The sequence below is a fragment of the Aliagarivorans taiwanensis DSM 22990 genome (assembly GCF_000429505.1).
Classification (GTDB): Bacteria; Pseudomonadota; Gammaproteobacteria; order Enterobacterales; family Celerinatantimonadaceae; genus Aliagarivorans; species Aliagarivorans taiwanensis.
The window spans coordinates 57672-115342 of record NZ_AUBZ01000005.1; the positions used below are offsets into that span (position 1 = coordinate 57672).

General features: G+C 52.3%; 59 protein-coding genes and 1 riboswitch (2 of these 60 cut by a window edge). Of the genes, 10 read left to right on the top strand and 49 right to left on the bottom strand.

Features of this window, described 5'->3' with window-relative positions; genetic code table 11:
* The 12 genes from flgK to G462_RS0105090 form a co-directional block, all read right to left on the bottom strand.
* A protein-coding gene (gene flgK / locus G462_RS0105035) for a flagellar hook-associated protein FlgK (RefSeq protein WP_084404937.1) crosses the window boundary here: on the bottom strand, positions 1-926 show its start. Its footprint begins 1048 nt before the window's first position; the window shows 926 of its 1974 coding nt (coding positions 1-926); it begins with the start codon at positions 924-926; the stop codon falls past the left edge of the window.
* Between the two features lie 8 nt (positions 927-934).
* Positions 935-1969 carry a flagellar assembly peptidoglycan hydrolase FlgJ gene (gene flgJ / locus G462_RS0105040; protein ID WP_051326540.1) on the bottom strand — a complete coding sequence of 345 codons (1035 nt, stop codon included), beginning with the start codon at positions 1967-1969 and terminating at the stop codon, positions 935-937.
* Positions 1970-3073 carry a flagellar basal body P-ring protein FlgI gene (locus G462_RS0105045; RefSeq protein WP_051326541.1) on the bottom strand — a complete coding sequence of 368 codons (1104 nt, stop codon included), beginning with the start codon at positions 3071-3073 and terminating at the stop codon, positions 1970-1972.
* 27 nt (positions 3074-3100) lie between these two features.
* Positions 3101-3775, bottom strand: coding sequence for a flagellar basal body L-ring protein FlgH (locus G462_RS0105050; RefSeq protein ID WP_026958026.1), 675 nt, complete (start codon positions 3773-3775; stop codon positions 3101-3103).
* Positions 3776-3790: 15 nt separating this feature from the next.
* A complete protein-coding gene (flgG, locus tag G462_RS0105055) occupies positions 3791-4579 on the bottom strand; it encodes a flagellar basal-body rod protein FlgG (protein ID WP_026958027.1) in 789 nt (262 codons plus the stop codon).
* 16 nt (positions 4580-4595) lie between these two features.
* Positions 4596-5342: a flagellar basal-body rod protein FlgF gene (flgF, locus tag G462_RS0105060; protein ID WP_026958028.1), complete on the bottom strand. Its 747-nt coding sequence runs from the start codon at positions 5340-5342 to the stop codon at positions 4596-4598.
* A 169-nt stretch (positions 5343-5511) separates the two neighbouring features.
* Positions 5512-6837 carry a flagellar hook protein FlgE gene (gene flgE, locus G462_RS0105065; RefSeq protein ID WP_026958029.1) on the bottom strand — a complete coding sequence of 442 codons (1326 nt, stop codon included), beginning with the start codon at positions 6835-6837 and terminating at the stop codon, positions 5512-5514.
* A gap of 31 nt (positions 6838-6868) precedes the next feature.
* A complete protein-coding gene (locus tag G462_RS0105070) occupies positions 6869-7543 on the bottom strand; it encodes a flagellar hook assembly protein FlgD (protein ID WP_026958030.1) in 675 nt (224 codons plus the stop codon).
* A 10-nt stretch (positions 7544-7553) separates the two neighbouring features.
* Positions 7554-7976: a flagellar basal body rod protein FlgC gene (flgC, locus tag G462_RS0105075; protein WP_026958031.1), complete on the bottom strand. Its 423-nt coding sequence runs from the start codon at positions 7974-7976 to the stop codon at positions 7554-7556.
* Between the two features lie 2 nt (positions 7977-7978).
* Positions 7979-8377 (bottom strand): flagellar basal body rod protein FlgB, encoded by a 399-nt coding sequence (flgB, locus tag G462_RS0105080; protein ID WP_026958032.1) that lies wholly within the window; start codon positions 8375-8377, stop codon positions 7979-7981.
* 163 nt (positions 8378-8540) lie between these two features.
* Positions 8541-9362, bottom strand: a complete 822-nt coding sequence (locus G462_RS0105085) for a CheR family methyltransferase (RefSeq protein ID WP_026958033.1) — start codon at positions 9360-9362, stop codon at positions 8541-8543.
* A 32-nt stretch (positions 9363-9394) separates the two neighbouring features.
* Positions 9395-10306: a chemotaxis protein CheV gene (locus tag G462_RS0105090; RefSeq protein WP_026958034.1), complete on the bottom strand. Its 912-nt coding sequence runs from the start codon at positions 10304-10306 to the stop codon at positions 9395-9397.
* A 177-nt stretch (positions 10307-10483) separates the two neighbouring features.
* Here G462_RS0105090 and flgA point away from each other — a divergent pair, with 177 nt between their 5' ends.
* From flgA to G462_RS0105105, 3 genes are all read left to right on the top strand, one after another.
* On the top strand, positions 10484-11161 hold the full coding sequence (gene flgA, locus G462_RS0105095; RefSeq protein ID WP_026958035.1) for a flagellar basal body P-ring formation chaperone FlgA: 678 nt from the start codon (positions 10484-10486) through the stop codon (positions 11159-11161).
* A gap of 88 nt (positions 11162-11249) precedes the next feature.
* Positions 11250-11567, top strand: coding sequence for a flagellar biosynthesis anti-sigma factor FlgM (gene flgM / locus G462_RS0105100; RefSeq protein ID WP_026958036.1), 318 nt, complete (start codon positions 11250-11252; stop codon positions 11565-11567).
* Positions 11568-11579: 12 nt separating this feature from the next.
* On the top strand, positions 11580-11993 hold the full coding sequence (locus tag G462_RS0105105; RefSeq protein WP_026958037.1) for a flagella synthesis protein FlgN: 414 nt from the start codon (positions 11580-11582) through the stop codon (positions 11991-11993).
* A 63-nt stretch (positions 11994-12056) separates the two neighbouring features.
* On the opposite strand, the gene rluF is transcribed toward G462_RS0105105, so the two are convergent.
* The 9 genes from rluF to G462_RS0105145 form a co-directional block, all read right to left on the bottom strand.
* A complete protein-coding gene (gene rluF / locus G462_RS21785) occupies positions 12057-13202 on the bottom strand; it encodes a 23S rRNA pseudouridine(2604) synthase RluF (protein WP_084404938.1) in 1146 nt (381 codons plus the stop codon).
* Positions 13203-13355: 153 nt separating this feature from the next.
* Entirely contained in the window at positions 13356-13562 is a 207-nt protein-coding gene (locus tag G462_RS25100) for a DUF2845 domain-containing protein (RefSeq protein ID WP_425393725.1), read from the bottom strand.
* 154 nt (positions 13563-13716) lie between these two features.
* Positions 13717-15465 (bottom strand): allophanate hydrolase, encoded by a 1749-nt coding sequence (gene atzF / locus G462_RS0105115; RefSeq protein WP_026958038.1) that lies wholly within the window; start codon positions 15463-15465, stop codon positions 13717-13719.
* On the bottom strand, positions 15465-19133 hold the full coding sequence (gene uca / locus G462_RS21790) for an urea carboxylase (protein WP_084404940.1): 3669 nt from the start codon (positions 19131-19133) through the stop codon (positions 15465-15467). The genes atzF and uca overlap by 1 nt, the downstream gene beginning before the upstream one ends.
* Positions 19134-19244: 111 nt before the next feature.
* Positions 19245-19889 (bottom strand): urea amidolyase associated protein UAAP2, encoded by a 645-nt coding sequence (locus tag G462_RS0105125; protein ID WP_026958039.1) that lies wholly within the window; start codon positions 19887-19889, stop codon positions 19245-19247.
* 21 nt (positions 19890-19910) lie between these two features.
* Positions 19911-20663, bottom strand: coding sequence for an urea amidolyase associated protein UAAP1 (locus G462_RS0105130; RefSeq protein WP_026958040.1), 753 nt, complete (start codon positions 20661-20663; stop codon positions 19911-19913).
* The gene (locus G462_RS0105135) at positions 20641-21477 is read right to left on the bottom strand and encodes an ABC transporter ATP-binding protein (RefSeq protein ID WP_026958041.1); all 837 of its coding nucleotides are present in this window, start codon (positions 21475-21477) and stop codon (positions 20641-20643) included. The genes G462_RS0105130 and G462_RS0105135 overlap by 23 nt, the downstream gene beginning before the upstream one ends.
* A complete protein-coding gene (locus tag G462_RS0105140) occupies positions 21477-22301 on the bottom strand; it encodes an ABC transporter permease (RefSeq protein ID WP_026958042.1) in 825 nt (274 codons plus the stop codon). The genes G462_RS0105135 and G462_RS0105140 overlap by 1 nt, the downstream gene beginning before the upstream one ends.
* Positions 22302-22309: 8 nt before the next feature.
* Positions 22310-23386: a putative urea ABC transporter substrate-binding protein gene (locus G462_RS0105145; protein ID WP_026958043.1), complete on the bottom strand. Its 1077-nt coding sequence runs from the start codon at positions 23384-23386 to the stop codon at positions 22310-22312.
* A gap of 57 nt (positions 23387-23443) precedes the next feature.
* Positions 23444-23537: riboswitch (guanidine-I (ykkC/yxkD leader) on the bottom strand.
* Between the two features lie 685 nt (positions 23538-24222).
* On the opposite strand from G462_RS0105145, the gene G462_RS0105150 reads away from it, so the two are divergent.
* Together G462_RS0105150 and G462_RS0105155 are read left to right on the top strand one after the other, a co-directional pair.
* Entirely contained in the window at positions 24223-24447 is a 225-nt protein-coding gene (locus tag G462_RS0105150) for a hypothetical protein (RefSeq protein ID WP_026958044.1), read from the top strand.
* A 7-nt stretch (positions 24448-24454) separates the two neighbouring features.
* Complete coding sequence (locus G462_RS0105155; protein WP_157378559.1) at positions 24455-25078, top strand: DUF2959 family protein; 624 nt, start codon at positions 24455-24457, stop codon at positions 25076-25078.
* Between the two features lie 92 nt (positions 25079-25170).
* Here the strand turns inward: G462_RS0105155 and pntB are convergent, their stop codons facing one another.
* Together pntB and G462_RS0105165 are read right to left on the bottom strand one after the other, a co-directional pair.
* Complete coding sequence (pntB, locus tag G462_RS0105160) at positions 25171-26667, bottom strand: Re/Si-specific NAD(P)(+) transhydrogenase subunit beta (protein ID WP_035476809.1); 1497 nt, start codon at positions 26665-26667, stop codon at positions 25171-25173.
* Positions 26668-26678: 11 nt separating this feature from the next.
* Positions 26679-28217 carry a Re/Si-specific NAD(P)(+) transhydrogenase subunit alpha gene (locus G462_RS0105165; RefSeq protein WP_026958047.1) on the bottom strand — a complete coding sequence of 513 codons (1539 nt, stop codon included), beginning with the start codon at positions 28215-28217 and terminating at the stop codon, positions 26679-26681.
* A gap of 700 nt (positions 28218-28917) precedes the next feature.
* Between G462_RS0105165 and G462_RS24160 the strand changes: the two genes are divergently transcribed.
* Genes G462_RS24160 through torD form a run of 4 tightly spaced genes read left to right on the top strand, consistent with a single transcriptional unit; the run spans position 28918 to position 33449 of the window.
* Positions 28918-29085, top strand: a complete 168-nt coding sequence (locus tag G462_RS24160; RefSeq protein WP_084404941.1) for a periplasmic nitrate reductase, NapE protein — start codon at positions 28918-28920, stop codon at positions 29083-29085.
* A gap of 29 nt (positions 29086-29114) precedes the next feature.
* A complete protein-coding gene (torC, locus tag G462_RS0105170; protein WP_026958048.1) occupies positions 29115-30296 on the top strand; it encodes a pentaheme c-type cytochrome TorC in 1182 nt (393 codons plus the stop codon).
* Positions 30297-30306: 10 nt separating this feature from the next.
* Positions 30307-32772, top strand: coding sequence for a trimethylamine-N-oxide reductase TorA (gene torA / locus G462_RS0105175; RefSeq protein WP_026958049.1), 2466 nt, complete (start codon positions 30307-30309; stop codon positions 32770-32772).
* A 35-nt stretch (positions 32773-32807) separates the two neighbouring features.
* Positions 32808-33449: a molecular chaperone TorD gene (gene torD, locus G462_RS0105180; protein ID WP_051326543.1), complete on the top strand. Its 642-nt coding sequence runs from the start codon at positions 32808-32810 to the stop codon at positions 33447-33449.
* Positions 33450-33502: 53 nt separating this feature from the next.
* On the opposite strand, the gene G462_RS0105185 is transcribed toward torD, so the two are convergent.
* On the bottom strand, positions 33503-33682 hold the full coding sequence (locus G462_RS0105185) for a hypothetical protein (RefSeq protein ID WP_035476812.1): 180 nt from the start codon (positions 33680-33682) through the stop codon (positions 33503-33505).
* A gap of 229 nt (positions 33683-33911) precedes the next feature.
* Here G462_RS0105185 and G462_RS0105190 point away from each other — a divergent pair, with 229 nt between their 5' ends.
* Positions 33912-34166 carry a hypothetical protein gene (locus G462_RS0105190; protein ID WP_157378560.1) on the top strand — a complete coding sequence of 85 codons (255 nt, stop codon included), beginning with the start codon at positions 33912-33914 and terminating at the stop codon, positions 34164-34166.
* Here the strand turns inward: G462_RS0105190 and ppiC are convergent.
* The 25 genes from ppiC to G462_RS0105315 all read right to left on the bottom strand — a co-directional run.
* Positions 34163-34444, bottom strand: a complete 282-nt coding sequence (gene ppiC / locus G462_RS0105195; RefSeq protein WP_026958053.1) for a peptidylprolyl isomerase PpiC — start codon at positions 34442-34444, stop codon at positions 34163-34165. The genes G462_RS0105190 and ppiC overlap by 4 nt on opposite strands.
* Before the next feature lie 95 nt (positions 34445-34539).
* Positions 34540-35610 carry a dTDP-glucose 4,6-dehydratase gene (gene rfbB, locus G462_RS0105200; RefSeq protein ID WP_026958054.1) on the bottom strand — a complete coding sequence of 357 codons (1071 nt, stop codon included), beginning with the start codon at positions 35608-35610 and terminating at the stop codon, positions 34540-34542.
* A 185-nt stretch (positions 35611-35795) separates the two neighbouring features.
* The gene (locus G462_RS0105205) at positions 35796-36962 is read right to left on the bottom strand and encodes a nucleotide sugar dehydrogenase (RefSeq protein WP_026958055.1); all 1167 of its coding nucleotides are present in this window, start codon (positions 36960-36962) and stop codon (positions 35796-35798) included.
* A gap of 61 nt (positions 36963-37023) precedes the next feature.
* A complete protein-coding gene (locus tag G462_RS0105210; RefSeq protein ID WP_026958056.1) occupies positions 37024-37983 on the bottom strand; it encodes a DHHA1 domain-containing protein in 960 nt (319 codons plus the stop codon).
* 9 nt (positions 37984-37992) lie between these two features.
* Positions 37993-38601: an adenylyl-sulfate kinase gene (gene cysC / locus G462_RS0105215; protein ID WP_051326544.1), complete on the bottom strand. Its 609-nt coding sequence runs from the start codon at positions 38599-38601 to the stop codon at positions 37993-37995.
* 32 nt (positions 38602-38633) lie between these two features.
* Positions 38634-40361, bottom strand: a complete 1728-nt coding sequence (locus G462_RS0105220) for an SLC13 family permease (RefSeq protein ID WP_026958058.1) — start codon at positions 40359-40361, stop codon at positions 38634-38636.
* The gene (gene cysN / locus G462_RS0105225; RefSeq protein WP_026958059.1) at positions 40361-41782 is read right to left on the bottom strand and encodes a sulfate adenylyltransferase subunit CysN; all 1422 of its coding nucleotides are present in this window, start codon (positions 41780-41782) and stop codon (positions 40361-40363) included. Before cysN ends, G462_RS0105220 begins: the two co-directional genes overlap by 1 nt.
* 84 nt (positions 41783-41866) lie before the next feature.
* A complete protein-coding gene (cysD, locus tag G462_RS0105230) occupies positions 41867-42772 on the bottom strand; it encodes a sulfate adenylyltransferase subunit CysD (protein ID WP_026958060.1) in 906 nt (301 codons plus the stop codon).
* 266 nt (positions 42773-43038) lie between these two features.
* Entirely contained in the window at positions 43039-44139 is a 1101-nt protein-coding gene (gene wecA, locus G462_RS0105235) for a UDP-N-acetylglucosamine--undecaprenyl-phosphate N-acetylglucosaminephosphotransferase (protein ID WP_026958061.1), read from the bottom strand.
* Positions 44140-44474: 335 nt separating this feature from the next.
* On the bottom strand, positions 44475-45476 hold the full coding sequence (locus G462_RS0105240) for a response regulator (protein ID WP_026958062.1): 1002 nt from the start codon (positions 45474-45476) through the stop codon (positions 44475-44477).
* A 260-nt stretch (positions 45477-45736) separates the two neighbouring features.
* Complete coding sequence (locus G462_RS0105245) at positions 45737-46489, bottom strand: MlaA family lipoprotein (protein WP_051326545.1); 753 nt, start codon at positions 46487-46489, stop codon at positions 45737-45739.
* 52 nt (positions 46490-46541) lie between these two features.
* The gene (gene ccmI / locus G462_RS0105250; RefSeq protein ID WP_026958064.1) at positions 46542-47798 is read right to left on the bottom strand and encodes a c-type cytochrome biogenesis protein CcmI; all 1257 of its coding nucleotides are present in this window, start codon (positions 47796-47798) and stop codon (positions 46542-46544) included.
* Entirely contained in the window at positions 47795-48253 is a 459-nt protein-coding gene (locus G462_RS0105255) for a cytochrome c-type biogenesis protein (RefSeq protein ID WP_026958065.1), read from the bottom strand. Before G462_RS0105255 ends, ccmI begins: the two co-directional genes overlap by 4 nt.
* Positions 48254-48255: 2 nt before the next feature.
* Positions 48256-48786 carry a DsbE family thiol:disulfide interchange protein gene (locus G462_RS0105260; protein WP_026958066.1) on the bottom strand — a complete coding sequence of 177 codons (531 nt, stop codon included), beginning with the start codon at positions 48784-48786 and terminating at the stop codon, positions 48256-48258.
* Positions 48783-50792, bottom strand: coding sequence for a heme lyase CcmF/NrfE family subunit (locus tag G462_RS21795; protein WP_051326546.1), 2010 nt, complete (start codon positions 50790-50792; stop codon positions 48783-48785). The genes G462_RS0105260 and G462_RS21795 overlap by 4 nt, the downstream gene beginning before the upstream one ends.
* Positions 50793-50801: 9 nt before the next feature.
* Positions 50802-51296 carry a cytochrome c maturation protein CcmE gene (gene ccmE / locus G462_RS0105270; protein WP_026958067.1) on the bottom strand — a complete coding sequence of 165 codons (495 nt, stop codon included), beginning with the start codon at positions 51294-51296 and terminating at the stop codon, positions 50802-50804.
* Complete coding sequence (gene ccmD / locus G462_RS0105275) at positions 51293-51499, bottom strand: heme exporter protein CcmD (protein ID WP_026958068.1); 207 nt, start codon at positions 51497-51499, stop codon at positions 51293-51295. The genes ccmE and ccmD overlap by 4 nt, the downstream gene beginning before the upstream one ends.
* A gap of 1 nt (position 51500) precedes the next feature.
* Entirely contained in the window at positions 51501-52247 is a 747-nt protein-coding gene (locus G462_RS0105280; protein WP_026958069.1) for a heme ABC transporter permease, read from the bottom strand.
* A gap of 43 nt (positions 52248-52290) precedes the next feature.
* Entirely contained in the window at positions 52291-52956 is a 666-nt protein-coding gene (ccmB, locus tag G462_RS0105285) for a heme exporter protein CcmB (RefSeq protein ID WP_026958070.1), read from the bottom strand.
* Positions 52953-53585, bottom strand: a complete 633-nt coding sequence (ccmA, locus tag G462_RS0105290; RefSeq protein ID WP_026958071.1) for a cytochrome c biogenesis heme-transporting ATPase CcmA — start codon at positions 53583-53585, stop codon at positions 52953-52955. Before ccmA ends, ccmB begins: the two co-directional genes overlap by 4 nt.
* Before the next feature lie 188 nt (positions 53586-53773).
* Complete coding sequence (locus G462_RS0105295; protein WP_051326547.1) at positions 53774-54202, bottom strand: DUF2802 domain-containing protein; 429 nt, start codon at positions 54200-54202, stop codon at positions 53774-53776.
* 2 nt (positions 54203-54204) lie between these two features.
* Positions 54205-54693: a chemotaxis protein CheW gene (locus G462_RS0105300; protein WP_026958073.1), complete on the bottom strand. Its 489-nt coding sequence runs from the start codon at positions 54691-54693 to the stop codon at positions 54205-54207.
* Positions 54694-54806: 113 nt separating this feature from the next.
* The gene (locus tag G462_RS0105305) at positions 54807-55733 is read right to left on the bottom strand and encodes a chemotaxis protein CheW (protein ID WP_026958074.1); all 927 of its coding nucleotides are present in this window, start codon (positions 55731-55733) and stop codon (positions 54807-54809) included.
* Positions 55730-56515, bottom strand: a complete 786-nt coding sequence (locus tag G462_RS0105310) for a ParA family protein (RefSeq protein ID WP_026958075.1) — start codon at positions 56513-56515, stop codon at positions 55730-55732. Before G462_RS0105310 ends, G462_RS0105305 begins: the two co-directional genes overlap by 4 nt.
* Positions 56516-56687: 172 nt before the next feature.
* Positions 56688-57671, bottom strand: partial view of a protein-glutamate methylesterase/protein-glutamine glutaminase gene (locus tag G462_RS0105315; RefSeq protein ID WP_026958076.1) — the 3' portion only. The gene runs 147 nt beyond the window's last position; the window shows 984 of its 1131 coding nt (coding positions 148-1131); the start codon falls outside the window, past its right edge; it ends in the stop codon at positions 56688-56690.

A 57671-nucleotide genomic window follows, 5' to 3' on the forward strand; every position in this document is an offset into this window, starting at 1 on the left:
TCCATACCCAAGCGGTTTTGCTGATTAAATGCGTCCATTAAGGCGATCGACATTTGCCCTAGCTGATTTCGGCTGACGTCCATGGCGCTTTTACGATACTCCAAAAGCCCACCAATTTTCCCGCCAATATCATCATAACCGATCACTCGAGGTACCCCAGCAAGGCTAAGGGTCATATCACGTTGAGTGTTGTCCGGGTCCCCAAGAACCATATTGATTTGAGCTACATCACCAGCCAACACCAGAGCCTGACCTGACTGTAGAAACACCAAACGTGTACCATTAGGCTCGTCAACGGTGTTAATCGACATCAACTCAGAGAGTTCCCGAATGGCTTGATCCCGTTGGTCCGCCAAGGTCGCTTTGTCCCCATCCAGCGGACTACCACCCAAGGCTTGGATTTCTTGATTTATCTCGTGAATGTTGCGCAGCAACACATTCACCTCGTCAGCTTTAACTTCAAGATCCTCATTGATTGCGTTCTCTTGAATGGTGTACTGCTCAGACAAGGCTCTGAATCGATCGGATAGCGCGCCAAACTGAGATAGGGCCAACTCACGCGTTGACAGGGCAGTGGGATTATCCGTTACCGCATGTAACTGGGTAAACAGGTCGTCGATTTTTGGGCTAATGTTCAGCGCATCGTCACTCAAAATAGTGTCGATGTTACTCGCTTCCTGCAAGTACGCTTCACGGTTGCGGTAAGTGGAAAGGTCGCGGAACATTTGTGCCTGAGCAAAGTTATTAATTACCCGCTCTGTGTAGCCGTCACGCACCCCGCCCAATACATCGGCGCTGTAAAACGTCCGCTGCAGTGTATAGCCTGGTGTATTGACGTTAGTAATGTTGTTACTGGTAGTAGTTAGCAAACGCTGACTACTGACAACCCCGGATGTACCTATCGTTAGTAAGTCGTTCATCGCCATAGTGATCGTTACTCCACATTGTCACTGGCCGAGCCGAAGCTCTGGAAATACCGTCCATTCATAATGCTTATTATCTTGTTCGCGTACTGAGGGTCGGTGGCATAACCTGCCGCCTGTAGTTCCTCGGCGTAACGCTCGCCATCGCCAGCATTGGCTAAGGCTTGTTGATAACGCGGCGACTGAACAAACTTAAGGTAATCCCGAACACTTTCTTCGAACGAGCCATAGGCGCGGAAAGAGGCGGTTTCACGTCGAGCTTCACCACCGCGGTACTCCAGAGTACTGACAATCGCTTTGTCGCCATCCCAGCGACGATCCGCTTTGATGCCGAACAGGTTGAAGCTACTGCTCCCGTCACCCTTTGCCATAACCCGTTGCCCCCAACCCGATTCCAGTGCGGCTTGTGCGACCACCACAGCAGGATCGAGTCCATGCCTGGGTGCCCATTTCTCCACTAACGGCATCATCTTGCTGATAAACTCTTCAGGAGAGGCAAATTGTTGCCCTTCTGCTTTGCCTACCTCAGCCGGGTTGCCGTCCGCACTGGCAATATTCGTAGTTTTAGTTTGATTTTCAGCTGCTTGCGTAGCCAACACCGTAGAATATTCAGTATTCGTGCCAACAATTTCAGTTGCGGGGACAAACTGTTTTTCAGCACGTGCTCGTTGGGTCAGATAGTGGAGTTCATCGCCACGAACGTAGGCCGCTGGCTTAATATCGGAAGAATCAGGGTCGAGCTGTGCAACAATCAAATCAGCCAGGCCGAGCGCGCCGGAAGACGACAGCTCGGTGGCCAACTGGTTATCGTACATATCCCGATAGGTTTGAGTATGTCGGTTGTTCAGCGGCGAGTCGGTTTCAAACATCGCGTTCGCTTGGCGCATCTGCTTTAGCAGCATCTGCATGAACATACCTTCGAACTTGCCAGCAACCTGTTGCAGCGCTTTCTTTTCATCTTTTTGCGCAGCGCTACGCAGCTCATCAAGACTTGCGATGTCGTGGTAGTTACTGCCAGCCGTATTTTCTAGGGGACGCATTACCATTTAGATCACCATCAACTCGCCTTGGATGGCACCCGCTTGCTTAAGCGCTTCGAGAATAGATACCAAATCGCCCGGTGCAACCCCTACCCGATTCACCGCGCGCACTAAGTCGTCGAGCGACGCGCCTGGGTCGAAGTGGAACATACGTGAATCCGCTTGCTCGGTTTGAATATCGGTGACGGTACCTTCCACCGTTTGGCCATTACCCAAGGCATTGGGCTGGGAGACAAACGGTGTTTCAGAAACACGAATAGTTAAGCCGCCGTGAGTAATCGCCGCGGGCAACAAGCGCACATCTTTGCCGATCACAATCGTGCCGGTACGCGAGTTAACAATAATCCTAGCCGACTCCGAGGCAGGCTCAAAGGTCAGGTTTTCCAGCGTAGACAGATAGGCGACCCGCTGACCTGGGTCACGCGGTGCATACACCCGTACTGAAGCAGCATCCAACGGCATCGCCGTATTGGGGCCAACTAGGGCGTTAATCGTGTCAGCCATGCGCTTCGCGGTGGTGAAGTCAGAACGCTTCAAGTTAAAAGTAATAGTATCGCCCTGCATAAAAGGCGATGGGACTTCGCGCTCTACAATCGCGCCGTTAGGAATACGGCCAACCGTTGGCGTGTTAGAGATCACCTTCGAGCCATCAGCCCCCTCGGCGCCAAAACCACCAACAATTAAGTTACCCTGCGCCAAGGCGTACACCTCACCATCGGCACCTTTCAAAAAGGTCTGCAACAAACTTCCGCCGCGTAAGCTTTTTGCTTCGCCCACTGCCGATACCGTGATATCGATAGTCTGGCCGGGCTTTACAAATGGCGGCAGCTCCGCATGTACCGCCACCGGCGCTACATTACGGATCCGCAAGTTGCTGCCCTCTGGCATGCTAATGCCGAAGTTACGCAGCATGGTGGCAAAGCTTTGCTCAGCGAACTCACTGTTACGCTCACCGGTGCCGGGTAAACCCACCACCAAGCCATAGCCAATCAGTTGGTTCGAGCGAACCCCTTGCACGTTGGCCACATCTTTGATCCGAGCGGCCTGCGCCAGGTTAATTTGGCTTAGCGTCAGTGCCAGTACCAATGCGGTTAGAAGTTTGTTCAACATAGTGTTACTCCCCTTGCGGGCCTCTGTTTACAGCGGCCACAGCGGGCTGTTAAAGAATTTCGTTAGCCATCCCTTCTGGGTGGTATTGGCAAAATCGCCGGTACCGCCGTACTGGATGCGGGCATTTGCCACACGCAGTGAAGGGATGGTGTTATCAGGACCCACGTCTTCCGGGCGAACAATACCGGTTAGACGAATGTATTCGTTACCGTTATTCAACATCAGCCACTTCTCGCCGCTGATAACCAGGTTGCCGTTATTCAGCACTTTCACCACGTTCACCGCGATGGAGCCGCTTAGGCTGTTACTTTGGGCAGCATCAGCTTCGCCGGCAAAATCGTTATTGCCGGAGTAACCAAATTCAATCGGCGCGCCATTAATAGTGGCAGGCCCCCACGGTGTGGTGACTTGGCCGACGTTGATATTGTTCGATTTACTGGATTCGTTGGTCGCTGATTTGCTGGCCTGGGTACGCTCTTGCAGGTTTACCACAAGGGTGTCACCCAGGTAGATACCAGTGCGATCAGCATACAAGTCGTTGGCGTAGTTTTCCGTAAATAACGACCCTGTGACCTGCGCATCCATGGCGGGCTCCTCTGGATAAACTGGGGCAAACGCAGGATCGTCAGGCACAATCGCGTTGTTGACACTGGCACAACCGGCTAGACCCAGGCACAACAGAGAAAAGGTTAACTTGTACATACAACACCTCAATGCTTATAGCTGTTGAGTTGCAAAGTTCAGCATCTGATCCACGGTAGAGATAACTTTCGAGTTCATCTCATAGACCCGCTGAGCTTCAATAAGATTGACCAGCTCTTCGGTGACATTCACGTTCGAGGTCTCTAAGGCCCCTTGGTGAATACCACCCAGTCCGTTTTCGGCAGCAATACCCTGTTGAGGGGCACCACTCGAGCCGGTCTCCAAATAAAGGTTTTGTCCCACTGGCTCAAGACCCGCAGGGTTTACAAAATCGGTAATAGTAATCTGGCCAATCACCTGGCTTGCTGCCTGACCGGCCACCTGCACACTCACCTCACCGTCTTCACCCACGGTAAAGCTTTGCGCATCTTCTGGTACCTGAATCTCAGGCTGCAGCGGATAGCCAAAGCCCGGAGTCACGATGGTGCCATCTTCGTTAAGCGAGAACTGACCATTGCGGGTGTAGGCAATGTTGCCATCAGGCATCAAAATCTCGAAAAAGCCACGGCCGTTGATCATTAAATCAAAGGCGTTATCGGTGGTTTGCACGTTACCTTGTTGGTGGTCTTTTTGGGTGGCCACAACTTTGGCACCCACACCAATCATCAGGCCCGAAGGCATGGTGGTGTTTTGCGAAGAACGACCGCCCGGTTGGTTGATGGTTTGGTACAGCAAGTCTTCAAACACGGCGCGGGATTTTTTGTAACCCACGGTGCTGGCATTCGCCAGGTTGTTCGAAATTACCGAAACGTTGGTTTGCTGGGCATCTAACCCTGTTTTACTAATCCAAAGTGCAGGATGCATAATTTACTCCTTGATCCTAGGTTAGACGCAGCAGGCTGCTTGCTGCTCGGTCATTCTCATCGGCGGTTTTCATCATTTTTACTTGCATCTCAAACTGCCGCTGTAAACTAATCATGTGGGTCATTTCCTGAACGGGATTGACGTTACTTGCTTCTAACGCGCCTTTAATCACCCCCACGGTGGCATCGGGTACAATGCCTTGGCCATCGGTACGACGGAACAAGCCATCTTCCCCTTTGGTCAACGCCGCATAGTCTGGGCGGCTAAGCTTGATGCGGTTGATCTCTTCCAGCGCATCAGGCAGTGCGCCTTCAGGGCGGATCTCAACCGTACCGTCTTCGTGGATCTGCAGTTTCTCAACCGGCAGAGGAATGATAATTGGCGCGTCTTGGTTACCCAGTACCGGCTGCCCTGAGCTGGTCTGCAATACCCCGGCTGGCGAGATAGTAAAGTTACCGTTGCGGGTTAACGCTTCCTGACCATCTTTATCCTGAATCGAAATCCAACCATCGCCCTTAATAGCAACGTCAAGATCTCGACCAGTGGTTCGGATCCCTCCCCCTTCAAAGTTCTGGGTGGGACGCTCGGTCATAGCAAATACCCGAGAAGGCATGCCCGGCCCAAAGGCCTGCATGGTTCTGGCGTTTTCCAAGTCCGCTTTGAAACCGGTGGTATTCGCATTGGCAAGGTTGTTACCCCTTACCGAAAGCGAATGCATGTTCTGCTTTGCCCCGGTCATCGCGATATACAGCAAGTTGTCCATTTTTTTTCCTTCGTCAAATGACTGACTTTTTTATGGAAAATGCAAGCTTGATGCCAAGGAGAGAAAGGAATAGTAATTACTGGAATTATTTAGGGTTTTTAATAACTTACGGCGCCAGAAAAAACAAACGGGAGGCCGAGGCCTCCCGCTATTCGTCGCTACAGTCAGATTAACGGATCTGGATGATGGTTTGTTGCAAGGTGGAGTTCACTTCCAGCGCTCGCGAGTTCGCCTGGAAGTTACGCTGGGCGCTAATCAGGTTTACCAGCTGCTCGGTCAGATTAACGTTGGCCTGCTCTAGCGAGGCCGAGTTGATCTTACCAAAGGTACCGGTATTCGCTTCACCAGCAATCGCCTCACCACTTCGCTGAGTTTGCTGCCATGCGGTGTCGCCAATCTGGCCCAGACCTTGGTTGTTGTTAAACTGAGCCACCGCCACTTTGGCGATATTGGTCGTGGTACCATTTGAGTAAGAAGCTACCACCAGACCCTCTGGGCTAATATCGATACCGGTCAGTTTACCTACGGTAGAACCATTTTGAGATAGGTCGCTAACCTCAAAGGCGGAGTTGAACTGGGTTACGTTGCCGTAGTTAAACAGGAGCTGTTGGGTAGATTCAACAGAACCAGTCACCGGGTCCCAAACACCACCAATATTACCTAACTCCTCAGTCTCGATAACCGCTGGATCTTGGTTTGCTAACTGACCAGAGCTATCAAACGTCAACACAGCTGCATCAGGAATAGTTGTATTAGGGTTGCCAGGGTCAGGGGTAATATTGTTAGTACTGTTATCGATGTTTACGGGCTCCCCATCAACATAGACAAACTTGTACCAAGTATTTGCAGTAGTCTGGTCTTTCACAAAGTACGTTTCTGCAACGTGGGCCCCACCTTGACTGTCATACACTGTGACCGAAGTTGCAGATGTATAAGTATCACTATCAGCAGGGTTAAAAAATGTAACATCATGACTGGTTCCATTGGATGGCAGGTTAAAGCTCATACCAATGTCTGTGGTCATAGTGGGCGTTCCCACTTCAGCGCTAATCTGAATGGGGCGTGTTGCCGCCATACTTACCGCAGATGGCGTTCCACTAGAGTTTACAGTGTACCCCTGTAAGAAATCACCCTGCGAGTTAACAATAAAGTTCTCCGAGTTCAGCTTAAAGGCACCAGCGCGGGTAAACTCGCGAGTCTGAGTGGTTAGGTCAGACGCGGTAACAAAGAAGCCTTCGCCGCTAATCGCCAAATCCAGCGAGTTCTGGGTGAACTGCAAGCTACCTTGTTGGAACTGCTGGGCCACATCGATGGTTTTTACACCGTTACCTACCGCGGTTTGGGCGTTGGTAAAAATCGAGGTGGCGTACACATCGGCAAACTCAGCACGCGACTCCTTAAAGCCCACAGTGTTAACGTTCGCGATGTTGTTCGCGGTAACGTCCAGATCTTTTTGCGAGGCGTTTACCCCACTTAGAGCGATATTAAATGACATCTCTCAATCTCCTATCTTTCTTTTATTGGGGTTATCCCTTCGCGACTTCCAGCACATCATTCATAGAGATGCCGCCCAAGCCATTTAGATTCACTACTACACCCGAGGTCGAACTACCCAGGCTCACGCTACCCACATCTGCATAGGTAGCCGTTGGCAAAGTGGTTTGCTTGCCACCTTGGGTTGCCGATACCGTTACGTTGTAAATACCTGCAGGAGCGACGCTGCCATCGGCCAGTGTGCCGTCCCACTCAAATTTAAGGTTGCCGGCGCCGCCTTCCATCGGAATGGTCGCCACCGTTTCACCCACGCTGTTCTCGACGGTCACGCTCACATTACTGACATCTGAGCTGGCCACCGCCACACCCGAGAAGCCTGTGCCATCGCTATAGCCGTAATCCAGAGGTACCAGTACTTGTTGGCCTACCAAGGTGGATGCTTGCAACGCGGCTTGAGAGTTCATAATGGAGTTCAAGTCATCCATTTTCTTGCCAAGCTCAACGATCCCTTCCGAGGTTTGGAAAGACGACATCTGGGCAATCATCTCGGCGTTGTCCACCGGTTTACTCGGATCTTGGTATTGCAACTGGGTGGTCAGCAGCGAGAAGAAGTCTTCTTGGTCAAGCTGCTGGCTCTGTTGCTCCGGAACAATTGATTCCGGCTCCCAATACAATCCACTATTTTGAAGAGGTGATACTGTTGACACGCCCTACTCCTTAACTGTTACCGCGACCAAGGGTCAAGGTGCTGTTTAGCATCTGCTTGGCTGCTTCGGTGACCTGAACATTTGCCTGATAGTTGCGCGACGCACTCATCATGTCGGCCATCTCTTCAATCACATTCACATTCGGTTTGAAGATGTAGCCTTCTTCATTGGCCAGCGGGTGCTCGGGGTAGTACTCCATACGCAGCGGCGCATCGCTCTCAACGATACCGGCCACTTGTACACCCACAGAGTCAGCGCTGTGCTGGGCATTTTGCAGCTCAGCGGCAAACACTGGCTTGCGCGCACGATAGGTGCCCTCGGTGCTGTTGCTGATCGAGTCGGCGTTTGCCAAGTTACTGGCGGTGGTATTCAATCGAACAGATTGCGCCTTCATCGCTGAAGCACTTACATCAAATACTCTGAAAAAACTCATGATTACTGTCCTTTAATTGACTTTTGCAAACCACTGAACTTGGAATTCAGGAAGGTAATACCCGCTTGGTACTCCAAACCGTTCTGCATGAACATGGCCTTTTCCTGCTGCATATCGACAGTGTTGCCATCACCGGTGTCTGGCTGATCGGGAACCCGATAGCCTTGATCCAGAGGACGCATCTTGCCAGCAGTCAGGTGGCCTTCATGGGTAGTCGCTAACCGAAAGGCTTGCTGCCCACTCTTCGCCTGTGCCATCGCTTTTTTGAAGTCAATGTCTTGCGCTTTGTAATGTGGGGTATCGGCGTTGGCGATGTTACTCGCTAGCACTTCTGAGCGGCGGGCTCGCACGCCAATTGTGTGTTGATGTACGCCAAGTGCTTTATCAAATGAAATTGCCATAGTTACCTCACATTGTGTCTCGAGGTATATCTAGCAACCGTTATGCCAAGTTTTATTGACGCTGTATTTCTGGGGGTTTAGCAGGATGTGCCGCCCACCCTAGTCTGATGAAGGAGGGGGAAGCGGCAAGGGGCGGCAAACATTGCCCCTGATAGGTAATCGCTTATTTTAGCTTGTAAACTATGCCTGGGTGGCAACGGATCATCTCAAAGGCATCAGTCAGGCCGGTAATCGACTCCGACGCCCCAAGCATCAAGTAACCGCCGGGGTTTAAGGCCTTAGCGAACTGATTAAGGATCTTCGATTTCACTTCGGCGTTAAAGTAGATCAGTACATTGCGGCAAAAGATAATGTCGAACTTGCCCATTAGCGCATAGCTATCCAGCAAATTTAAGGCTCGAAAGTTTACGTGCTGTTTAACTTTCGCATTCACCTGATAACGACCATTATCGGCAGGTTCAAAAAACTGACGCTTGCGCTCCGGCGACAAACCACGGTTAAGCGCCAAAGAATCGTAGATACCCTGTTTACAGTGATCGAGCATCGACGGAGAGATGTCGGTTCCCACCACCTGCACGCCCTTAATCATACCTGGCCGCTTGCTTTGGAACTCCATCGAAGACATCACGATAGAATATGGTTCCTGCCCCGACGAACACGCCGCAGACCAGATCTTCACCGGCCGCGCCAAGCCTTTAAACTCAGGCAGTAGCTTTTCGCCTAGCAATTGGAAGGGATATGTATCACGAAACCACAGCGTTTCGTTGGTGGTCATCGCATCGACTACAGCGGCGCGCAGATCGCGCTCACGCAGACTCATCGAGCGCTGAACCAGCTCATTCAAGCTGGCAATGTCAAACTTAGCCATCAAAGGCGAAAGACGGCTTTTTACCAAGTACTGCTTATTTGCCCCCAAAACAATTCCGCACTGCTGTTCCAGGAATGCGCAGAACTGTTTGTAGACATCTTCGGTTAAATTTCTCAAGATGCGGAATTCCGAAACTTAGGCATTAACATCTATATAGACTTGCGCACGGCAGCGGCAAGTTCATCTGGGTTAAACTTCGCGATAAAGTCGTTGGCCCCTACTTTTGTCACCATCGCCTGGTTGAACACACCACTAAGTGAAGTGTGCAAAATAATGTGCAGATCTTTTAGGTCAGGGTTGGCGCGTACCTCAGCGGTAAGGGTGTAACCATCCATCTCCGGCATCTCGATATCCGATATCACCAAGGCAATCTGATCTGTAATCGGCGCGTCTTGCGCCATCTTTAGCAACATATCGAGCGCATCTCGCCCATCTTTGCAAAGAATCACATCGACACCGAGTGACACCACCGCCTTTTTAACCTGATTCCGCGCCACCGATGAGTCATCAACCACCAAGATTTTCTTGTCCAGCTGAACGTTCTCAGCGGCCTCTTTGACGATCTCTTCGCTTACCGTGGTATCAACCGGCGAGATCTCATCAAGGATTTTTTCTACATCTAAGATAGAAACAAGCTCGTTGTCGACCTCGGTAACAGCCGTTAGGTAGTTGAACTTACCCGCGCCTTGTGGCGGTGGCAGAATATCTTCCCAGTTCATATTTACGATGCGCTCAACCGAATCGACCAAGAAGCCTTGTACGCTGCGGTTGTACTCAGAGATAACAATGAAGCACTTGCTCAAGTCTTTGATGGCTGGGCCGCCGGTTGCAAGGCTGAGATCGATAACCGAGATGGTTTGCCCACGAATATGCGCAACCCCACGAATAACTGAATTCAACTTAGGTAAGGCTGTTAAAGGGGGGCATTGCAGCACCTCTTTTACTTTGAACACGTTAATACCATAACGCTGACGCCCAACCAATTTAAACAGCAACAGCTCTAAGCGGTTTTGCCCCACGAGTTGCGTACGCTGATTAACTGAATCCAGAATCCCGGCCATATTAAAGGTCTCTCCTGACTAAACAAGGCACTATATTTGCAAGCCCCTTGTTGATTTCATCGTCCATGCTCAGAACGTCGAGTCTTTGACGAAGATGTTCGTTCAATGTGTTGCAGACTACCTAAGCATAGACAAAAACCAAAGGGCTTTTAGTGATTTATCGGAATCAGTGCGGATATGATTAATTTTTTAGTGGTTGTCGCTGGTCTTTTAACCAGTTTCGTTAGTATCGCCTCTGACAAGCATGTAGAGCTGCAATCTCGTGCCGAAGCCTTTGTGGCGGAGTTCGTCGAGCAAGACCCAGCCACAAAAACCGAGCTCACCGCCAACACCCTCGACCCGCGCACCCAAATCATTGACTGCCCTTCAGATTTTCAATTTGAGCTGGCCAGCGGCGAAGTGCGCCGTAACACCAGTGTGCTAGTTACCTGTGCTGAAGACATTAATTGGCGACTCTATATTCCGGTGCGTATCACTCAGTTGGTTGCGGCGGTCACGGTGGTCAAGAATCTCGATCCCGGCACGACCCTCGACGCATCAACAGTTGAACTCAACTACGTGCCAAGTAACCTGGCCCGTGGCAACTACTATATAGACCCATCCGATCTGTTCGGCGCCAAGGTGAAGCGACAGCTGCGTAAAGACCGCGTAATTACCGGCCGCGACATCTGCATTGTTTGCAAAGACGACATCGTCAACATCTCTGCAGGCGTTGGCGGACTCAGCGTTTCGACCGAAGGGACAGCTTTGTCTGACGGCAGCTTGGGTGATAACATACGCATCAGAAACAACCAGTCACAGCGCATCGTTACAGGGCGTGTTGTCGGGTTGGGCCGGGTCAGCGTTAATTTTTAGGTTTTTCTCAAAAAAGTAGTAAAGTTAATTGAGGCAAGGCCGATAGCTTTACTGAATACGAAGTACATATAAACTGTGGGGCGCCATAATGGCTATCAATATTAACAACTTAAGCGGAAACCGCCCAAACCAGCTCGATACCAATCGAAGCGCTGAAAAAGGACAGCCTGGCCTAGATAAAGCCGAGGCAAAAGGGTCTACCGCCGCCCAGGATTCAGTAATGCTGACCGATGAAGCTCAACAACTGACTCGTATTCAGCAGAATCTACTTAGCGACCCAGCTAACCGTAGTGAGAAGGTTGAAGCGCTCAAGCAAGCCGTTGCTGACGGCAGCTACAAAGTCGATGCCGACCAAGTAGCCAAGAAAATGGGCGCTTTCGAAGGCGAACTCAATAAAGTTTTCTAATCGGCCTTGGTGATGTTAAGTAAGCTACTGGATACTCAAGAGCAGCAACTCACGTTGCTGCTTTCCTTGTTGGAAAAAGAAAATCAATCACTGGTTCAAGACGACATGAGCCAACTACAAGCCGTCACCAAGCAAAAACACGAACTGCTTGACGCCATCCAACAAACCGATCAAGCCCTCGCCCAACACGCCGAACAGCTAAAAACCGACAGCGACCTCGCCAAGCGTGTTGAAGTGCTCCAGTCCCTGCTGAGCGAATGCCAACAGCATAACGAAGTCAATGGCGCACTAGTTAACGAAAGCCAAGAAAATGTAGAGCAACTTCGCCGCGTTGTAGACCAACTGCGTTTCGAAGACACATCTACCTATGACAAAGATGGTAAGAAGCATTCCAGTCAGCGCTCGGGGCGTGGGTTTAAGGCTTAGCCATTTAACCATTTTCGATCTAAGAAGGGATGGCAATGCCATCCCTTTTGTTATTCCAAGCCACTAATTTGGTTTTCTTTTGAGACTCAGCGTATTGTCGCCACTCTTCTTCGGTTTAACCTTTGGAACTGCGCTTTTTGCATTGGGGTTTACATACACCTTTTTACTTGGCTTGTTGCCACCTTTGTTAGTGGATGCCCCACCCGCTTTACCCTCTGAGTGTTTGCGTTCAGGGCGCTCCGACTCCTTGTTCCAGCTCTTGGTTTTGCTGTCATCGTTGCGGCTAAATGACTTGCCTCGGTTGTCACTTTTACCGCTGCGGCGTTTGTCTGCATCCGAGCGGCTGTTATCGTTATGAGAACGGTTGCCCTTTTGAGCTAGCGCGCCACGTCCCTCACCCTGACCACTTGGACGGCGTGGGTTACCACTGCGCTCGCCTTGCTTAGGCTTGTTGCGCTTCACTTCGCGCAATTTAGCAGGATCAGCAGTACCGGTTGAGTGGGCAACGGCTGCGTTTAGCTCTGCCATCTCTTGCTCGGTGAGGTCACGCCACTGACCAGACTTCAAGCCTTTGAGGTCGATATGCATAATGCGCGAACGTTTAAGCTGTGTGACTTCGTAGCCCAGATGCTCACACATCCGGCGGATCTGACGGTTAAGGCCCTGGGTAAGAACGATTTTGAACTGGAACTTACCCGCCGGGGTCACCACACAGGGTTTGGTGATAGTTCCAAGAATCGGCACGCCACGGCTCATCCGTTCGACAAAACGCTCTGAGATCGGTTTGTCTACGGTGACCAGATACTCTTTGTCGTGGGCGTTCTCGGCGCGCAGGATCTTGTTGACGATATCACCATCGGAGGTCAGTAGAATGAGGCCCTCAGACGGCTTATCCAAACGTCCAATCGGGAAGATCCGCTGTTTGTGGCCAATCGCATCAATGATATTGCCGCGTACATCGCGCTCGGTGGTACAGGTGATCCCAACCGGTTTGTTGTACGCGATGTAAACGCGGTCACGCTTATCGGCAGCAGTCGCTTTAATCGGCTTGCCATCGACCTCAACACTATCGCCAGGCTGAACCTTAGTACCCAGCTCCGGGCGCTGACCATTAATGGTGACACGGCTTTGCTCAATCAGCTTGTCGGCTTCTCGGCGTGAACAGTAACCGGACTCACTGATAAATTTGTTGAGGCGTTTTTCTGACATGGTAATCGGCTGTAGCTACTTAGTTGGTGCGGGAGTGTAGAGTATATAAGGTGGGAAAGAAACTGGTTTGATATAGATAGCCGGTTAACGCTTATTGAAAGGAAAAAGGGCGTAAAAACACCCTACTCTTTTGCTGGATAGCCAATGAAAGAATCAGCGCCGACTGAGTTCAATCTTTGAAACCGAGCCAGCTCTGACGGTTATATAAGTCTTCTTATTTGCCAGTTTGTAGAACAGCGTCTCGACTTTTATCTCTGCGCCACCGCCTGTTAGCTCTTCGCGGGCTAGAGGTGTACCACAGCTATCAAGCACATCAAACAAGCTACTGCCTTGCCTTATCCACGTTCCACCGCAGTTCACATTGGATACTTCGTGGCGCTGAGTAGCGTAAGCATTGAGCCCCAGAATGAGGCCACTGACCAAAAGCAAAGCCCGCCCTGTCGTAGCTGATAGCCTTAATTACTGATAGTTGTGCACCCACTATAGCCTAGCTGCAACCAATGGAGGCTTTCTTTTAGTTAAGCGAGTCGAGATACGCGCGCCAACCACCAAACTCACTAATATCAGTAGCGCCAGCAACCCCAATCGCCTCACAGATAAAACCGGTGACCCAGCGGCCGTCGGCCAACTCTACCTTGCCGAGCCCCAGTGGCGCAGGAATGCCCTCAAGGAAATCGCCGACTCGCGCTTGGGGCAGCTGCCATAGCTCCATGGCAATCGACTGGCCGCCCTCTTCTACCCGTACCATGCCAGGCCGAGCCGGGCCATCACCGGCAAGTGCATAGAACTTGTAGGCAGCGGCGCTTTGGCACTTCTCCAGCAAACTGGCGCCGCGTTCCAATAGCTGATGATTAAGCGCCAGGCCTTCTAAGTGGGCGCCACAGACCGCTACGGTCATCATGCCTTGCTCTTCAGTAGATAGCGGCTGCTGACTCTCAAAACAACGGGCGATTTGCAGTAGCTTGTCGTCGCTGCCCGCCGCCGCAAACAGGGTAATACCGAAAGGCATACCGCCATCGCTTGATGCATCGGGGATCGCCACTGCCGCATAGTCCAGCAGGTTCATAAAGTTGGTGTAGTAACCGAGGTTGCTATTTAGCTCGATGGGATTAGCCTCAAGCTCTGCAATGGTGTAGATGTTCCCGGCAGTTGGGGTGAGCATCAAGTCCAGCTCACTCAGTTGCTTGTCGCAGCGTTTTTTAAACGCCTGCAACTGGTAGCTAGCTTTAAAGGCATCCACGGCAGAGTGTTCGGTCGCGCCCCCGACAATGGTTTGGATGACTGGCAGACAGCGACTGGCGTCAGCTTCGAAGAACTCTTGAATGGCGGCGTAACGCTCAGCCACCCATGGGCCTTGATAAAGTAGCGTTGCAGCGTCGAGGAAGTCTTGGAAGTCCACCTCGACCAGCTCGGCGCCTAGTGCGGAGAAGTCTTGCTTGGCCTTTTCAAAACGCTCGGCGAAGACATGGTTGCCAAAAAAAGCCAGTTGGGCTTTCTTTGGCACGCCGATACGCAGCTTGCCGCTGCCACCAGCTGCATTTATTGGTGCCGGCAGCTTCTCACGGGCATAACTGTCAGCCTCATCGTACTGCCCGGCAATCGGCAGCAGGGTTTGAATATCTTCAACGCTGTGGGCGAATAAGGTCACGCAATCGAGGCTGCGACATGCGGGAACCACGCCGGAGCAGCTCAGCAGGCCCTTGGAGGCCTTCATGCCCACCAAGCGGTTGAAGGCGGCGGGCACCCGGCCGGAACCTGCGGTGTCTGTGCCCAGTGAGAACAACACCTGTTTTAACGCCACCGATACCGCTGAACCCGAACTGGAACCGCCTGACACATAATTTGGGTCGATGCTGTTTTTGCAGGCGCCATAGGGGCTGCGCACGCCCACCAAGCCAGTGGCAAACTGGTCGAGGTTGGTTTTCCCCAGCGGCACCGCACCGGCTTCAATTAGTTTGGCGACGACAAAGGCCGAGTCGCTTGGCTCATAGGCATAGTCCGGGCAACCCGCGGTGGTTGGCAGGCCGGCTAGATCGATATTGTCTTTAATGGCAAAGGGCACGCCATAGAGTGGTTTGTCGGCCGGGCTGTAATGGCTGAGGTCGAAGATAAAGGCCTCTAAGCGCGACTCGCCAATCAGGCTGATCCAACAGTTGTTTTGATCGTTATGGGCGGCACGCCATTGCTGACGCAAGTAATCAGCCACCGTTAGCTCACCACTTTGATAGGCCGCCAACAGGGCTTTGATTGAAGCAAATTCCATTAAATGCATTCCTTTTGTATGGCGTTTTTAGTCGTAGAACCAGCAACTGCTGAGCCCGCCCCTGTTACAGATTGATCCATTACAAACAGGCGCTGCCCGGCCTTGATCTGCGCCCCACTCGCTCGCTCTATGCTCACTACAGTGCCAGCGTGGGGCGCCAGCACCTCGATTTCCATTTTCATCGCCTCTAAGATCATCAGCGGCTGTCCGGCTTCGACCTGCTCGCCGCTTTCTACCAGCACCTTCCACACGTTACCGGCGAGCTGGCTGTCTACCGCAAACTGGTCATCGCTCAACAGAACTTGCTCGTCCTCTAGCGCTTGGGTGTCTTGCTCGACTACGAAGTTGGCTTGGCCGGTTTCCTCCCAGCGTTGCCGCTCCGCTTCAAAGGCCTGCTGCTGCTTGGCCTTAAAGTCGCTAATGCTTTGTTGCTCGGCGTCAAGCAGCGCTTGATACTCGCTTAAACCAAAGCTGGTTTGCTCAACCTTGAGGGCGAAATCGCCGCGGGGGAAGTCGCGGCGGATCTGCTTGAGCTCATCGCCAGATACCGGATAAAAACGGATCTGATCGAAAAAGCGCAGCAGCCAAGGCTTACTAAAGGCCGCACCGCGTTGATACTTGTTCCACATTTGCAGGGTGCGCCCAACAAACTGGTAGCCGCCGGGGCCTTCCATGCCATACACACACAGATAGGCGCCGCCAATACCCACCGCATTCTCAGGCGTCCAGGTACGCGCCGGGTTGTACTTGGTGGTCACCAAGCGATGGCGCGGGTCGATAGGCGTAGCGACCGGCGCACCGAGGTACACATCCCCCAGCCCCATCACCAGGTAGCTGGCATCAAACACAATCTGTTTGACCTGCTCCATGCTCTCCAGGCCATTGATCCGGCGGATAAACTCGATGTTGTCCGGGCACCAAGGCGCATCTTTTCGCACCACTTCATCGTATTTTTGGATGGCCAAGCGGGTCGCCTCGTCATCCCAAGAAAGCGGCAAATGCACGATGCGCGAGGGTAGCTGCAAGGATGACACATCACCTAGCTCCGCTTCCGCCTTCTCGAGCGTGTCGAGCAGTTGGCTACGCGGCAAACTTAGGTTGTCATAGTGGATCTGCAATGAGCGAATACCTGGGGTTAGCTCCTGCACGCCCGGTAGTGCCCACTCCTGCAGTTTCAACATCAGGGCGTGGGCGCGGAAGCGCAGCTTGATATCAAGGATCTGCTCGCCGTGCTCCACCAGCAGATAGTCTTCGCCGCTTGGGCGGTAGACCACCTTCTCGCCATATTGGGCCTTATCCAAGGATTTGATGATCGGGGAGCCTAACTCGCTGGCAGGTAAAGCCAACTCGTCACCACTTAGCTGTGCCAGCTGTTTAAGCTGGGCACGTTCAGCACGCTCGGCATCACTCAAGCTGACCGGGCTAAAGCGCACCTTATCACCCGCTTTAAGCTGACCCATCTTCCAAAGATCCGCCTTGATAATGGTGGCTGGGCAGACAAAGCCGCCCAAGCTGGGGCCGTCGGGGCCCAAGATTACCGGCATATCGCCGGTAAAATCGATGGTGCCGACCGCATAGGCATTGTCATGGATGTTAGACGGATGCAAGCCCGCCTCGCCGCCATCGCTACGCGCCCACTCGGGCTTAGGGCCAATCAGGCGAACGCCGGTGCGCGAGGAGTTAAAATGCACCTCCCACTCGGCCGCAAAGAACTCGCTGATATCCTGCTCGGTGAAAAAGTCCGGCGCGCCATGGGGGCCATAGATCACCCGAATATCCCACTCGCGCTCAATCACTGGTGCGCTAATAGCTTGCCCGCAATCCGGCTCTGCCTCATAGGCATTTAGGTGCACTACATCACCGGCTAGCAAAGCGCGGCCAGCATGCCCACCAAACTGCCCCAAGGTGAAGGTAGAGCGACTGCCCAGATACTCGGGGCAATCGATGCCGCCAGCAAACAGTAGATAGCTACGCGCGCCCTGCTCGCCTACTTGGCCAAGGCTTAAGGTTTGTCCGGCTTTTACCTGAACCACTTGCCACATGGCCTGCGCTTCGCCGTCTAATTTAGCACTGATCGGCGCGCCGCTAACCACGATATGGCAATCGCTGTTAAAACGCAGGGTTGGGCCGCTCACCGCAATCTCCAGACCGGCGCTAGACTCGGTGTTGCCTAATAGTTGATTGCCGAGGCGGAAACTTAGATTGTCCATCGGGCCGCTTGGTGGTACGCCCACGTCCCAGTAACCAACGCGACCGGGCACATCTTGGATGGTGGTTTGGGTACCGCCGCTTAACACATCCACGCTTAGCGGCTGGTAGTGAAAATGGTTCAGGCTGCTGGTGAGTACCTCGCCTTTCGAAACCGCTGGCTCGTTTAATAGCTGGCGCAGGTAGCGCAGGTTGTGCTCCAAGCCATATAGTTCGCTGTTCTCAAGCAGTTCGCTCAAGCCGCTTAGGGCTTTGGCGCGCGAGTCGCTGTGTATCATCAGCTTGGCTAGCATGGGGTCGAACAGTGGACTGACTTCCAGCCCGGGCTCAATCCAGCTGTCGATACGCAGGTGACCATCGGCCACTGATTCGGGCCAGCTTAGGTGGCTTATCAGCCCCGCGCAGGGCTGGAACTGCTTGTTGGGATCTTCGGCATATAAGCGTAGCTGGATGGCATGACCGCAAGCTTTGGCCTGCTCGGCCTGCTGCCAACTGCTCTGATGCTCTTCGCAGCCCAGCTCCAACATCAAACGCACAATATCGACGCCGAACACCAGCTCGGTCACGCCATGCTCCACCTGTAGGCGGGTATTCATCTCAAGAAAGTAAAACTGCTGGGCGTCTTGGTCGAATACAAACTCCACCGTACCGGCGCTGCGATAGTTCACCAGTTTAGCCAAGCGCACCGCAGTGCTATGCAGCTCGCTGCGCAGGGCATCGCTTAGGTTGGGCGCGGGCGTCTCTTCAATCACTTTCTGGTTACGCCGCTGGGCTGAGCAATCGCGCTCGCCCAAGGCCAATACGCCGCCTTGCCCATCGCCGACGATCTGCACCTCAATGTGGCGGGCCGCCACAATAAATTTCTCTAAGAACACGCCGCCGTGGCTGAAGTTGTTCTCACTTAAGCGCACCACCGAGTCATAGGCCTGACTCAAGGTTTGCGCATCGTCGCAGCGCTGCATACCAATGCCGCCGCCACCGGCGGTGCTTTTTAGCATCACCGGATAGCCGATGCGCTCGGCCTCTTGCAGCGCGTCTTGTAAGTTGTCCAGCAATGGCGTGCCAGGCACCAAGGGCACCTTGGCTTGCTCTGCCAATGCTCGGGCCTGGTGTTTCAGGCCAAAGCTGCGCATCTGCTCGCCGGTTGGGCCTAAAAATACGATGGAGGCGGCCTCACAGGCTTCGACGAATTCAGGGTTTTCACTTAAAAAGCCATAGCCGGGATGGATCGCCTCAGCGCCGGTGTCTTTGGCAATCTGGATAATTCGCTGTTGATTGAGGTAGGTGTCAGCCACCGCGCCCTCGCCCAAACAGACGGCTTCACTGGCTTGGCGCACATGCAGGCTATCGGCATCGGCTTGGTGATAAATGGCCACACTGGCAATGCCTAAGCTTTCCAGGGTGCGGATGATTCGGCAGGCAATCGCGCCGCGATTGGCAATCAGAACTTTTTTAAACATGAGAGTTGGCTCATTAGCCGGGTCGTCCCGGCGGAAACCTTGGCCTTGCTAGGGTCGTCCCTGGCCTTTTGCTTTTATTGAGTACCGTTAGTCTGTTTACAGTCGGCCAGACTAGGCCGCATCCCACACCAGCACCTCAATGGGCGTTGGGTTGTAGGCATTACACGGATTGTTCAATTGTGGGCAGTTGGAGATCAGCACGATGACGTCCATCTTAGCTTCCATCTCCACGTACTTGCCCGGTGCGCTGATGCCATCTTCAAAGGTCAGGCCGCCCTCTTCGGTGATTGGCACATTCATAAAGAAGTTCACGTTATGGGTCAGGTCGCGTTTGCTCAGGCCATACTCGGGGTTTTCGGTCACCGCCAGCAGCCACGAGTCGCGGCATGCATGCATACAGCGTTTCTCCAGTGCATAGCGCACGGTGTTACTCTCGGTGGAACAGGCGCCACCCAAGGTATCGTGACGACCACAGGTGTCGGCGACGATCTCCAGCAGTGGATTGCCTAGGTTAGTGAGCAGCATCGAGCCGGTGCTGAGGTAGGCTTGGCCCTGCTCGCGCAGAGTGTCCATGGCACTGTAACGCTCTGCGGTATCATCGGCGGAGTAGAACAAGCAGTCGGCGGCTTGGTTGCCCTCTAAATCGAGAATGCGAAAACGCTGGCCTTTTTTCACCACCTTAAAGTAGTAATCGCCGGCATCGACCACATCGCGAACCACTGCATCGACCGGTCTTAGTGTGCTTTCCTTAATCATGATTGGCTCCTTGTTAGGTGGCTACAGCGCTTGGCCGCTGAGGTTTGGCTGGTATTGAAGGGTGTTTTCGAAGCCGCGGCGGTTCTCGTCGCAGTGGTTAAGGCAGGCATCGTCTTCCGCCACCGGGGCCGATTTAACCATCTCGACCAATACCGCATTACGTGGATAGTCTTCGCTGCTGTCCATGGGATGGGCACAGGTTGAGAAGGCCACCACGGTGCCCATCTCAAAGCGCAGCTCAATCACTGAGCCTGCTTTGCTGTGCTCGGGCGTAAACACCAATTGGCCAGTGCTTTCACATACCACTTTCGAGAACAGATTGAGCGAGCCGGCCAGATCGCGCAGGCCCAAGCCAAACTTAGCCAACTCGGTCAGCAGGCTATCCTGACCGTTCTGGCGCCAGGCATTGCGGTGGTTTTGATAGTCGCGCTTACCCCAGCGCTTTTCCACCAGTGCCTTGTTACTAAAGCCACCCACGCTGTCAATCCAGCCGGTGTCATCGGCCACGATGGAGCAGAAGATCCGCCCCATATCGCTATATACACAGTTACCGGTGGTCATCTTAAAGGTGTGCTGGCACTTTAAGGTATCAGGCAGGTTAATCCGCTCCAGCAGATTACGTGGGTTGTACATCAGCAGGCTGCAGTTGGCGCCGCCAGTCACATCGGTAAAGCGCAGGCTGTAACCTGCCGGGACTTCCAGCGAACCGTGTTGGCCGCCTTGGTATTCATGTTTGAATAAAGCGTCTTTTTTAAACAGCGTTGCTAAGGTCATGCTGTTGCTCCTTAGAAATAGTCGTAGGATTACTCACCTGCTGCAGCTGCTCAGCGGCGGCTTGCTTGGCGCCTTCAGAGGCCAAGGGCAGATCGAAGGTGACCTGAGCACCAAAGCGTTCCGGCTGCTGCGGATCGTGACGCACCTTGTCGAACACCCATAAACGAGAGCCAAGCTTGAAGCCCTCTTGCAGGTCGTGAGTAATCATAAAAATAGTCAGTTGCTGCTCTTGCCAGAGCTGCTGAATCAGGCCGTGCATGTCTTTGCGGATGCCTGGATCGAGCGCGCCAAAGGGCTCATCGAGCAGTAAGATCCGCGGCTGTTTCATCAGCGCCTGTGCAATCGCCAAACGCTGCTGCATACCACCACTTAGCTCACTGGGGTAGCGCGAAGCGGCATGGCCCAAGCCGACCCGCTCCAGCATTGCCATGGCTTTCTTGCCAAGGGCCTTGCGGGCACTGCCCCACACCCGGCCGAACAACGCAGATTGAGCAAACTCATCGGCCAACATGACGTTCTCCAGCGCGGTCATATGTGGGAACACCGAGTATTTTTGGAACACGATACCGCGCTCAGGGCTGGGCTCGGGGTCAAGGGCTTGGCCGTCGAGCAGCAGCTCACCGCGGGTAGCTTGTTGGGTGCCGAGCAGCAGGTTTAAAAAGGTGGTTTTACCACAGCCAGAGGCGCCAACGATGCTGACAAATTCCCCTGGCATTACCTTCAGATTGATACGCTCCAGCACCACCTGTTCGCCATACTCCTTCCACAACTGGCGAGCCTCGATTATCGGTTGGATGGATGGGATCTCGCTCATTACTTCTCTCCCAGTTGGGCGTGGTACCACGGGTAGGCTTTTTTCGACAGTAGCTGCAGCAGGTAGTCGGTGATAAAGGCCAGCAGGGTAATCCACAGTACGTATGGCAGAATCACATCCATCGACAGATAGCGGCGAACCAGGAAGATGCGATAACCCAGCCCCTCGGTAGAGGCAATCGCTTCAGCGGCAATCAAGAATAGCCAAGCGCTGCCCAAGGTCAGACGCACCGCTTCAATCAGCCGAGGCAATAGCTGCGGCAATACCACCCGCAAGATGAGCTGCCAAGAGTTCGCCCCCAAGGTTTGCGCTTTGATTAGCTGCTCTTCAGGCAGCGCATCGGTGCGTAGCTGCAGGTCACGGATCATAATCGGGGTAATCCCGATGATAATCAGCATCACCTTGGAGAGCTCACCCAAGCCGAACACGATAAACAGGATCGGCAGGATCGCCATCGGCGGCACCAAGGAGAGCGCCCTCACCAGCGGCGACAATGGCGCACGGGCATAGGGGATCATCCCATTCGCCACACCAATCAACAGCGCAATCGCGGCACTGATGCCCACACCGGTAAACAGGCGCTTAATACTGGCCCAGGTGTCGACCCACAGCAGATATTCGCCGGTGCGGCGGCTTGGCTCGAAGGCCATGCGATTGATGGCTTCGACAAAGCTTTGCATCGATGGCAGTAGCTTGTCGCTGGGGTTTTCAGCCAGCCGCGCATCCGATGCCAGCAGATAAACCAGTGCTAGCAGGATAAACGGCAATGTGGCCAGTACCAGCCGCCCCAAGGGGGCGGGTTGGCGGTTGATTATCCGCGTCATAGCAGTCCTTACAGCTCGCCTTTAGCGGCCATATCCATGTAGCTAGGGTTAAAGCGAAGTTTGACGTTGGCGCTGTCGCCATAGACACCGGCTGGGGTTTCGATGCCGATAAAGCCCGCATCTGGCGCGCCCTCACCCAACAGGCCGTGGTAGAAGGAGAACTCCGCGACTTTGGCCATGGTTTGCATCAGCTCGCTGCTGTTGGTGAAGCCCACCGCGTCATCGGCTTGGTAGAACATCTTGGTTGAGGCTAGCTGGGCATCGTAACCGGCCAGATCGGTGCCAGAGGCTTCGGCCATAAAGCTACGCGCTTCCACGCCCTTGTCATCGTCGGCCGACATGGTGGCCATGATTTCGTACCACGCGCCAGTGAGCGCTTTACCCAGTTTCGGGTCGGCGGCTAAGGTGTCGGTGTTGACCACCAGCAGGTCGATGATCTCGCCGGGGATCTGGGAGGAGTTAAACACTAGGTTCGCATCTGGCATTTCGGTGATTTCGCTTAGCAGCGGGTTCCAAGTAGTTACCGCTGTCACATCGCTGGTTGCGTAGGCCGCTACCAAGTCAGCATCGGAGGTGTTCACCACGGTCAGGTCGCGCTCGCTCAGGCCAACGCTTTCCAAGCCGCGCGCCAGCAGATAGTGGGAAACGCTTAGCTCAACTAGGTTCACGCGCTGGCCTTTAATGTCTTCCAGTGAGTCAGTGCCTTTTAGTACCACGCCGTCATTACCGTTAGAGAAGTCGCCAACGATCAGTGCGGTGGAATCCACGCCACTGGCCGCTGGAATAGTCAGCGCATCCATATTGGTCATTACCGTGGCGTCGAATGCGCCGGCGGTGAACTGGTTAATCGACTCGATGTAGTCGTTGACCTGCACCACTTCGATATCGATGCCGTATTTATCGGCCCATTTATCAACGATGCCGCTGGCCGCGCCATAGTCCCAAGGCATCCAGCCCACGTAGATGGTCCAAGCAAGTTTGTAGGAGGGTTTGTCGGCGGAGACAGCCGGGGTGCTCAGGGTGGTAGCCAGGCCAACGGTTAGGGCCAGGCTAAAAGAGCGAGCAAAACGAGCAAATGATTTCATGTATCACCTCAATGTTTGGTTATCCAGAGCAACAAGCCAAGAGATGCAATCAGTATCATCTCCCGGGCTTTTGTCCCTCCGTGTGACCTCCATCGAGGTTGACAACTCTCGGACCAGGCGCCTTTCGGCCGGAACCCTAGATGTCTATTGGTATATTGCGCTCGGCGGTGCTGATTAAAGACTCCGACGCAAATTGTGTGTCCGCCCAACGAATACTGCTTACAGGCAGAGCAAATCTTGGCTTGTAGCAATTAAGCGATAGCAGTTGACGTGCCAATACTCGCCAAGCCTGTTGCGACCTGCGCTCAGCCGGAATTGATGTGATTAGCAGCAAATGTCATTGCACCAATTTGAACCAGAAGATAAAGCCGCAACGCCTTGCTTTGGTGCAGCCAAATTGCTCGGATATTCGACAGTCGCGCTGGAAGTGCTGCAGAACCATCGACTTAGCTGAAGCTTTGGGCGATCATGCCGATACTGAATATAGCGTTGATGCCTGCGCGATATCTGTGTGAGATGTACGATATACCCGAACAACCTCAATATGCAGGATTCAGAGGCGCTCAATGTCCATTGGGCGAGGCGAAAATACGAAGGAATGATGATTCATTTCGAGTGTTTTCAACGAAGACCAAAGGATATTGAGCGCCTCCCGAAGGGCGAGTTTACCAGTCCCTCATACTGCGTTACTGCTCCTTGATTTAGATTACTAGATCGGCGGAGCAGTGCCTTGCCTGAGGGACTGGTAAATCTCGCTGAACATGCATCTTGGGGTTGATCGGGTATAAGACCTATTTTCAGTTCACTTTCATCGGAATACATAATCGAGGTTTTCTATGTCTGGACAAGGATCCGCAGGAAACGTTATCGCTGCCCTATGCAGCTTGTTTATCCCTGGCTTAGGCCAACTGGTACAGGCCAGGATATTGGCGGCTATCGGCTTTTTTCTCATCACTGCAGTTGGCTACGCACTTTGGTGGCTGATTATCCCCGCGATTATTGCGGCGATAGCGCATTTATGGGCAATCATCGACGCCGCTAAATATAAATCAGGAGAATAATAAAATAATGCGGTATCTAGGCTTAGTCTTCTCTCTATTGCTGACGGGTTGCCAAAGCAACACCACAGCCGAGGTAACTCCCCGACAATCTTTGATGGCCGAAGTGGCCAGCTTCCAGCAAGAGCTTCAGGATGTGCGCCAGCACTACCTGCAACTTCTCGATAGCAAGAAACAGCTGGTCGCGCACGGACAGTGGGAGCCTCAACATCTTCATCTGCACATCCAGCAGCAACGGACCTATCTGGAACAAACGATTCAGCGCTATCAGGTAAGCCTGAGTAAGCTCGAGCACCGTGGTCCAGAGCTGTTTGACAACTGGCGCACCCAACTCCCCGATGCGCTAAGCAGCAACACCCAAGGCATCGACCCGAACCTGGCGTATATTCACTCGCACGCCCGCTTCGACAGCACTGTAAGCTCGGCCCACTATGCCGATGCAACCTTGCAAGAGTTGCTAAGTCGTCTTAAAAACAGCGAGCAGTATCTGGAGCGTAACCCGAATCCTCGCGCCGCCAGCGAAGTGGTCAAGCAAACTGAGCGGCTGGAGCGCGCAACCTATCGCGCCGTGACCGCCCTTGAGCAGGTTGAAAAGGCGACCCAAGCGTATTTGGAGCTTGAGCAAGCCTCTTAACGATTCGCAAGCCACTCCCCTAAACAGGCATAAAATGTAAGCATAAAAAAACCGGTCGATTGACCGGTTTTTTGTTTTGCCGATTGTTCTATTTACGCAGCAATCGCCTTAGCTATCGCACTCACACTCTCTTTGGCATCGCCAAACAGCATTTGCGTATTCTCTTTGAAGAACAGCGGGTTTTGCACCCCGGCATAGCCGGTAGCCATAGAGCGCTTGAACACCACTACGTTGTCGGCGTTCCACACCTCTAGCACTGGCATGCCAGCGATCGGAGAGCCCGGCTCGGTGGCGGCTGGGTTAACGGTGTCGTTGGCACCAATTACCAGTACGGTACAGGTATCATTGAAATCTTCGTTGATCTCGTCCATTTCCAGTACGATGTCGTACGGTACTTTGGCTTCCGCCAGCAGTACGTTCATGTGGCCCGGCAGACGACCGGCAACCGGGTGAATACCAAAGCGCACGTTGACGCCCAGCTTACGCAGCTGATCGGTAATCTCTTGCACGGGGTACTGAGCTTGCGCTACCGCCATGCCGTATCCCGGGGTGATGATCACGTTCTTCGAGTTCTTCAGCATCTCGGCCACGGCTTCTGCGTCGACCTCGCGATGCTCGCCTTCAACCGCTTCCGCGCTTACGCTGCCTTCGTCGCTACCAAAGCCACCCGCAATCACTGAGATGAACGAGCGGTTCATCGCCTTACACATTACGTAGCTCAAGATAGCGCCCGATGAGCCCACCAGCGCACCGATAACGATCAGCAGGTCGTTGCCCAGCAGCAGACCGGTCGCCGCCCCGGCCCAACCCGAGTAGGAGTTCAGCATTGACACGACCACTGGCATATCTGCGCCACCGATAGACATCACCAGATGCACACCAAAGGCAATCGCGATAGCCGACATAAATAGCAGCGGCCAGATAGACGCGCTGTTACCGGCAGCCACAAAGTTCACCAGCAATACGATAGTGGCAACCAGTGCAACCAGATTTAGCTTGTGACGGTGCGGCAGCATCAGTGCTGAGGATTTGACCTTGCCATTGAGTTTTGCCCAGGCCACCAGCGATCCCACGAAGGTTACCAAGCCGATGAATACACCGAGGAACACCAAGGTGTTGTTGATGCCCAGCAAGATGGGGTCGTAGATGCTGTGCTCGATAAAGCTGTTGTAGCCAATGAACACTGCGGCCAAGCCACCAAAGCTGTTCAGGATCGCCACCATCTCTGGCATAGCGGTCATCTCAACCTTGTTAGCCCAACGCACACCGAGCAGACCACCGGCCAGCATGGCCGCCAGAATGTAGCCAAGGTTGGCCACATCGCCCAGTAAGGTCGCGCTCAGCGCCACCAACATACCAGCAATACCGGCATAGATGCCCTGTTGTGCAGTTTCCTGCTTAGACAGCCCCGCCAGGCTCAAGATAAACAATACCGCCGCAACGATATAACTCGACTCAACCCACGCGCTGGCAGCTTCGACTGCGCCGCCTTGGATTGCCAGATTTGCAGCAGCCACCTCGGCGGCGTCTGCAGCTTGTTTAATTTGCTCTACCGCTTGTTGGACGGCATTGATTGATTGTTCAGACATTTGCTCGCCTCCTACTTACGGAACATCTTCAGCATGCGCTGGGTTACTGCAAAACCACCGGCAATATTGATGGTGGCAACGAAGGTGGCCAGGAAGGCCAAGATCACCACTATCACGCTCGGTGAGCCCATCTGCAGAAGCGCACCCAGGATTACAATGCCCGAGATCGCGTTAGTCACCGACATCAGCGGGGTATGCAGCGATGCCGTCACATCCCAAATCAGGTAGTAACCAATCACGCAGGCCAGTGCCAGAACCATCAAGTGACTCATAAAGCTGGCTGGCAGGATGTTGGTCATCGCGGCATAGGCCGCCACGCCGCCTAGGGCTACGGCCGCTTTGCGCCATGGCGAGGCTTTCTTCGGCTCTTCTGCTACCGGCTCTGGCTTGGCTTCAATCTTCGGTTGTGGCGCTGCAGCTACCTGAATCGGTGGCGCAGGCCAGGTGATCTCACCTTCTTTCACCACGGTCACGCCGCGCTGAACCACATCTTCGAAGTCGATGGTGATCTCGCCATCTTTGGCTGGGCAAAGTAGCTTAAGCAGGTTAACCAGGTTGGTACCGTAGAGCTGGGAAGATTGCGCCGCCAAGCGGCCGGCCAAGTCGGTGTAACCGATAATCTTCACGTCGTTGTCGGTGGTCACCAGCTGATCGGCTTCGGTCAGCTCACAGTTACCGCCAGTGGCTGCCGCTAAATCGACAACCACACTACCCGGCTTCATCGACTCAACCATCTCTTTGGTGATCAGACGCGGCGCTGGTTTGCCGGGGATCAACGCGGTGGTAATGATGATATCCACGTCTTTCGCTTGCTCGGCAAACAGCTTCATTTCCGCTTCGATGAAGGCTTTGCTCATCACTTTGGCGTAGCCATCACCGCTGCCGCTGTCTTCTTCTTCGAAATCCAACTCGAGGAACTCAGCGCCCATGGAGTTGATCTGCTCTTTCACCTCAGGGCGAGTATCGAAGGCGCGAACAACCGCACCGAGGCTGCCCGCTGCGCCAATGGCTGCCAAACCAGCCACACCAGCACCAATCACCAGCACCTTGGCAGGTGGCACCTTACCGGCAGCGGTGATCTGACCGGTAAAGAAACGGCCGAACACATTGGCCGCTTCCACAACCGCACGATAGCCGGCAATATTGGCCATCGAGCTCAGCGCGTCCAGCGATTGCGCACGCGAGATACGCGGCACAGAATCCATCGCCAAGGCATTCACCTTGCGTTCAGCCAGCTTGTTGAGGAGTTCTTCATTCTGGGCAGGCCAGATAAATGAAATCAGGGTAGACCCTGCTTTGAGTAACGCGATCTCGTCGTCGTTTGGCGCGTTCACGCGCATCACCACGTCGCTGCCCCACACCGCGGCGCTGTCTGCCGAGATACTGGCACCGGCGTTTTCATAAGCACGGTCGTCGAAACTGGCTTTACTGCCAGCGCTGGCCTCAATGAGAACATCAAAGCCCAGTTTGATTAGCTGCTGAACACTGGCTGGCGTTGCCGCCACCCGCGTCTCACCGCTCACACTCTCCCTAGGGATACCAATCTGCATTGCGTTTTCCAATATTGTTTTTTGTTGAACCGTTCTGTGGTCAACCGGGGCCGTCTCTTTCCCCAGTACCCTGACCTATTGCCTGACATACAGCGTCCTTTGCGACTCTCTTCAAAGGAGTCGTTGATTATTAAGCGCTGAATGACTGCGAGTTGTTACGAATTTGAGCGAGGAATGTTCTAATCATGTAGAAGCATGCCCTACCGCATTGAACATTTATCGTACAATCAAAAATGTTTAATAGGCATTGCCAGATAATGTGCTGAATTTGCGGCTGGATGTACATAGCCATTTAGCTATTTTCTATAACAAAAAGTATTGAAAGGTTACTGGTCCAATCAGGTTTTGCCGCAAATTTAACCACTTCGCCAAGATAGTAAAAGTAATTGCTCATTAATCTGTCGTATCGGAGGCCAACCGCTGTGCCTGCCACCGAATTTACAAGGCGGGCCCTTAACATCGCGTTTACAGTCATCGTGAATACAGCCACCGTGATAAAAGTGCCGCGCTGACTTCTCGCTGGGAATAGGCTATCTCCTTAGCAAGCAGTCCGCGAGCGACAATCGCCACAAAGTCTTGCCGAAAACACCCTGTTGAAGCCTAAGTTTCCAGCTCCCAAAGAGTCGATTTTCCTTGCTGAGCGGCAAAATCGATGATGCCTGCTAGGCTTTTCTAAGGCCTTACCTCCTTAGGGTGAAACATGGAAAGCACTAATCCTCAAGAACAGTCAAAACGCTCGGAATGGTTATCGTTTTTAATCATCTGTGTGTTTTTGTTCCCGATTCTCAGCGTCGTTTTTGTCGGCGGCTATGGCTTTATCGTATGGATGCTACAGCTGATATACGGTCCCCCCGGCCATAGCATCTAGCCAGCCAAGCCATATCAAGGAGAGTCTCTATGCTCAGCAAACTGAAAGCGCTGTGGCGCACCATGACGCGTCCGGCCAAACACATTAGCTTGGGGGTGCTGACCTTAGGCGGGTTCCTCGCTGGGGTCATCTTCTGGGGCGGCTTTAACACCGCCTTGGAAGCAAGCAATACCGAAGAGTTCTGCATCGGCTGCCATGAAATGCGTGATAACGTCTACGTGGAGCTTCAGCAAACGGTTCACTGGTCAAATCACTCAGGGGTACGCGCAACCTGCCCCGATTGCCATGTGCCGCATAATTGGACCGACAAAATCGCCCGTAAGATGCAAGCCAGCAAAGAGCTATGGGGCACCATCTTCGGCACCATCGATACCCGCGAGAAGTTCTTGGCCAAACGCCTAGAGCTCGCCACCCATGAGTGGGATCGGCTGTCGGCCAACGGCTCGCTTGAGTGTAAGAACTGCCATGAGTACGCCAGTATGGACTGGGATGCCATGTCGGAAGTGGCCCGTACTCAGATGGAGCAAGCCGCCGAGCGCGACCAAAGCTGTATCGACTGTCACAAAGGCATCGCCCATGAGTTACCGGAGAATATGGCAGCCGCATCTGGCGCATTGGCGGGGCTGCAGCGCCAGGCGACCAGCCGCTTTAACCCCGGACAACAATACTTCAGTATCCGCCAGCTGCCACTGTTCACCGACAGCGCGCTCAGCCAAGAGGCGGGCATCCTTAACTCGGGCAGTGTCATTACTGTAGTGGCCCAACAAGGCGATGCACTACAGGTCGAAATCGACGGCTGGCGCAAAACCAAAGGCTTCGGCCGGGTGATCAACGAAGAGTTTGGTCAGAATATTCGCGAGGTCACCTTGGAGAAAGAGATTGCCACCGACGACAGCATGATCCAAGGCTTCGAGGTGCAAGAAGATCCACTAACCGGTCTGCCATGGCAACGGGTCAGCTTCCAGCTGTGGATGGGTAAAGAAGACTTGGTCGATGACCGTGAAATCCTCTGGCAAGAAGCCAGCGAGCTGTATGTGAAAAACTGCAGCACCTGTCATTCGCAACCAGAAGAAGCCCACTTCGACACCAACACCTGGCCGGGTATGTGGGCGGGTATGTTGTCGTTCGTCAATCTCGATGGCGATACCCAAGAGCTGGTACTCAAGTACCTGCAAAAACACTCTTCCGATTACTCAGACGGTCACCACTAGGGAGCACACTATGGCACTTTCACGACGTAGTTTTCTCAAAGGGATTCTGGGTAGCGGCGGGGCCGCCATGGTGGGCCCCAGCCTGTTAGCACCACTTAGCGCCAAAGCGGCTGAAGAGACCTGGAAGATTAGCGGCTCGCATTGGGGCGCCTTTCGCGCACGCATCGCTGGCGGCACAGTGGTAGAGATTAAGCCCTTGGAGTTTGACCAGAACCCCACCGAGATGATCGAAGGCATCAAGGGGATTATCTACAGCTCATCGCGGATCCGCTATCCCATGGTGCGCTATGAATGGTACAAGAACCGCGGCAAAGCCAAGCCGAGCACTCGTGGCGACAACCGCTTTATTCGGGTCACTTGGGACCAAGCATTGGATCTGTTCTACCAAGAGCTAGAGCGCATACAAACCACTTACGGCCCCTGGGCCCTGCACGCCGGCCAAACCGGCTGGCGGCAGACCGGACAAATGCACAGCTGCAATAACCATATGCAGCGCGCGGTGGGCATGCACGGCAACTACATCCGCAAGGTGGGCGATTATTCCACCGGAGCCGGGCAGACCATTATGCCCTACGTAACCGGTTCTACGGAGGTCTATGCCCAAGGCACCTCGTGGCCACTCATTCTGGAAAACAGCAAAGTCATCGTCCTGTGGGCCACCGATCTTGCGAAAAACCTGCAAGTAGGCTGGAACTGCGAGACCCACGAAAGCTTCGATTACCTCAAGCAGCTGCAGGCCAAAGTGGCCGACGGCAGCATCCGGGTTATCTCCATCGATCCGGTAAAGTCCAAGACCCAGCACCTACTTAACTGCGAGCAGCAATACGTTCATCCACAGACCGATGTGGCCATGATGCTGGCGATGGCGCATACCCTCTACAGCGAAGAGCTGCACGATAAAGACTTCCTCGACACCTACACCCTCGGTTTTGAGGATTTCATCCCCTATGTGATGGGCGAAGGAGAAGATAAGATCGCCAAAACCCCCGAATGGGCGGCCCAGATCTGTGGGGTTGATGCAGAGCGCATCAAAGAGCTGGCGCGACTAATGGCAGCAGAGCGCACCCAGTTGATTTTTGGTTGGGGGCTACAACGCCAGCAACACGGCGAACAGCCCTACTGGATGGGAGCAATCCTTGCTGCGATGCTCGGTCAGATTGGACTGCCCGGTGGCGGGGTAAGCTACGCCCACCACTACAGCTCAATTGGCGTGCCATATTCCGGCGCCAGTGCACCGGGGGCGTTTCCGCTTAATCCCGATCGGCCCGAAGACCGAGTCCATCAAAACAGCGATTACCAGGGCTACAGCTCGACCATTCCGGTCGCCCGCTGGGTGGATGCTATCCTCGAGCCGGGTAAAAAGATTCAATACAACGGCACAACCTCTACCCTACCCGATATCAAGATGATGGTGTTCTCAGGGAATAACCCCTGGCACCACCATCAGGACCGCAACCGTATGAAGCGAGCGTTCGAGAAGCTCGAAACGGTGGTTGCCATCGACTTTGCGTGGACCGCCACCTGCCGCCATGCTGATATCGTGCTACCTGCATGCACGCAATTCGAGCGTAACGATATCGATGTGTACGGTTCATACTCCGTGCGCGGCGTCATAGCCATGCACAAGCTGGTTGATCCGCTTTATCAAAGCCGCACCGACTTCGAGATAATGACCGAGCTATGTCGCCGCTTTGACAAACACAAGCAGTACACCCGGGGCATGGATGAGATGGAATGGGTGGAGTCACTCTACCAAGAGTGCAGGGAAGCCAACAAAGACCGCTATGTGATGCCGGAGTTCAAGCAGTTCTGGCAAGATGGCATCGTGCTGTTCGATGGTATGAACAACTACGTACACCATGCCGCATTTCGCGAAGACCCAGAGATTAATCCGCTCGGTACCCCGTCCGGTTTTATCGAGATCTTCAGCCGCAAGATCGCCAGCTTCGGCTACGACGACTGCAAAGGTCATCCCACCTGGATGGAGAAAGCCGAACGCTCCCACGGCGGCCCAGGCTCAGACAAGCACCCACTGTGGCTGCAGTCCTGCCACCCCGACTACCGCCTCCACTCACAGATGTGCGAATCCAAGCCGATGCGCGAACGCTATGCCGTACAAGGGCGCGAGCCAGTCTATATGAGTCCACAAGATGCCAAGCAATACGGCATCAGTGATGGCGACTTGGTGCGGGTGTTCAATGACCGGGGACAACTAGTTGCCGGGGCAGTGGTTAGCGACAACTACCCTCAAGGCGTCGTGCGCATCCATGAAGGGGCTTGGTATGGGCCTGAGGATGAGAAAATGGGCGCACTAGACACCTATGGCGATCCCAATACCGTGACGCTCGACCTTGGTAGCTCCAAGCTGGCGCAGGCAACCTCGGCCAACACCTGTTTGGTCAGCATTGAGAAGTTCCAAGGTACTGCGCCCGCTGTGACCGCCTTCGGTGGACCGAGTGAAGTAGCCCCGACTTAAGTAAACGATTGCCCTAAAAAACAGTGGCCTTATAGATGGAAAAAAACTTAGAGCAACAAGCGATAAAGCAAGCCATGGAAGGACGCGCCGGTTTGTACTGGTGGTTCTCATCACTGCTGATCCGAGAGCTCACCAACGAACAGCTACAGGCTTTTTGTTCTGAGCAAGGGAGCTCGCTACTCAGTCAACTGGCCACCGAACCCAGTCTTCGCCCGGCCTGTGAGAAGGTAAGCCAAGAGCTGGCAAAACTAAGGGTAATGCAAGACCCGCAGTTAGAGCTGGCCGCCGACTACGCGGCAACCCTGCTCGGCGACCATCGCAGCTCCGCCCCACCCTATGCGAGCTTATATGCCAATGACAGCGCATTGATGTACCAAGAGCCTCACCAACAGATGCTCGAAGCGCTTAGCCAATGGCAGCTGGGTATCACCCTTGAGTTCAACGAGCCTGCCGATCACTTCGCCATTGTGTTGGATCTTATGGGCAACCTCGCTATCAAGAGCCTGGAAAGTCGCCAAGCGCTTACCGCCCAGCTGGATTTGGTGACAACACTGTTGCTCCCTGCGCTCAAGCCTTGGTGTGAAGCCTGTCAAAAACACACTGGCCTTTACGCCGCACTCTCACTGTTACTGTATGAGTTCGTCAAACTCGATCTCAGTTTGCTTCAAGAAGAGTAACTCACAAAAAAGCCCAGCATATCGCTGGGCTTGCTTTTGCTTGGCTGACACGCTTACGCCATCAGATCAACGTTCTGACCTAGTGAAAGGTTAGAAGAAGGCTTGGGTGCCTGAGGCTCAGATGCTGCAATCAGCTCCTGTGCTGCGGCGCCTTCTTGTTGCTGACGACCTTGTGCCATTTGCAGTGACTTAACTTCTAGCGCTTGCGCTACGGATGAACCACCTACTTGCATGATATCTCCAATCAATCAAATGCATGTTACCCAGAGCGCTAGCTAAACTGTGAACGCTTGGGTAGCTTGTTATCGGCTGGCAACGTTCAAGCTTTAGCCTAGTTTGCGAATAGTTCCCACAGCTCAGCTGTTCTTCTCTAAAGAAATAAAAATGACATGAACTAATTAGATACTAAACACTCAAACAGTTGTTACACGATGTACATCTTTGCAACACCGGAAGACCTAAATGCCGCAACAACTTAGAAGAAACCCACAAATGCTCACCCTCTCAGGGAAGAACAATCTGCAAGAACACCGCAACCCGATACTGATGAGCTTTATTCTCGGTGTGTTGCTGGTTGCCGCAAGTGTGGGGGTTGATGATCTACGCTGGCATCCACTAATGGAGGTAGCATTAGGCGCTATGCTGCTAGTGCTGGGTGGGATTCTGTTAAGAGGCGCCTACTCCCTGTTGCGCCTGTTATTGGTTCTGTTCTGCTAATTAAGGTAGAGCACCTTAATTAGGTGAAAACCAAACTGAGTTTTCACCGGCCCTACCACGGTAAGCTCTTTTGCTGAAAATACCGCCTTATCAAACGCAGGCACCATCTGCCCACGGCGAAACTCACCGAGATCCCCGCCCTTCTTTTTAGACGGACAGGTAGAGTGACGCTTGGCCATCTCCTGAAAAGACGCACCTTTGTCGATTTTCTTTTTAATCGCCAGACACTCTTCACGAGTTTTTACCAGAATGTGTAATGCTGCAGCGCGGTTTGCCATGTTGCCACCTATAGAGAATCAAAAGCGCGATGCTAGCGTTGTGTAAGCAGCCGCGCAAGTTAAAACCCTCTGGGGCCGCTACTACCGTGTAGTAGCTAGCGTTTTAGCTTACTACCGCCCAAGCGTTGCAGCGCATAGCTATCGGAAAGCAAGGGAGCCCACCAATCTTGATTGTCTAAGTACCAACTCACCGTGTTGGCTAAACCTGTCGCGAAGTCATGTTTCGGCACCCAAGCAAGCTCGCTGGAGATCTTGCTTGCATCAATCGCATAGCGCCGGTCATGGCCGGGCCTGTCTTCAACGAAGCTAATCTGCTGGCGATAGTCTAGCTTGTCCTCTCCGCTCAGTACGAGCTGCTGCAGCACATCACAGATAGATTCGACAACAGTCAGGTTTGACACTTCATTTAACCCACCCACATTGTAGCTCTCGCCCACCTGCCCACGAGTTAAGATTTGGTACAACGCATCAGCGTGGTCTTCAACATGTAGCCAATCGCGAATCTGCTGACCATCACCATACACCGGCAACGCTTGACCCGACAAGGCTTTGAGGATGATGTGGGGGATTAGCTTTTCAGGAAACTGATACGGCCCATAGTTGTTTGAACAGTTGCTGAGTACCACCGGGAGACCATAGGTGCGATGCCAAGCTCTCACCAAGTGATCACTTGAGGCCTTAGAGGCAGAGTATGGGCTACTCGGCGCGTAGGGGGTTGCCTCACTAAAGCCCGGCGCATCACTGGCCAAATCACCAAACACTTCATCGGTGGATACATGGTGGAAGCGAAACGCTTTTCGTGCGCCTGAAGAAAGAGAAAGCCAGTACTTCCGGCAGGCCTCGAGCAAGCTATAAGTCCCCATAATATTGGTCTGCATAAAAGCAGCTGGACCATCAATCGAGCGATCCACATGGGTTTCTGCCGCCAGATTAATCACCTTGTCGATGCTATGCGTTGTGAGCAAACTAGAGACCAACCGCTCATCCGCTATATCGCCTTGAACAAACTGATAACGGGAAGAGCGACTAACGTTTTGCAGCGAGCTAAGGTTACCCGCATAGGTCAGCATATCAAGGTTAATAACGCTGTGGGGAGTACTGTTTATGACGTGGCGAATAAATGCGGAGCCAATAAACCCGGCTCCTCCGGTGACCAAAATGTTCATGCTTTCCATTACCCCCTGCCGCTCTTGCTAGCAACGCTGGGGACTAAACGACAATACTGTCATTCTAAGCAATCTATGTGCCCAAGGAAACACGTCAAATTGGTGACGATACGGCAGATCGTGAACTGTGGACTTGAGTGAGAGGTTGCACTCCTCATCATCAAGGAGTGCACCCATGGATGCGCTTAATCGCTACCAAACAGGTCGCGAGTATACACCTTCTCGCTTACATCACGGATCTCATCTACCAAGCGATTAGCCACAATCACATCACACTCCGCTTTAAACTCGCCCAAGTCAGTTACAACCCGGGAGTGAAAAAACTCTGACTGATCAAGCACAGGCTCATACACCACTACTTCGATGCCCTTGGCTTTGATGCGCTTCATAATGCCTTGTACCGAAGAGTCACGGAAGTTATCAGACCCAGCTTTCATTATCAGGCGATAAACACCTACCCGCTTAGGTTTACGTTTAATTATGGATTCCGCGATAAAGTCTTTCCGAGTGGTATTGGCATCGACAATAGCGCGAACCAAGTTATTGGGTACATCTTGGTAGTTGGCCAACAGCTGCTTGGTGTCTTTGGGCAAACAGTAACCACCGTAGCCAAACGATGGATTGTTGTAGTGAGTGCCAATACGCGGGTCGAGCCCTACCCCTTGGATGATTTGGCGAGTATCCAAGCCATGGGTCTCAGCGTAGCTATCGAGCTCATTAAAATAGGCTACCCGCATTGCTAGGTAGGTATTGGCGAACAGCTTGATAGCCTCTGCTTCAGTGGAGCCGGTGAGCAAGATCTCGATGTCTTGCTTTTCTGCACAGCTGGCTAGTAGGCGGGCGAAGGTATCTGCTCGTTCGCTTTTCTCTCCCACAACTATCCGCGATGGGTGCAGATTGTCGTACAGTGCGCGGCCTTCACGTAGAAACTCTGGAGAAAAGATGACGTTATTATGCTCAAAGCGCTGCCGCGCATCGCGCGTAAAGCCCACAGGCACCGTCGATTTGACTACAATCAGTGCATCTGGAGCTAACTGTTTAGCATCTTGAATCACTGCGTCCACTGAGGAGGTGTCAAAGAAGTTGGTTTGAGGATCGTAATTGGTTGGCGTTGCGACGATAACCAACTCAGCATTTTTATACGCGAGTTGTTTGTCAGTTGTGGCGGTTAAAGAGAGCGGTTTGGACTGTAAATACTGCTCAAGCTCGGCATCGACAATCGGCGATTTTTTTTGGTTTAGAAGCGCAATCTTATCAGGGTCTATATCTAATGCGAAAACAGGGTTCTTCTGCGCCAAAAGAACAGCATTAGACAGGCCTACATAGCCTGTCCCGACAACGGTTATGTTCATACTTTTTCCAGTCTATCAAACGTGCGAAAGCCGATTCGACATCGGCTTTCTTTTATCTGCATTACTTGTATTTTGCTTCAACTGCCTGGATAAACCTAGGAATTTCTTCTTTCGGCAAGGAGTTAATCCCTGCGGCCCCTTTACGCCCTCCCCCCGTTGCAAACGAGGAGCAAATCTCATCTGCGCCGGTCTTGTTCACCAGTGGTGCGCGCAAACTAACCAACATATTTCCATCCCCCAGCTCGGTAAACACGGCATGAGCCTTCTCTGGCTGCTGATTAGCGAGCTCATTTCCCAACACACCGCTAACGCGGCGGCTCCAGGGCTGATTAGGCAACGTACATACTTCTAACCACTCAGACTGATAGCTCAGTCCCAGTGCTTGCGCGTTAGCCATATCTTCGCTGTAAGCATCTTTGAGGCGATGATAAGGTGAATCAGCTTGGGCAATTACATCAAAAGGGTTGGAGAAAGAAAGTAAGGCTTTAAATAACTCAGCAGGCTCATAATGGAGATCGCTAACACTGGCACCATAGCCATTGTAATTAATCAAGGTGCCAAACTCTTTTAGCTGCTGAGCTTGCTGTTTACTTAGCCCGGCCTCTTCAGATAGACGATCCGCCACTGCAATCAGATTATCGCCATAAGCAGCGGTAATCGCCCAAAGATGATGCTGCCCGCCTAAGTGCTTGTCTACCAGCAATGCGGTACACACTTCAGGATTCATATCGATAGTAGCGGAGAGCCTTGGGTCAACCGGGACTTCGCCCGGTCGGTGATGGTCGAAATAACTCACCTCGGCGCCCGCTGCGAGTGCGCGTTTCAAGCCCTGTTGGTTTTTCTCCATGGAGATATCCAGCACGGTGATCACTTCTTCACCATCAAAATCAAGCTTGTCCAACAGTTGAATATCGCGTTTTACGCCCGTCACTAAGCGGCTATTACGAGGCTCTGCGAGGCGCAGTTGTAGCAACGCCAAAATACCATCGGCGTCGCCATTAAAAACATCGATGTAGGTCACTTGGCCCCCTTAAGCGCCAATTACGCCAGCTTTACGGAGAGCGTCCAGAACCAACTGGGCACAACCTTCAATATCGTGCTCAGTAGTCTTGATATGAATATCCGGTGATTCAGGCAACTCGTAGGCAGAATCGACACCGGTAAAGTTGCGGATCTCACCGGCTCGCGCTTTCTTATAGAGGCCTTTTGGATCGCGCTGCTCGCAAACTTCGATGGGGGTATCCACAAACACTTCAAAGAACTCTCCCTCTCCCAAAAGTTTTCGAACAAGCTCACGATCTGCTTTAAACGGTGAGATAAACGCCGTAGAAACAATTAGTCCAGCATCCACGAACAGTTTAGACACCTCACCGATTCGACGAATGTTTTCCACTCGGTCCTTATCGGTAAAACCCAGATCGCCATTGAGGCCGTGGCGAATGTTATCCCCATCCAGTACGTAGGTATGAGCGCCTTGCTTATGTAACAGATGATCCACAGCATTAGCTACCGTCGACTTACCTGAGCCACTTAGGCCGGTAAACCACAATACACAGGGCCGGTGGCCTTTGGCTTCAATACGATTATCGCGAGATACACTGTGGTCGTGCCAGACCACATTTTCACTGATGTTATCCATAGTCATTCCTTTTTGGATCCTAAAGCCACGAACTAGAACGGGAAAATTACCGGAAGAGTCAATAATACCGAAGCGCTATAAAACAAACAGATCGGCAGACCCACTTTCACAAAATCTTTTAGTTTGTAACGCCCTGCGTTAAACACCATCAGGTTTGTCTGATAAGAAAAGGGATTTATAAAGCTCGAGCTGGCCGCAAAAGCCACCGCCATTACAAAGGTTAGTGGATTGAGCCCCATCCCCTGCGCAACCCCATAAGCGATGGGAAACATCAATGCAGCTGCAGCATTGTTGGTAACCAACTCGGTAAGCCCATAGGTCAGAAAGTAGATCACTACCAAGGCAAGCATGGCCTGCTCAGGCCCTACTCTTCCATCTAGTTGACTTGAGAGCTGTTGGATCAAGCCCGTATCGATAAGAGCAAATGACAGCATCAGTGAAGTCGAAACAATCAGCCAAATAGTCAAAGGAAAACGCCGCAATGCCTCGTTCGGCGTTAAACAGCGGGTGGCAAACAGCACTCCAAGCAACAGCGTTGTCGCTTTTAGCAGGCTCATAAGCCCGACTGCAGATGCGGCAATTGCAGCTAAAAAGCCTCCAACTGCGACCGTTTCTCGCCAGCCGGTCAGGCGGCTTTCCGCTTCAACGTCGGTCAGCATGATAAAGTTCTTATCGAGGTTCTGCCGGCCATCGAAGTCATCCCCCACAGCCAGTACCAAGAAATCACCAGCGCGTAGCTTGAAGTCACCCAATTTGCCCGAGACCCGCTCTCCGCTCCTGCGAATGGCCACCACCGCTGCATCGAAGCGCGCTCGAAAGCCCATATCTTTTAGGGTTTTACGCACTAGCACGCTTTCTTCGCGCACCACCACTTCACGCAGGTTGGAGCCGAGTAAACCATTCTGGTCAGCAAACAGCTTAAGACCTTCGAATTGCGTGAGCTGCATAAGCTTTTTCACATCACCAGCAAACACCAACCTGTCACCCTCAGCAATCAATTGTTGAGGAGATACCGGGCTGATAAGGCGTCCATCCCGAACGATCTCCACGTAGAAGAATGACTCAAGATGGCGCAGCCCTGCTTGCTCCACCGTTTGCCCAATCAGCTTAGACTCAGGCTGGACCTTGGCATCAACAAAATAGCGATGGAAGTCCCCCTCTTGAACCCCTTGATTGGGTAAACTTTTTGAAAACAAAAACAATGCGCCACCACAGACTACGGTAATCACTAAGCCGGTTAGAGTGAAGTCAAAAAAGCTCAGGCTCTCCCCTGTCGTCTCGAGATACATTGAGTTAACAATCAAGTTCGTAGAGGTTCCCACCAAGGTAAGCGTGCCACCAAAAATCGCAGCAAACGATAAGGGTATTAACAGGCGTTTTGAGGGGTGATAAGGATTGTTGCGGATCGGACTCAGCAGGGTTGCAACCACCGCGGTGTTGTTGAGTATCGCCGACAGAAAAGTCACCGAGCCATAAAGCTTTAGCCAGGTTAAGCGAAAATCAGGTCGGATAATCTTAGCGGTGACCACACGCAGCAAGCGCGTTTTCTCTAGCGCCAACGAGCAAATCATCAGCAGCACCAAGGTAACTAGACCGTGGTTTGCCATACTGCGCAGCATAGCTTCCTCACCAACTAGGCCGCTGGCAAGTAAAAACAGCAGCAATGCACCGAAGACATGGGCGGGGTACTGCTGAAAACGGACTAATCCGATGATGGTGGCGACAAAGGTCGCCAGCACCAAGACTACATCGAAGTCCATTATTTGAGGAAGTCGCGAAGGTCCTTCGCATCCCAATGCGGGAAGTGTTTACGGATGAGCGCGTTTAACTCCAGCTCGAAGGCAGAGAAGTGAGCCGATGAGCTCTTTTCTGACTCGCGACCTTTGCCGACAATCATACCCGCACCAACGGTGACGTTGGTAATGCGATCGATAATGATAAACGAACCGGTACCGTGCACTTTGTCGTAAGGGTCAAAGCACACGTCTTGGTTGAACTGCACCTGACAGCGACCAATCTCGTTCAAGTTAAGGCGAACCGCCTCTTTTTGCTCCAAGGTATTCACATCGATTTGATAGTCAATGCTCTCGACCGAGCCTGCAGTTGCTTTGCTGGCCAACTTAAAGTCATACTGCTTGTTGGCAATCATCGGCTCTTCAGCCATCCACACAATGGTCGCCTCTACTGCAGAGCTGACCTCTGGCTGGTTGTTGGTATGCACCAACATGTTACCGCGGCTCGCATCGATTTCGTCTTCCAGAGTTAAGGTCACCGCCATAGGGGCATACGCCTCTTCGAGTTCACCGTCGAAGGTGACGATGCTCTTCACCTTGGAAACCTTACCTGAAGGCAACGACATAACCTCATCACCTTTACGCACAATACCCGAGCTAATCGTGCCACAGAAGCCGCGGAAATCGAGGTTTGGTCGATTCACATATTGAACTGGGAAACGGAAGTCGTCGAAGTTAAGACCGGAGGTAATCGGCGCGCTCTCAAGCATGCCCATTAGTGTATCACCGTGATACCACGCGCTTTGCTCGCTACGCTCAACCACGTTATCGCCATTTAACGCAGAGATTGGAACATACTTGATGTCTTCAATGTTTAGATTCGCTGCGAACGCTTCATACTCTTCTTTGATTTCATTGAAGCGCTCTTCAGAGAAGTCCACCAAGTCCATCTTATTCACAGCCACAATCACTTGCTTGATGCCCAGCGAAGAGACAATAAAGCTATGACGACGGGTTTGCACCTGCACCCCATAGCGAGCATCAATCATCAAAATCGCGAGCTCGCAATTAGAGGCCCCGGTCGCCATGTTACGAGTATACTGCTCATGCCCCGGCGTATCGGCGATAATAAACTTACGCTTGTCGGTAGAAAAATAACGATAGGCGACGTCAATGGTAATGCCCTGCTCTCGCTCCGACTGAAGGCCATCTACCAGCAGAGCCAAATCAAACTCACCATCGGTGGTATTAAAGCGCTTGCTATCATTCTTGATGGTTGCGAGCTGGTCTTCAAAAATCATCTTCGAGTCATGCAGCAAACGACCAATTAGGGTGCTTTTACCGTCATCTACACTGCCACAAGTTAATAAGCGAAGTAGTTGTTTTCTTTCGTGCTGCGCCAAATACTCCTGTATATCAGACGCAATCAAACTTGACTGATGAGACATCAAATCCTCCGGACTTTGTTCATCCCGCTAGCGCCATGTGGCACTAGCAAATAATCTATGGTGTGGTGGGAATAGCTTCTGGGCTTAGAAGTAGCCTTCCATTTTCTTCTTCTCCATCGACCCCGCGCTGTCGTGGTCGATAACCCGTCCCTGTCGTTCAGAGGTTTTGGTAAGAAGCATTTCCTGAATCACTTCAGGTAGCGTAGTCGCTTCAGACTCAACGGCTCCGGTAAGTGGATAGCAACCTAGTGTTCTAAAGCGCACCATTTTCTGTTGGATTTCGCTTGGGTCCACTGGCATCCGGTCGTCATCGACCATAATCAGGGTACCATCGCGTTCGACAACAGGACGTTCTTTAGCAAGATACAGCGGAACAATCTCAATGTTTTCCAAGTAGATGTATTGCCAAATATCCAGCTCGGTCCAGTTAGAAAGCGGGAACACCCGAATGCTCTCGCCTTTGTGTACCTTGGAGTTATAGGTGTTCCAAAGCTCAGGACGTTGAGACTTAGGATCCCAGCGGTGGCTCTTATCTCGAAACGAATAAACACGCTCTTTCGCGCGCGATTTTTCCTCATCGCGGCGCGCGCCCCCAAAAGCTGCATCAAATTGATACTTATCCAACGCTTGTTTTAGCGCTTGCGTTTTCATCACGTCGGTATGAACCGCACTGCCGTGAGTAAAGGGACCAATGCCCTGGGCTAGGCCTTCGGGATTCTTGTGGACCAACAGCTCAAAGCCGTAGTCCTCGGCCATGCGATCGCGAAACTGAATCATCTCTTTGAATTTCCAGTCGGTATCGACATGCAAGAGCGGGAAAGGAATCTTCCCGGGGTAGAAGGCCTTACGGGCCAAGTGAAGCATTACCGCAGAGTCCTTTCCGACGGAATACAGCATGACTGGGTTGTCAAACTCAGCGGCAACCTCACGAATGATATGGATGCTCTCTGCTTCGAGAGCTTTTAGGTGGGTAAGGTCATAACTGTTCATAAAGCTTCTGGTTCTCCTTGTCCGTTGAAGCCAGAATATGTGAAGTAGATCCTTTACGCCATAGTATTTTGAAATGAAATCAGTATGTTTTAGAGCCAAAACGAATAACGACAAACGAATGAGCGGTTTTATCGCTGTTCCAAGCAGAGTAGATGACAGGACGCGTAAAAATGCAAATCCTCTTACGCGCAAATCTACAACCCAGGGACGGGCGCTCAATAAGCTAAAGCACGAACCTGCCGCTTTGCCTACGGCAGCCTGCAAGCCTACCTATACTGAATACGGTTCTGGCGGCGTAGTCGTTTTACAGCGTCTATCTTCCGCACAACTTTTAAAACTTGCCATATGTGCTTATGTCCGTAACTGTACATAGCGAAAACAGCAATAAAAGCGACAAAAGATACTGACTCTGGCGCTCCAGTTATCTGAAGAGCAATTCCTACTAAACCCAAAGCAACACTAGCCAAAGTGATCACGGTTAGAGTCTGCTTTGAGTTAAACCCTGCCCGCAGAAAAATATGATGCAAATGATCTCTGTCAGCCAAGAATGGTGATTGACCTTTTCGCAGCCGCCTAAGCATTACGCCAACCATATCGATAAGGGGAAGAGAGATAATCCAAAGCGCGGTGACAGGAGAAAAAGCAGCTGCATCCCCCTGACTACCGATACAAAGCAGCCATACAACTGTCAAACCAATGAACATCGAGCCGGCATCCCCCATAAAAATCTTTCGCTTTTTGGGGTGGTCGGCTCGACAAAGATTGAACAGTAAGTAAGGCAGTATCGCAAACGCCAATATCAAGCAAAACATCGCCTGAGGAGACTGGTTTGCCAATAGAAAAAGAATAGACATTGACATTACTGAACTTATTGTCAATCCGCCAATTAATCCATCTATCCCATCTACCATATTAAAAGCGTTAATAGCCCCTAAGACTGCCAAATAGGTAAAGGGAACAGACAACACTCCCAAGCTTATTGAGCCCTGACCAAATAGGTTACCTACCTCTGAGATACTTTGCCCACATGCGAACACCATAATGCTAGCAGCTAATAGCTGCCCCCAGATTCTGGTGCTTACACGCAAGTCCCTTTTGTCATCGATAACTCCAATCGTTACCATACCCGCTGAAGCGATCACGTAAAGGAGAGTACTGTGCTGGAAAGGTTGCTCTACAACTAGTAAACCCGCGCAAAGTCCCAAAAACACAGATATTCCACCAACTAATGGAACAGCTCCATTATGGAGCTTTCTAGAGTTTGGGCGGTCGACAAGATCTATCCGAAGAGCGACGGGCTTTAAAAGCTTAATCGAAGAATAGGTACAAAGATAAGCAATGACCAAGGAAAATATGGAGGATACCATTAAAACCTCATGAAACTTGCTTCTAACTTCCAATGTACGAAGCGGCATATAATTGGCGCAACAATAACAAAAGAGCAGACAAAAGTAATCCCCTACGGCGAATAGTCGCACAAAATATCATCGTCCGTTGATGTACTTTAGGCTTTTACATCAACTCAGATCACCTACATTGTCTGTATGATCCTTGGAAGTACCTGCCACAGAAGGCTAAAACCTTTCCGCCCAGACTAGTCAGCAACTAACACACATTCCAACTAATTCAAAGACTTATCACCACCCTGCCAAAATACGAGACAATTAGCTAGTCTTAGCTTGATGCAAGTTGTCCAGCATTCTCAAGAAGGAAGTAACTTAATTTTCAACTTGTCGTTAATCAGGTTGTGCTTAGATATGACCAATGAAGAAGACGGTACCTCGTACATGTGGGTATCCCAAGTCTCCCTTAAGCTCGAGCCTAGTGGTAGATCTGGATAAAAATCTTGGAACGGGGCCTCTAACCCAAGTACGCCACCATTCGCGAACGTGACGCTGTGACTATTGTACAATGCGTAAAAGCAGCAAAGAGGGGCTTTTAAATCAGCACCACAGATAATTCGATTTAGGCCCCCTAGCGCCTCTGTTGGAAGCTCGGCACGCTTGTCGGTGCCTTTCTCATAGCGTTCCCACAGGTCTTGAAAATACCCATTAGCAATCACAGCAGCTATCACGGCGTCTTGAGCGAGAGTGCTCAGGTCTAATACCACGACAGCAATTCGGTTTTCTCCCACTTGACCAAACAGGGGCAGCAATGAGTAACCAACAACCTGATAATGGTAGAAATAGTTGGCTAGCATAGCTGATTCAACAGGCTGTAGGTCATTAAACACTCTGGTAGCTTGAGAATCGTGCTCACGTAGAGCCTGCTTATGATCTGACAACTCAGCTAATTCAAGCTGTAACTCTGTGTCTTCTTTGTCGGATATCGCAGTGAGAATAGTGGTTGCGAGTTCATTAAAATCAGCAATTGGTTTAACCAAGAAGTCGCTAGCTCCCAGAGTCATTACCTTGCGTAAGTCATCTAAGTTACTTTTGCCCGATATAACAATCACGGGTACTTGAGGCGGCGAAACGCGTTGCAAAAATCCGACACCATCGAGTTGGGGCATCACTACATCGAGCAGAATTATGTCAAAGCGTTGCAGGCCGAGTAACTCCAAACCGCTTAACCCATCACCAGCAGCGGTCACAGCCGCACCAAGCTTTGTTAAAAATGCCGAGAGCTGACGGCGAAACACTAACTCGTCTTCAACGATAAGTACTGAAATGCCATCTAGCGGGGGGATGTCACCTAATTCCATGGAACGTTGTAGCCTAACCTCATAACTCTCACAAAAACTATATGTGAACCAGATACTTATCGCTAGTATTAGTGCCGAACAATGAGTCTAATTGCTCAAATACCAGTCAAAACTTTGATTTTTACTGAACTTCTAAGCTAAAGCTTAGTCAATAGGAGGCTAAACTGACGATTTTTACCAATAACTAGGAAGATATCAGTTATATGGTCACTGAACCACCAGCAATATCTGGTTGTTCTGGCTTAATTTGGAGGCAAAGGCTAAAAGTTATCAATTTCATCTAGGTAATCGTCAAGGGCTGCATCGATGTCACTCTGCTCGGCGGTGGGTGGTTTCCCCCGATAGAACCGGTAAAGCCGGTACTGTAGATACGCATCCTTGATAAAGGTGTAGCTATCTAGTGAGTTATCGAGCAACGGCTCTTGGTCAATCACAGCAGCGCGCTTATACAATCCGTCAAAGCCCCAACGAATGATCCGCTCAGCCCAGGTTAACGACAACGGAGAGGCGAATCCATCGATAAAGTCGCCCACTTCGTTACGCACTGTCGAAGGACCAAATACCGGGATCATCAAAAATGGGCCATCTGGGACGCCGTAGTAACCCATCGTGTCACTGAACTCCGCAATATCGCGCGGCACGCCGCTCCATCCCATAATGTCGAAGATACCGGCGATACCGAAAGTAGAATTAAACAAGAACCGCACAACGCTGTTAGCCGCCCCCTGTGGGTTTAACTGCAGCAAGTGATTGATAGCGCTAGCAGGCTCTTCGAGATTTCGAATCACATTGTTGACCGACTCCCTAACACCGAAGGGAACATGGCGGGCATAGGCATGGGTCGCTGGGCGAAACAATGGCTTATCTAACACTTCATAGTTAAACTGCCAGCTGTAGCGGTTGAACCCCTCGAATGGGTCGGAGAAGCCCTCTTGCTGAAGAGAAGCCTGCTCATCGGCAATGGCCGGAGCAAACCAACAAAACACTGTCAGAATAAGAATACGACGTAACACTAGTCATCCTTTGACCGTTGAAAGCGGAGCCTCTTTGCACCGCTTGAACACCTTAGGGCAGCAGCTGATCGATGGTTAGACGTATGGGTGTTGCCTCGCCTTGTGCCACAGGATCACTGGTTCCTTCCCAGTCGCCACTGGTAGTTTGCACATTATCATCATAGGACAAGCGGGCGGTGATGAAGAAATCGCCCTGCTGGGATAACTTCAGGCCTTCCATCATGCTGTCGCTATCAGAGAGCGTTACTGTAACAGGAAATACTGGCGCTGCAACCTTGCGCGCAGCGATTGGCATCGGAGGGCCATTGACGGCTTTGGCGTAAACGAACAAGAAGCTGCTTGATGGAACACTCAAGCCCTGATCAACATCCACAGTGATGGTATAACTAGGCCCCGAGCTGGCGACCGGCGCAGCCGCCACTGGGGCTTGCTCGCTGGCATCTTGCCCACTCTCCGCTAGCTGAGCTTGGGCAAACTCGATGCTTTGCTGTAGTACCTCGGCACGCGGAGAACCGGGCTCCAGCAGGCTAAGCATTTGCTCCCAACGGCCGATGGCACTGGCGTAGTCTTGCTGCTCGAGAGCCAAGAACGCGTACATCGACCACAGCTCCAAGCTCTGTGTATTCTCGCGTAACGCTAGCACTAACATGCGTTCTGCGCGAGCACGGTCGTTTGGGTCGCCACTAAACAGCAGCGATTGCGCGTAAACAGCGATGATACTGGGGTCGTTCGGCTGCAGGCGATGCGCCTTTTCACTGGCGTCGGTCATAATGTCCAGACGATTAAGCGCTTGCCCGACTTTTGCCAAAATAAACCAGCCGCGAGGATCATCTCCCTCCGCTTGCAGCTTGCTGCGTAAGGCCAGTGCAAAGTCTTGCAGTTCTTGATCGCTGACCTCACTTTGGCCGCTGAGTATGCGCTCACTCAACTCCGGCAGGCGCTGCTGCACCGCTTGCCAATGTGTGACCTGCTCTTTTGCCCCCAGATAGAAGTACAGGCCAACACTTGCCACAACCAAGAACGCCAAACCTGGCACTAGCTGCCACACATTCACGTTGCGGTGCGCAGATTCAGGCTCGTCGATCACATCATCGAGCAGGTTATATTGCAGCTCGCTGACCAATTGCTGGCTGTCGTCAGCTAGCCCCAGGGCATCTTCCTCACTCAGCTCATTTAAGCGATTTTTGTAAAGGGTCTGGTTGAGTTTGGTTTGAGAAATACCTGTTTCTTGTCGCTTGAACAGCGGTAGTAGCAATACCAGACCTGACAGCACCAGCAATGCTATAGAGACTATCCAAAAAACCATCATTGTTTGTCTCGCTCCGTTTGTTCAATCAACTTGGCAAGTCTTTCACGCTCGCCCTCTTCAACTAGCGGCTCATTCGAGCTTGAGTTTCGATTTCGGCCCAGCAGGTAGATCCCGCCAAACACAATCACCAGCAAGGGCGATAGCCACAATATCAGCACCGCAGGCGTTAGCGGCGGATCGTAGCGCACAAAGTTGCCATAGCGGTCGACCATGTAGTCCAGCACCTGTTGCTTATCGTTACCCTGCTTCACCAGTTGGTAGGTCTTTTCGCGCAAGTCTTGAGCGAGCCCGGCATTGGAGTCAGCAATATTATTGTTCTGACACTTCGGGCAGCGCAGCTCTTGGGTAAGTTCGCGAAACAAGGCTTCCTGCTGCTCGCTATCAAATTCGTAAACGTCGATGGCAGCGAACGCTGCAGAGCTAATTAGCCCAAGTAAAAAAACGAGAACCCGCATAGCTACTCCATTGCACTAAAAATTGGCGCTAACTCCTGCTGCCAGTTTCGGGCATTAACATCCCCAACATGGCGGTAGCGGATGATTCCCTGGCTATCGATAAGGTAGGTTTCCGGCGCACCATATACGCCAAGATCGAGTGCCAGCAGCCCTTTCTCATCATAAAGGTTAATGACATAAGGATTACCTAGTTGCGCCAGCCAGTTAATCGCCTTTCCTCGATCATCCTTGTAGTTCAGGCCGATGATCTTCACACCCTGCTCAGCCAAGGTGTTTAGAAACTCATGCTCGGCCCGGCAGGTCGGGCACCAGGTCGCCCATACGTTCAGCAATAGCGGCTCGCCCTCAAAGATATTGCTATGATGCTGCTTGTCCAGCTCATAGATATCTTGAAGCTCAAACTGCGGCACCGGTTTACCCACCAATACCGACTCCAACTCAGTAGGATCAGAGTTCAGAGCAGACTTAAAAAATGGAATGATTGCCAAAAAACAAATCAGTGGCAGCAGAAACAACAGCAGACGCTTATTCATACCTGAGACTCCTCTAAGCGAGTGTTCTCTTTATTCCCACCGGGATTTTCATCAACCTTGCTTTGATCGCTGGTTCGCTTAAACCGGTAACGTTTATCGGCTAAAGCAAAGCCTCCACCAATCGCCATAAAAATCGACCCCAGCCAAATCCAACGGACAAACGGTTTATAGTAGATACGCACCGCCCAGGCACCGCCGGGTAACTGCTCGCCTAAGGCTGCATACAAGTCTCGCCAAAGCCCCGCATCAATCGCCGCTTCTGTCATCATGCTGCGCTGAACCGTGTAAAAACGCTTCTCCGCTTCTAGTGTGGCAACCGGCTGCCCCTTGCGCTGAACATCGATAATGCCCACATGTCCTTGATAGTTGGCGCCCTGAAGCTGGTTAACCTCACGGAAGGTGAACTGATAGCTGGCGAAATCCACTTTATCGCCCGGTAGCATTCTTAGATCGCGCTCGATGCTGTAATGACTGGTCATCGCTACACCGATGATAGTGACGGCTAAACCAATGTGCCCCCAGACCATCGCCCAATGCGAGCGGCCCAGTTTGGTCACCCCCTGCCAGAAGGTATGACGATGAGTAGCGCGCAGCCATACCTCGAGAGCGCTACACACAATCACCCAAAAGGCCAATACCAAGCCCATATAGGCTAGCCAATAAAACTCTGGCGCGAATACCACCATCAGTAACAGCGGCACCAATACACTGACAGCAAAGGCAAGGGCCAGTTGCTTGCGCAAGGGGCCAAACTGTTGCTTCTTCCAACGTACCAGCGGGCCAATGCCCAATGCCAAGGCAAACGGTACAATCATCCAGGAAAACATACGGTTAAAGAACGCCGCGCCGATGGAGATACTGCCCATCCCCAACTCTTTGTGAACCAATGGCAGCAAGGTACCGAGCAGCACGACCACCAAAGCCGCTACCAGTAGGATATTGTTCACCAACAGCAGTGTTTCGCGAGAGAACAGCTCATAACTGCCTCGGCTTTTTACTTGAGAGGCTCGCACGGCAAACAGCGTTAACGAACCACCAATAACCGCCAGTAAGAAGCCCAAAATAAACAGCCCTCGCTCTGGGTCGGAAGCAAAGGCATGCACCGACACCAACACGCCAGAGCGCACCAAGAAGGTACCCAACAAACTTAAGGAGAAAGCAGAGATAGCCAAAAGCACAGTCCATGCCTTAAACACACCGCGTTTCTCGGTGACCGCCAATGAATGCAGTAGCGCAGTACCGACCAGCCAAGGCATAAACGAGGCATTCTCAACCGGATCCCAGAACCACCAACCGCCCCAACCAAGTTCGTAATAGGCCCACCATGAGCCCAGCGCGATGCCTAACGTAAGGAACACCCACGCAGCCATCGTCCAGGGGCGTGACCAACGTGCCCAAGTCGAATCCAGCCGACCTGCCAGCAGCGCCGCAATGGCAAACGCAAAGGCAACCGAGAAGCCCACATAACCCATATACAAAAGCGGCGGGTGAATGATCAGCCCGATGTCTTGCAGCAGTGGATTCAAGTCCTGTCCATCGATGGGGAAGAACGGCAAGGTCCGCTCAAAGGGATTGGAAGTGAAAAGAATAAAGGCGTAGAAGCCGACGCAGATCATACCCATCACCGCTAGTACCCGCGCAACCGCCTCTATAGGCAGCCCGCGACTTAACATTGCTACAGCAGCGCCCCAGCCCGCCAAGATCGCGGCCCACAGCAGCAATGAGCCTTCATGGGCGCCCCACACCGCCGACAAGCGGAAGTACCATGGAAGTTGGCTATTGGAGTTGTTGGCCACATAGGCCACCGAGAAATCGTTGGCTAAGAAGGCATTACAAAGCACCACTAGTGAAAGCAGCACTAAAAGGAACTGCAGCAACGCCAGTGGCCGAGCCAGGTTCATCATACCGAGCCGATTCGCCGAGGCCCCCCATAGCGGATAGACGCTCTGAAGAATCGCCACCGCCAGTGCGACAATAAGCGCAAAGTGTCCTAACTCTGGAATCATAAGAAGCCTCTACTGCGCGGAGCCGTGCAACTGTTGCTCGGTATATTCGGGTTTGAAATGTTCCATGCCCTTGAGCGACTGCGCGACCTCTGGTGGCATGTACTCTTCGTCGTGCTTGGCCAACACTTCATGAGCTTGGATACGGTTGGCTGCAACCAACTCGCCAGTTGCGACAATCCCCTGCCCTTCACGGAACAGATCGGGAAGGATCCCCTCGTAAGCGACGGTGACCATACCGCCTCCGGCGTCGATTAAGTCGAAACTCACCTCTAGGCTGGTCTGCGAGCGGGCCACTGAGCCGGGCAACACCAAACCGCCAATACGCAGACGCTGGCCAACTTCCGGTTTTACCTTTTCAGGTCCTTTACCCTGAACCAGTTCGGTGGGGGTGTAGAACAAATCGATATTTTGTTGCAATGCATAGAGCAGCAAACCTGTGGCAAAGCCCAAACCGACAACAATAGATACTACAACCAGCAAACGCTGTTTTCTTCTAGGGTTCATAGCCGTTCTTTAACCTCTCTTGCCGCTAACATCCTGTCTTGTTTTGCTTTTATCTGGGAAATACTGCGGGTAAGCGCCTGGCGTTTCAAAATACTGTCGACTACAACCGCTCCCAACGTGAGTAAGGTGCAACCAAATGACAACCAAACGTAAAAGCCATAACCGCCCATCGCCACAAAATCTGCAAAACTATCAAACTGCATCTCAGGCCTCTCCCGTGCCTAACAATAACTGCCTAACCCAAGGCCGCCGCTGCTCGCGTTTGAGCAACTCGGTGCGAAAACGAACCAGGCTTAGCGCACCCAAGAACGCGCCGAAGCCAACGATGTTGATTAGCAGTGGCCATAACATGGCGCTATCGATGGATGGCTTGGCGAACTTGGTGATTGACGCCCCTTGGTGCAAGGTATTCCACCACTCCACCGAATAATGAATAATCGGTAGGTTGATCACCCCGACCAAGCTGAGAATACTGGCAGAGCGTCCGGCTAAGGCTTTGTCGTCAAAGGCGTTGTACAGGGCAATCACGCCGAGATATAAAAACAGCAAGATAAGCTCGGAGGTTAAACGGGCGTCCCACACCCACCAAGTGCCCCACATGGGCTTGCCCCACGCCGCGCCGGTAAGCAATGCAATAAAGGTAAAGCCGGCACCAATGGGCGCCACCGCTGCCACGTAGATTTCAGACTGTTTGATCTGCCACACCAGCGCGATAAAGCCGGCAATGGCCATGGTCAGATAGGCCCCCATGGAGAGAATGGCCGCTGGCACGTGCACATAGATAATCCGAAAACTATCGCCCTGCTGATAATCAGAAGGCGCGAACAACAACCCCCAAACCGTGCCAATACTCAAGCACAGCACCGCCAGTGCAGTAAACCACGGCACAAAGGCACCAGCTAAACGAAAGCTTGCTTCGGGTTTTGCATAGGGATGCAACCATTTCCACATAATATCGCCTACTTCAGAAATCCGTTATCAAAGGCCCAGCGCCCTAACTCATGCTCACCCGCAACGCACTGGCTGTTGCAAAAGGAGCGAAACAAAGCGTTAACATTGCAATGGCTCCCATAATCGCTAAATGCCCCGCATAGGGCAAGCCAAACGAGGCCGCCTCGATAGCAGATGTTGCAAAAATGAGAACCGGTATGAACAACGGTAAGACTAATAAACTCAATAGAACCCCTCCACGTCGCAGCCCAACTGTTAGTGCTACGCCAACGCCTCCAATAAGGCTCAACACCGGTGTGCCAATCAACAAGGTGAGAAAGGTAGCTTTGAAGATGGGCATACTCAGGCCGAGTAACACGGCAAACAGCGGTGATAGCAGTAGCAGTGGTAAGGCAGTGAGCAGCCAATGAGCCACGATCTTGGCCAAACTGAGTGCGGCCAGCGGGTGCCCTGAAAGAAGCAACTGCTCCAGCGAGCCATCCAGATAATCATCTCGGAACAAACGCTCGAGCGATAGCAGTGAGGAGAGTAACGCTGCGACCCATAGCACACCTGGGGCAACGCGGGCCAGTAGCTCTGGCTCTGGGCCGAGCGCCAGTGGAAACAAGGTGATAACAATCAGCAAAAACCACAGCGGATTGAGAATGTCCGATTTGCGGCGCATCGCAATAAGCAGCTCGCGCTGAACAACGTTGAATGCAGCTCTCACATCAGCTCCCGACTCGCGGACAGCTCAATCACTCGATAGTGTTCCGCAGGCATTTGTAGGCTTTGGTGTGTGGTAAGGATGACCATGCCGCCCCGCTCACAATGCTGAAGGAGTATCTTCTCTAAGTAAGCAACGCCCTGCTTGTCGATGGCGGTAAACGGCTCGTCGAGGATCCATAACAAGCGCTGGTTCACCCACAGGCGCGCCAGTGCCACCCGCCGCTGTTGCCCTGCTGACAAGTGCGCGCAGGGTTCGTCCTCAAGACCCGCAAGACCCACTCGCGCTAAGATCTCGAAATAATCTGGCTCAGGTGTTTGCATGCTATCCATGCCTTTAAAAAACTGCAGGTTCTCCAGCGCGCTAAGTTCTGATTTGATACCCGCAAGATGGCCAAGATAGAGAAGCTGCTGATGGTAGCGTTGGGAGAAGCGTTGAATAGACTCGCCTTGCCAGAGCACCTCTCCGGAGGCTGGCAACGATAAACCAGCCAACAAGCGTAGCAAGCTGGTTTTACCTGCTCCGTTGACACCGGCAATCTGAATAATCTGTCCTTGCTGGATGCTAAAATTTAGCCCTGAAAACAACTCGTGTTGATCCCGGGTGCAAGCCAGCTCCTTCGCTTGTAACATTGGCTAAGCAATTGAATTCCTTTAATCCAAGATGTTAACACAGTGCAACAAAAATTAGCATCACCGACCTCACAGTGGTGCTCGAACGTTGATTTTTTATACTAACCCGTGTTTTCGCAAAGAATCAGGCAAAAAGAAAGGGAAGCTCATGCTTCCCTTTTCTATTGGTTCAATGCTTTAGAACTATCTTAAGCAGAACCTTTGAGTTTTTGTTGCAGGTTAAGCAATAGTTCTGCTTCTGCTTTGGGGATCTCGCACTCTCGCATAACCTCAGTGACATCAGCGCCCAACTCCACCATCTTCATGGCGCGATTATAGAGTTTTGAGTCGGTGTCTTGAGCCATGCTTTGAAGCTGCCCTTGTTTACGTTCGGTTTCTTCAAGTGCCTCGCGCTGTCTAGCCAGTTCACCGGTAAACGCACTGTTTGCCGCATGTAACTCGGATAGCTGTTTCTCGGTCGCAACTTGCTTAGATAACAGCTCCTTTGCTAAACGCTCTAGAGACTTAGCCTTACGCTGAGCTTCTTCAAGTTTCGCGTGTAGACGTTTTGCTAGCCAAGCAAACACCAAAATACAACAAGGTAACAACACCAGCAGGCTAATCAAAATGCCATTCATAATTACAACGCGCTTATTTCATCCCACTCTTCATCTGAGAGCAGCTTGTTTAAATCAACCAAAATCAGTAACTGGCCATCACGATTACTCACGCCTTGGATAAACTTAGCGCTTTCTTCTGTGCCAACGTTTGGCGCAACATCAATCTCTGAGGAGCGTAGGTAAACCACCTCAGCAACACTGTCTACGAGGATACCAATCACCTGGGACTCAGCTTCGATGATAACAATCCGAGAGTTCTCGGTGATCTCCGACGAGTGCAAGCCAAAACGTGAACGGGTATCAATTACCGTCACGACATTGCCTCGCAGGTTGATAATACCTAGCACGTAGCTAGGAGCGCCGGGAACCGGGGCAATTTCGGTATAGCGAAGGACTTCTTGCACCTGCATCACATTGATGCCGTAGGTTTCGTTTTCTAACTGAAACGTTACCCACTGGAGCACTTCATCCTCTGCGACGTTTTCGGCAATGTTGCGTTGCTCGCTCATTTGCTCTTCCTTTTTTCGTTAAAGAGGCAGATCGCAGCCTCTTATCTCGTACTATTCACTAACTGTAAGATATACAGCGTTTTTTAACCAGCAAAAGCACGTCATTCACGTAACTAATTGCCTTCGATGTTCACACCTTGCTCAAGCATCGCTTCTAGCTCGCTAACATGCAGCAGGGCACACATCCGCTTCTTCACCATGCCGGCAAGCCAAGGACGTTTTCCCGGCTCACTACGCCATTTTATATCGTCCCGGTTAAGCTTTTGCGTACCGTGGAGTTTTTCACAGCTTAGCCCCCAAGCTGACTCACCCAACATGATCAGGTACTTGTAGTCGGTGGTGACCTCTTTCCCGGGTAACACCCATTTAGCAGTGTCAACCGCCGACAATTTGCGCTCGCGCTCGATCATGATGCCTGCGAACCAAGCAGGCTTTCCAAACAACGGGCTGATCTCGGTCACTCGATGAATTCCGCCTAGCTCTGTTAGGGGCACGCCAAATGTTACTCCGGCAGCTTCAAAAAACAGCACTTGAAACTCTTCATCAACCTCGATGTTTTGCCAAGGATCTGGGGCTGGCGGCTGAGGTTCGGGTTCGAGCTCTACGGCCACGTCGATCTCTGGCTCAGCAACCTCCACCTCAATGCGTTGCTCAGGAATATCAACAGGCAGCACACTCGGCGTGGGATCGGCCAAGGGCTTGGATTCTGCACGAGATACCTCAGCAGGCAGGGTCGCTGTAGCTACTGGCTCGACGGGCGCGGCAATACGTTTCTCAGCCTCTGCTAACAACTGCTTTAAGGGCTTGCGGTGTTTAAACGGGGATTCAGGCTCACTGGCGGCTGTCGTAACAAACGGAGTATGCTTGGGCGGCTCTTCAGCCACAGCCTGCTGAACGACTTCGGCCTCCTCAGTAGGAAGCTCAGTTTCAAGCGCTGGTGCGCTCGCAGATGCTTTATCAGGCTCAGGCGCAGTAGACTCACTTAACAAGGAGTCGAAATAATCACCCAGCGCTTGCTCCATCAACTTATCGCTGTTCATAAGCCACCCTGACGGTCCTGGATTCGCTGCAGATAGCTCAGCAAGGTCTCGTAGGCAAACACGCCGCGACACTTTTTAATGTAGAGCGAGGGAGGCATGTGCTTGAGGCTGGCATCGCGAAACTTGGTATCGATGGGGATCACCGAGTTCCACACGTTATCAGGATAGCTCTCCTGTAACTGCTTAAGCGCGGCGAGTGAAGCTTTGGTGCGTTTGTCATACATAGTGGGCACTACGGTGTAGCGCAGCGGCGCAGGACAAGAGCGCTGCATAATCTGCAGGGTTTTCACCATCCGCTCCAGGCCTTTTATGGCCAAGAACTCGGTTTGAACCGGCACCAACACGCGTGAGCTAGCAGCCAAAGCATTCACCATCATGACGCCCAATACCGGCGGGCAATCAATGAGTGCGTAGTCATAGCGGTCTTCCAAGCGCTCAAGAATACGTTTGAGAATCAGACCCATGCCTTCGCGCTGCCCCAACACTTTGTCGAGGGTTGCCAGCGCCATACTCGCCGGGATCAGGTCCAAGCCGTCAAACTCGGTGTTCTGTATGCTGTGATTGATGGTGGCATCGTCGAGTTCAGGCTGTTGATAGAGCTCGTATAGGGTGCCTTGCATGCTATCGACGTCAAAGCCGAGATAGCTGGTAAGAGAGGCGTGGGGATCAGTGTCAATTAACAACACCCGTTTACCCTGCTGGACTAATAGCCCCGCCAGAGAGATGACGGTTGTCGTCTTCCCTACCCCGCCTTTTTGGTTGGCAACTGTCCAAACCTTCACAATCGTTCCTGCCTAAACATAAATGCGATTTCGCTAAACACTTCTAACTTGTTGTAATAAATAAGGGTAATACGACTTAACGGAAGTTACTGAGAGTCTGCTCTAAACTCAACAAACTAAAGTACCTCCCATCATCGATGTCGGCCGGAACAGTCAATTCTTTACTGCACGTTTAGCCATTCACCTCGCTGAGTATGGCATCGGCAAACTGTTCCAAGGGCAGCTGCTCACTGCACAAGCCTGAACTGGCGATCGCCTGAGGCATACCGTAAACCACACAACTGGCCTCATCTTGAGCCCAGATAGTTGCGCCCTGTTGCTTTAACAACTTAGCGCCATCACGTCCATCGGCGCCCATTCCGGTTAGCACCATCGCTAGCACATCACCGCTGTGGCTCTTGGCGAGCGATGCAAAAGTAATGTCTACGCAGGGTTTGTAGTTCACCTTGTCATTGCCTTCGACGATACGTAAGCGCCCACCACCGCGTGGTTCCACCATCATCTGCTTGCCACCCGGAGCCAGGTAGGCCCAGCCAGGGCGAAGCTCGTCACCATCTTCGGCTTGCTTGACGTTGATCTTACACAAGCTGTTTAGGCGCGAAGCAAAGGCTGCGGTAAAGGTTGCGGGCATGTGCTGAACCAACAAGATCGGCTTGTTAAAGTTTGCCGGTAGCTGGGTCAAAATGGTTTGCAGTGCCACCGGCCCACCGGTCGAGGTACCGATTGCGACGATCTTGTAACGCTTGCCAGAGGCCCGGAACTTGCGGGCCGCTGGGCGCTCTGCAGGGGCGGAGCGAGTCGGTGCGCTTGGGCGCTCTAGTGGGGTACGGGCCGCGGGTGTTGACTGGCGAGTCGGGGCAGCGCTACTTGGCCGGGCTGGAGCCGCGGGTCTGCGTAGTCCAATACGACGGCGCGACAAGGCCTTAACTCGCTGCTGCAGCAAGCTGACCGCTTCTTCACGATCACGGGCAATGTCTTCAAATTTTTTCGGTATAAAGTCGAGCGCACCGGCTTCCAGAGCATCGAGAGTGGCTTGGGCACCCTCGTGGGTGAGCGATGAGAACATCAAGATGGGCGTCGGGTTGCTGCCCATGATCTCTTTTACCGCGGAGATGCCGTCCATGACGGGCATCTCGATATCCATGGTGACCACATC

Coding starts and splice junctions, on each gene's coding strand:
- flgJ (WP_051326540.1), bottom strand. CDS start 1,969: ATGGTAATGCGTCCCCTAGAAAATACGGCTGGCAGTAACTACCACGAC.
- G462_RS0105045 (WP_051326541.1), bottom strand. CDS start 3,073: ATGTTGAACAAACTTCTAACCGCATTGGTACTGGCACTGACGCTAAGC.
- G462_RS0105050 (WP_026958026.1), bottom strand. CDS start 3,775: ATGTACAAGTTAACCTTTTCTCTGTTGTGCCTGGGTCTAGCCGGTTGT.
- flgG (WP_026958027.1), bottom strand. CDS start 4,579: ATGCATCCTGCACTTTGGATTAGTAAAACAGGGTTAGATGCCCAGCAA.
- flgF (WP_026958028.1), bottom strand. CDS start 5,342: ATGGACAACTTGCTGTATATCGCGATGACCGGGGCAAAGCAGAACATG.
- flgE (WP_026958029.1), bottom strand. CDS start 6,837: ATGTCATTTAATATCGCTCTAAGTGGGGTAAACGCCTCGCAAAAAGAT.
- flgC (WP_026958031.1), bottom strand. CDS start 7,976: ATGAGTTTTTTCAGAGTATTTGATGTAAGTGCTTCAGCGATGAAGGCG.
- flgB (WP_026958032.1), bottom strand. CDS start 8,377: ATGGCAATTTCATTTGATAAAGCACTTGGCGTACATCAACACACAATT.
- G462_RS0105090 (WP_026958034.1), bottom strand. CDS start 10,306: ATGGCCGGGATTCTGGATTCAGTTAATCAGCGTACGCAACTCGTGGGG.
- flgA (WP_026958035.1), top strand. CDS start 10,484: ATGATTAATTTTTTAGTGGTTGTCGCTGGTCTTTTAACCAGTTTCGTT.
- flgM (WP_026958036.1), top strand. CDS start 11,250: ATGGCTATCAATATTAACAACTTAAGCGGAAACCGCCCAAACCAGCTC.
- G462_RS0105105 (WP_026958037.1), top strand. CDS start 11,580: ATGTTAAGTAAGCTACTGGATACTCAAGAGCAGCAACTCACGTTGCTG.
- rluF (WP_084404938.1), bottom strand. CDS start 13,202: ATGTCAGAAAAACGCCTCAACAAATTTATCAGTGAGTCCGGTTACTGT.
- atzF (WP_026958038.1), bottom strand. CDS start 15,465: ATGGAATTTGCTTCAATCAAAGCCCTGTTGGCGGCCTATCAAAGTGGT.
- uca (WP_084404940.1), bottom strand. CDS start 19,133: ATGTTTAAAAAAGTTCTGATTGCCAATCGCGGCGCGATTGCCTGCCGA.
- G462_RS0105125 (WP_026958039.1), bottom strand. CDS start 19,889: ATGATTAAGGAAAGCACACTAAGACCGGTCGATGCAGTGGTTCGCGAT.
- G462_RS0105130 (WP_026958040.1), bottom strand. CDS start 20,663: ATGACCTTAGCAACGCTGTTTAAAAAAGACGCTTTATTCAAACATGAA.
- G462_RS0105135 (WP_026958041.1), bottom strand. CDS start 21,477: ATGAGCGAGATCCCATCCATCCAACCGATAATCGAGGCTCGCCAGTTG.
- G462_RS0105140 (WP_026958042.1), bottom strand. CDS start 22,301: ATGACGCGGATAATCAACCGCCAACCCGCCCCCTTGGGGCGGCTGGTA.
- G462_RS0105145 (WP_026958043.1), bottom strand. CDS start 23,386: ATGAAATCATTTGCTCGTTTTGCTCGCTCTTTTAGCCTGGCCCTAACC.
- G462_RS0105150 (WP_026958044.1), top strand. CDS start 24,223: ATGTCTGGACAAGGATCCGCAGGAAACGTTATCGCTGCCCTATGCAGC.
- G462_RS0105155 (WP_157378559.1), top strand. CDS start 24,455: ATGCGGTATCTAGGCTTAGTCTTCTCTCTATTGCTGACGGGTTGCCAA.
- pntB (WP_035476809.1), bottom strand. CDS start 26,667: ATGTCTGAACAATCAATCAATGCCGTCCAACAAGCGGTAGAGCAAATT.
- G462_RS0105165 (WP_026958047.1), bottom strand. CDS start 28,217: ATGCAGATTGGTATCCCTAGGGAGAGTGTGAGCGGTGAGACGCGGGTG.
- G462_RS24160 (WP_084404941.1), top strand. CDS start 28,918: ATGGAAAGCACTAATCCTCAAGAACAGTCAAAACGCTCGGAATGGTTA.
- torC (WP_026958048.1), top strand. CDS start 29,115: ATGCTCAGCAAACTGAAAGCGCTGTGGCGCACCATGACGCGTCCGGCC.
- torA (WP_026958049.1), top strand. CDS start 30,307: ATGGCACTTTCACGACGTAGTTTTCTCAAAGGGATTCTGGGTAGCGGC.
- torD (WP_051326543.1), top strand. CDS start 32,808: ATGGAAAAAAACTTAGAGCAACAAGCGATAAAGCAAGCCATGGAAGGA.
- G462_RS0105185 (WP_035476812.1), bottom strand. CDS start 33,682: ATGCAAGTAGGTGGTTCATCCGTAGCGCAAGCGCTAGAAGTTAAGTCA.
- G462_RS0105190 (WP_157378560.1), top strand. CDS start 33,912: ATGCCGCAACAACTTAGAAGAAACCCACAAATGCTCACCCTCTCAGGG.
- ppiC (WP_026958053.1), bottom strand. CDS start 34,444: ATGGCAAACCGCGCTGCAGCATTACACATTCTGGTAAAAACTCGTGAA.
- rfbB (WP_026958054.1), bottom strand. CDS start 35,610: ATGAACATTTTGGTCACCGGAGGAGCCGGGTTTATTGGCTCCGCATTT.
- G462_RS0105205 (WP_026958055.1), bottom strand. CDS start 36,962: ATGAACATAACCGTTGTCGGGACAGGCTATGTAGGCCTGTCTAATGCT.
- cysC (WP_051326544.1), bottom strand. CDS start 38,601: ATGGATAACATCAGTGAAAATGTGGTCTGGCACGACCACAGTGTATCT.
- G462_RS0105220 (WP_026958058.1), bottom strand. CDS start 40,361: ATGGACTTCGATGTAGTCTTGGTGCTGGCGACCTTTGTCGCCACCATC.
- cysN (WP_026958059.1), bottom strand. CDS start 41,782: ATGTCTCATCAGTCAAGTTTGATTGCGTCTGATATACAGGAGTATTTG.
- cysD (WP_026958060.1), bottom strand. CDS start 42,772: ATGAACAGTTATGACCTTACCCACCTAAAAGCTCTCGAAGCAGAGAGC.
- wecA (WP_026958061.1), bottom strand. CDS start 44,139: ATGGTATCCTCCATATTTTCCTTGGTCATTGCTTATCTTTGTACCTAT.
- G462_RS0105240 (WP_026958062.1), bottom strand. CDS start 45,476: ATGGAATTAGGTGACATCCCCCCGCTAGATGGCATTTCAGTACTTATC.
- ccmI (WP_026958064.1), bottom strand. CDS start 47,798: ATGATGGTTTTTTGGATAGTCTCTATAGCATTGCTGGTGCTGTCAGGT.
- G462_RS0105255 (WP_026958065.1), bottom strand. CDS start 48,253: ATGCGGGTTCTCGTTTTTTTACTTGGGCTAATTAGCTCTGCAGCGTTC.
- G462_RS0105260 (WP_026958066.1), bottom strand. CDS start 48,786: ATGAATAAGCGTCTGCTGTTGTTTCTGCTGCCACTGATTTGTTTTTTG.
- G462_RS21795 (WP_051326546.1), bottom strand. CDS start 50,792: ATGATTCCAGAGTTAGGACACTTTGCGCTTATTGTCGCACTGGCGGTG.
- ccmE (WP_026958067.1), bottom strand. CDS start 51,296: ATGAACCCTAGAAGAAAACAGCGTTTGCTGGTTGTAGTATCTATTGTT.
- ccmD (WP_026958068.1), bottom strand. CDS start 51,499: ATGCAGTTTGATAGTTTTGCAGATTTTGTGGCGATGGGCGGTTATGGC.
- G462_RS0105280 (WP_026958069.1), bottom strand. CDS start 52,247: ATGTGGAAATGGTTGCATCCCTATGCAAAACCCGAAGCAAGCTTTCGT.
- ccmA (WP_026958071.1), bottom strand. CDS start 53,585: ATGTTACAAGCGAAGGAGCTGGCTTGCACCCGGGATCAACACGAGTTG.
- G462_RS0105295 (WP_051326547.1), bottom strand. CDS start 54,202: ATGAATGGCATTTTGATTAGCCTGCTGGTGTTGTTACCTTGTTGTATT.
- G462_RS0105300 (WP_026958073.1), bottom strand. CDS start 54,693: ATGAGCGAGCAACGCAACATTGCCGAAAACGTCGCAGAGGATGAAGTG.
- G462_RS0105305 (WP_026958074.1), bottom strand. CDS start 55,733: ATGAACAGCGATAAGTTGATGGAGCAAGCGCTGGGTGATTATTTCGAC.